Origin of the sequence: Micromonospora sp. KC606, from assembly GCF_004348675.1 — a bacterium.
Lineage (GTDB): Bacteria > Actinomycetota > Actinomycetes > Mycobacteriales > Micromonosporaceae > Micromonospora.
Genome location: NZ_SMKN01000025.1, coordinates 1 through 44,737, shown reverse-complemented (window position 1 = coordinate 44,737; position 44,737 = coordinate 1). Strand labels below are relative to the sequence as shown.

The window sequence follows — 44,737 nt, the reverse complement described above, 5'->3', positions numbered from 1 at the left end:
CGACCCCACCGACGAGGTCGTGGAACTCTGCCGTGACCTGCTGCGTATCGATACCACCAACACGGGGGACAACGCCACCAGCGCGGGCGAGCGCCGTGCCGCCGAGTACGTCGCGCAGCGCCTCGCCGAGGTGGGCGTCGCGGCCGAGATCCACGAGTCGGCCCCGGGACGCGCCAACGTGGTGGCCCGGATCCCCGGCACCGACCCGGGCCGCGACGCCCTGCTGGTGCACGGCCACCTCGACGTGGTCCCCGCCGACGCCGACGAGTGGTCGGTGCACCCGTTCTCGGGCGAGGTCCGCGACGGCTACCTGTGGGGCCGGGGCGCGATCGACATGAAGGACTTCGACGCGATGGTGCTGGCCGTGGTGCGGCACTGGCAGCGCACCGGGGTCCGCCCGTCGCGCGACATCGTGCTCGCCTACACCGCCGACGAGGAGGCGGGTAGCGACTACGGCGCGCACTTCCTGGCGCAGCGGCACCCGGGCCTGTTCGACGGCTGCACGGAGGCCGTCGGTGAGGTGGGCGGCTTCTCCTACTCGGTCAACGACGCCACCCGGCTCTACCTCATCGAGACCGCCGAGAAGGGCATCGACTGGCTGCGGCTGCACGCCCGGGGCCGGCCCGGCCACGGCTCGTTCATCCACGACGACAACGCGGTCACCGCGTTGGCCGAGGCCGTGGCCCGGATCGGGCGGCATCGCTTCCCGGTGACCGTCACCGCCACCGTCCGCGCCTTCCTCCAGGAGGTTTCCGAGGTTCTCGGCGTGGAGCTGGACCCGGACGACCCGGAGACCGCGATCGCGAAACTGGGGCCGATCGCCAACATCATCGGAGCGACGATCCGCAGCACCGCGAACCCGACCCGCCTCGCCGCCGGGTACAAGGACAACGTCATCCCCGGCCGGGCCACCGCCACCATTGACTGCCGCAGCCTGCCCGGGCAGTCGGAGCTGCTGGAACGGCAGCTGCGCGAGCTGGTCGGCCCGGACATCGACATCGAGTACATCCAGCGCCAGCCGGCCCTGGAGACCACCTTCGACGGCGACCTGGTGGCGGCGATGTCGGCGGCGCTGCGCGCCGAGGACCCGGGCGCCCGCCCGGTGCCCTACATGCTCTCCGGCGGCACCGACGCGAAGGCGTTCTCGCAGCTCGGCATCCGCTGCTTCGGGTTCGCGCCGCTGCGCCTGCCGGCCGACCTCAACTTCTCCGCCCTGTTCCACGGCATCGACGAGCGGGTACCGGTGGACGGACTACAGTTCGGCGTGCGGGTTCTGGACCGGTTCCTGCGCGCCTGCTGACCCGTCCGGTGTCGCAGCCTGCCCCTATTGGCGAAGGGATCACCTCATGACCGACCAGCACGGTGAGCTGGACGCCGCCCTCGAGCGCGTGATTGACGCCGCCCGGGCCCACCTGGCGGCCGTGCGGGCGGCCCAGGGCCGCATCGACGACGATGACGTCTGGCAGGCGTACGTGGCGTTGAACAACGCGTCGTGCGCCTACGACGAGCAACTTCTCGACGCGTTCGGCGAGGTCACGCCCTGGGACGTGGAGGCGATCGACCCGGACGAGGCGGACGAGCGGTTCGGCGGCGGGGAGGGCGTCGAGGCCACCGACCCGCACCCGCAGGTGATCTCGGTGCGGCAGCGCCGCGACTACCGGGTGCCCAGCATCTCGGCGCTGATCCGGGTCGCCGAGGCGGCCCGCCGCGAGGGCACCCCGGAGCCCGACGAGCCGGCACCGGTCGAGGGGGTCGGCGAGGCCGTGCTGGAGCTCTTGCAGAGCGGCGACGGCTCGCTGAGCGCCCTGGACGTGCCGGAGCTGGAGCCGCTCGACGGGGTGGTGATGGTCAGCGAGGTCGGCACCCCGGTCGACCTGGAGTCGTTCGACGACGACGACCCGGTGGGCCCGTTCCAGCCGGCCGCCGACGACCGCCTGGTGGGGCGGCTCGACGAGCACCCGTACCTGGACGAGGACGACCACGACCACGCCGGGCACGCGCACTAGACCCTCGCCCCCGCGGGTGCCCGTGCGCTGCGGGCGCCGGCGGCGAGGTCGCCCTCCGACGTGCCCGCTCAGTACGACAGGCCCGGTTGCGGCTGGTTGATTCGGCGACGGCGCAGCACGACCTGCCGCGTGCCGTCCCGGAACAGCCGCACCCGGGCCAACTCCCATCCGGAGAACTCCGCCTGGATCGCCAGCTGCGCCGCGGCGGTCAACCGGTCGACATTCGGCGGCAACCGCAGCGGCGCGTATTCGTAGTCCATGTGCCCTATGCTGCCCAGCTCGGCGGCCGTTCGCCACCCCCTGCGGGTGACTCGCACCGCGGCCCGCTGTCGCGTCCGGTGGGTGGGCCCCTTGGGGTGTCATGTCCGTTTCATCCCCGAGGGCGGCCCATCATCCGGACCGGCGCCCAGGGGGTGGTCCTGATGACCGGTTCGGCGCCCGGGGCGGCTCAGGGCGCGTCGGCGGGGTGACCCCCCGGCGGCACCGGGAGTTCGTGGCCGTGGGGACGGTCAGGCGGTCGTGGGCCGTGGGGACGGTCAGGCGGTCGTGGCTGCCGGCGGCCCGTCCCCGCCTCCCGTCCCTGCCTCCTCGCCGGTGTCCAGGTCGTTCGCCGCCAGGAGCGCGGCCAGGGCCGGCGCGCTCAGCGTCAGCCCGTGCGGGGCGCCCGGGTCGACGGCGAGCCCCCACGCCGGGTCCGGCCAGGCGGCCAGCAGCTCGGCCGCCGGCACCGCGAGGAACGGCACCCCGACGCCGGCGAAGGCGGTGAGCGCCTCGGCCGTGGTGAAGACCGGCAGCAGCGGGGCCCGGTCGGCGTCGAGGACGACCGTCCAGGGGAACTCCCGTTGCGGGGACGGCTCGCCGGCCAGCGGCACGCACACCGTGCCGGCGGCGAACGCCCCCAGGTAGCCGGGCAGATCGTGGTCGGCCGCGGCCCGGGCGAGCAGGTCACCGACGCCCGGCCCGGCAGCCGGGGCGGAGACCGGCGGCGCGGCCACCCGGTGTCGGCCCGGTACGACGTCCGACGAGTCGATGCCCGCCGGTGCCGGGTTGCCGATGGGTACGGTGTCGCCGCCCGGCAGCGTCCGGGGTGCCGGGGACCCACCGTCGGGCGGAGCCACCACCCGGCAGGCCAGCCCGGCGGCGTCGCCGGTCAGCACCGCCCTGGCGGTGTCCGACGCGAAGTCGCCCCACCATCGCAGCGCCTCGGCGGTGCGGGGGGTCTCGTGCCACCAGTCGTCGCCGTCGTCGGCGGGGCGCCAGCCCAGCTCGGCCAGGCGGGGCGGATCGTAGCCAGGGCAGCGCCCGGAGACGCTGTCCCGCCGGACGGCCAGCCGCAGTCGGCGTGGCCCCGCGCTCAGCTCCACGTCGGTGTCCTGCCGGCAGGCCGCCAGGGTGTGGTGCAGCCGGGCGGCGATCTGCGGCCAGTCCGGGCCGGTCATGCCGGCGGACGGGGCAGCCGCGCCTCCAGGCTCTCCAGCCGGGCGGCGGCCTCGTCGAGGCGACCCAGGGCGGAGAAGTCCCCCGGGCGGCCGAACAGCTCGGTCAGGCCGGCACCCAGGTCCGCCGCCAGACCGTCGGTGCGCTCGGCGAGCTGCTCGCCGGCCGCCGAGCGCGCCCGCCGGTACGCCTGCAGCACCATCGCCGCCAGCTCGGCGGCGCCGTACCGCAGCGCCGTCGGCTGGAAGGCCAGGTCGGTCAGGTCACCGGCGGCGTCGACCGTGGCCGACACCAGCCCGGTCTCGTCGGCGCCCGTGCCGGCCAGCTCGTCCAGGTCGGCCTGCACCCCGGCGAACCGGCGTTCGATGTCGGCGAGCCGGCCGGCCAGCGCGTCCAGCCCGGACAGCGGATCCGTCATGCGTTTGTCCTCCCCCTGTGCCGCCTCGGCCGGGGTGGCGGCCGGAGGCCGGGGAATCGTATCGTCGTCCCGCGTCGGATGCGGGGGAGGAACGACGGTGGCACCGGACATCGAAGTGGACGTGGCGGCGGTGAAGCGGTTGCAGGCGGCCGCCTCCGGGGTCGCCACGGCAATGGGGGCGATCCAGGCCCGGGTGGTCGCGGCGGGCGATCTGCCCGACAGCACGTTCGGGCACCTGCCCTTCGTCAGCGACATGCTGCGCGGCGCGTACGCCGAGCAGGTGTCCGACGGCACGACGTTGTTCCGGGCCGGCCAGGACGCCTTCGCCCGGGTCGGCGACGCCCTGGCGTCCACCGTGGCCAACTACGAGCGCAACGAGCAGGGCATCGAGTCCGGCTTCCGGTCCGTGCACGAACGGATGGGCCGGTGAGTGGGCCGGCCGGCAGCGCCGTCGAGCTGTGGAACGGCATCGACAACGCGTTGTCCGGGGTGCAGGCCGCCGTCGACAGTGTCTGCCGCACCCTGGCCTGGCCGCTGATCCAGCTCGTGGACATGGTCGACGGCGAGCCGGAGGCGCTGCGGGCCCGGGCGGCCGACTGGGACGTCCTCGCCGGGCAGGTCCGTGAGCTGGCGTTGGGGCATCGCGCGGTCCGCGAGGCCGAGCAGCCCGGCTGGCGGTCCGCCGCCGGTGACGCGTACGGCCGGCGGCTGGCCGAGGTCGAGCAGCAGCTGCTGGACGTGGCGGGGCAGTTCACCGCCACCGCCGAGTACCTGCGCAGTGTCGCCGACGGCCTGCAGACCGTGCACGACGTGTTGGTCGACCTCTGCGTCGAGTTCGTCAACTGGATGCTGGTGACCCTGGTGACCGCGCTGGTGTTGGCGCCGTTCACGGCGGGCGCCTCGTGGGCCGCCGGCCTGGCGGTCACCGTGACCCGGGGTCTGATCGTGGTGGCCCGGGCGCTGAAGGTGATCCGCCCGCTCGCCGCCCACCTGCAGAAGGTCATCCGGCTGCTCCAGCGGGTCATGCTCTATCTGCGCAAGCTGCGCAACCACCTGGACAAGCTGGTCGACAAGCAGCGGGCGCTGCGAAGGGGGCAGAAGTCGATCGACAAGCGTCGCGCCGCCGGCAAGGCCGACAAGTGGCACCACAAGCTGACCGACCCGGCGAAGGGCCACTTCAAGCTCGGCAAGAGCGGGTCGCCGTTCGACATGAGCTCGCTGGAGAGGGCCGGCGCGCTGCGGGCGCACGGCCTGGCCGACGGCGGCCGGATAATCGCCCGGGACTGGGCCACCAACCTGCCGTGGAACGTGCCCAACTCGGTGGTGCACGGCGTGACCTGGGGCACCACCGCCGTGGTCACCGGCCTGTCCGTGCCGGGCGCGGACCAGGTGGGCGACCGGGTCGGCGACGCGGTGCGCGACGGCGCGGACTGGATCGACCAGAATGTCTTCGGTCAGCCGCCCGCCGCGCAGCAGCCGGCAGGCCGCTGACCGGGAGCGAGGAGGAGCGGCGTGGGTGGTGCCTGGGGGCGGCTGGGGCGGTTCGGCGACGCGGTGCGCGACGGCGCTCGGGCGGCCCGTGATCGGGCCCGCGCCCTGCGCGACGAGTTCCGCACCTCCGACGAGCCGGAGCGGGCCCTGGTCGCGCCCCTGGTGACCGGCCAGGAGTTGCGCTACGTCGGCCTGGCGCCGGTGCGGGCCGACGAGACGCACCGGGCCGGCAGCCAGTTCGTCGACCACGTCGGGGCCGAGATGGTCGACGCGTTGGATCCCCGGGTGCTGTTCGGGCTGCTGCACATCGTCAATCCGGTGGCCTGGGTGGAGGCCGTCATGGCGCCGGTGCGGCTCGCCGCCGGGGTGCTGCTGCTGCCCGGCCAGGCGGCCGCGCTGGCGGCGGGGGCCTCGGAGGCGGTCGCGCGCGAGGTCGACGCCGCGCCGACGCCCTCCGCGACGCCGCAGCCGCCCCGGCCGGTGCTGCCGCTCACCGACGAGCAGGAGGCGTTCCGGGCGCTGTTCCGGCTCAGCCGGCACCGGCCGCTCGCCGACCAGCTCGCCGAGATCGCCTACCACCGCCGGTACGTCTTCAGCGGCGATCTCGCCACTCTCGCCGGCAGCCTGCTGCTGTTCCTGGAGCGCCATACCGGCACGCCGCTCGCGGTGACCGACACCCACCTGCACCTGCTGCGGATGGGACGCCGCCCGGACGAGGGCCGTCCCGACCGCCGTCGGCCGCGGCTGTTGTGGAGCGTCGAGCGGCATCGGGTCACCCGGCTCGACTGCGACCACGGGACGATGCGGCTGGCGCAGTTCCCGATGACGGTCCACTTCGACGACGGCTCGTGGATCCGCCTCGTCAACCCGACCCTGCGCGACGACCAGCACCGCTTCCTCGCCGCCGTCCGCGAGATTCCCGGCCGGCGACCGGCGGTCGGCTGACCGGCGGTCGGCTCAGCCGTCTCGTTCCGGATAGCCGACCGGCACGGCGGAGACGTCGTCCAGCGCGGTGGTGATCTCTTCCGGCAGGATCATCCGCTCCACCTGCAGCGCGCCGAGCAGCTGCCCCACCGTCCGCGCGCCGAGGATCGGCGCGGTCACCCCGGGCCGGTCCCGGATCCAGGCCAGCGCCACCTCCAGCGGCGACACGCCCAGCCCACCCGCCGCGATGGCGACCGCCTCGACGATGCTGGAGCAGCGCGGCTCCAGGTAGGTGGTGACGAACCGCTCGAAGTGCGCCGAGGCGGCCCGGGAGTCCGCCGGCCGGCCGTTGCGGTACTTGCCGGTCAGTACCCCCCGGCCCAGCGGCGACCACGGCAGCACGCCCAGCCCGAGCGCCGCGCAGGCCGGCAGCACCTCCCGCTCCACACCCCGCTCCAGCAGCGAGTACTCCACCTGCGCGGCGACCACCGGGGCCCGTCCGGGCCAGGCGGCCTGCCAGGCGGCGGCTCGGGCGGTCTGCCAGCCGGAGAAGTTCGACACCCCGACGTAGCGGACCCGGCCGCTGGCCACCGCGTGGTCCAGCGCTGCCAGGGTCTCCTCCAGCGGGGTGTCCGGGTCGTACCCGTGCACCTGCCACAGGTCGACGTGGTCGGTGCCCAGCCGGCGCAGCGACGCGTCCAGGGTGCGCAGCAGGTGCCCGCGTGAGCCGTCGCGGCGTCGGCCGCTGCCCGGGCGCAGCCCGGCCTTGGTGGCGATGAGCACCTCGTCGCGGGGGACCAGGGCGCCCAGCAGGGAGCCGAGCACCGACTCGGCGTCACCGTCGGCGAACACGTCGGCGGTGTCGACCAGGTTGCCGCCCGCGTCGAGGAAGCTCTTCAGCTGGGCGGCCGCGTCGTCGGCGTCGGTGTCCCGACCCCAGGTCATGGTGCCGAGCGCGAGCCGGGAAACCGCCAGCCCGCTTCGGCCGAGCGGTCGCTGTTGCATGGGTGAACCTTATTTCGAACCCGCCGTCACGGATATCCTCGCTCCCGTCATGTCTGGCCGCCGCGTCGGCGATCCGACCGTCGCCGGCCGTGGGGCGGCCCGCGCCAGGTCGGCGGGGTGGGTGAGCCGGTGCTCGGGGCCGCTCCCGTCATTGCGTAACCTGATGCGACCTTGTGGCGCGATGGGGGAGGACCAGTGCGACTCGGGCTCAGCCTCGGATACCAGACGGCGTGGAGCACACCCGCCGACCACCTGGCGCTCGCCCAGGAAGCGGACCGGCTCGGCTACTCGGTGGTGTGGGCGGCGGAGGCGTACGGCTCCGACTCGCCGACCATGCTGGCATGGATGGCCGGCCAGACCGAGCGGATCGACGTGGGCAGCGCGGTGATGCAGATCCCGGCGCGTACGCCGGCGATGACCGCGATGACCGCCGCGACCATCGACGCGCTCTCCGGCGGCCGGTTCCGGCTCGGCCTCGGCGTGTCCGGCCCGCAGGTCTCCGAGGGCTGGCACGGCGTCCGGTTCGCCAAACCGCTCGCCCGCACCAGGGAGTACGTCGACATCGTCAAGCTGGCGGTGGCCCGAAAGGCGGTCGCCTACGACGGCGAGCACTACACCCTGCCCCTGCCCGACGGGCCCGGCAAGGCGCTGCGGCTGGGCTTCCATCCGCCGCGCGAACACATCCCGACCTACCTGGCCGCCGTCGGTCCGAAGAACCTCGAACTGGCCGGCGAGATCGCCGACGGTTGGCTGGCTGTCTTCTACGCCCCCGAGTTCGCCGAGGAGCAGCTCGCCTCGGTACGGGCCGGCCGGGCGAAGGCCGGCCGGGAGCTGGCCGGCTTCGACGTCGTGCCGTCCGTGCCGGTGGTCGTCGGTGACGACATCGCCACCTGCGCCGAGCTGGTCCGCTGGTACGCGGCCCTCTACGTGGGCGGCATGGGCAGCCGGCAGCAGAACTTCTACAACCAGCTCGCCACCCGGATGGGCTACGGCGACGCCGCCCGCGAGGTGCAGGACCACTACCTGGCCAAGCGGCAGCGCGACGCCGCCGCCGCGGTGCCGATGGAGTTCATCGACCGCACCTCGCTGCTCGGTCCCAAGGAGCGCATCGCCGAGCGGATGCGGGAGTACGCCGCTGCCGGCGTGACCACCCTGTCGGTGGCCCTCTTCGTCGCCGACCGGGACAGCGGCGTGCAGACCCTGCGGACCGTCGCGGAGGCTCTCGACCTGGCCGGGGTCGGCGAGTGACCTGGGTCGAGGCCATCGTCCTGGGCATCGTCCAGGGGCTCACCGAGTTCCTGCCGGTCAGCTCGTCGGGGCACCTGCGGATCACCTCCGCGATCTTCTTCGACCAGGACGCCGGCGCCTCGTTCACCGCGGTCACCCAGCTGGGCACCGAGGCGGCGGTGCTGATCTACTTCGCCAAGGACATCTGGCGGATCACCAGAACCTGGCTGCTCGGGCTGCGGGACCGCTCGGTGCGCTCCAGCCTCGACTACCGGATGGGCTGGTACGTCATCATCGGCTCGATCCCCATCGGGCTGTTCGGGTTCCTGTTCAAGGACCAGATCCGGGAGACCGCCCGCAACCTGTGGGTGGTGGCGACCACGCTGATCGTCTTCGCCTTCGTGCTGGCCTTCGCCGAGTACTGGGGCCGGCAGACCCGGACCCTGGAGAACTTCCGGCTGCGCGACGGCGTCGTGATGGGCTTCGCGCAGGCGATGGCGCTGGTGCCCGGGGTGTCTCGCTCCGGCGGCACACTCACCGCCGGGCTGCTGCTGAACCTGACCCGGGAGGCGGCGGCGCGGTACTCGTTCCTGCTGGCCATCCCCGCGGTGGTGATGTCGGGGATCTTCAGCGTCGGGGACGTGTTCCAGCCCGCCGCGCCGGGCACCTCGGTGCCGACCGTCGCGCAGATGGTCGTGGCCACGGTGATCGCCTTCTTCGTCGGGTACGCGGCCATCGCCTGGCTGCTGCGTTACGTCGCCCACCACACCCTGTACGTGTTCGTCCTCTATCGGGTGGCGCTCGGCACGCTGGTGTTGTCGCTGCTGCTCACCGGCGCGATCAGCGCCACCTGAGCCGCCGGCCCGCCCGGTGACGGGCGGGCCCGCGACCGACGACGGCCCTCCGCGCCACCCGCTGCCGGGGGACGTCGGGTGGTGTCGCAGCCCCTAGGGTGGAGCCGTGGCGACCCTTCTGCTTCTGCGACACGGCCGGACGACGGCGAACGCCGACGGTGGGCTGGCCGGCCGTCAGCCGGTCGAGTTGGACGACACCGGCCGCGCCCAGGCGAGCGCCGTCGGCGAGCGGCTGCGGGGGCTGCCGCTGGCGACGGTGGTGACCAGCCCGCTGATCCGGTGCCGGCAGACCCTGGAGCTGGCGCTGCCGCAGGTGGCGCCGGTGGTGGAGGAGGGGCTGACCGAGTGCGGCTACGGCACCTGGGAGGGGCAGCCGCTGAAGAAGCTCGCCAGGGAGCCGCTCTGGCCGGTGGTCCAGCAGCATCCCAGCGCCGCCGTCTTCCCACAGGGGGAGTCGATGGCGGCGATGGCCGCACGGGCAGTCACCGCGGTACGCGGCTGGGACGCCCGGGTCACCGCCGAGCACGGCCCGGAGGCGGTGTGGCTGGCGTGCAGCCACGGCGATGTGATCAAGGCCATTGTGGCGGACGCGCTGGGCGTACACCTGGATCTCTTCCAGCGCATCGTCGCGGACCCGGCGTCGGTCACCGCGATTCGCTACACCCCGCTGCGCCCCTTCCTGGTCCGGCTCAACGACACCGGCGGTGACCTGGCCCCGCTGGTGCCGCCGCCGAGCAGGCGGCGCCGGCGCGCGAGGCGGCCGGCCGACTCCGACGCGGCGGTGGGCGGCGGCGCGGGGGCGGCCGGCTGAGTGCCCCGACGGCCGGCGCGTCCACCCGCTGTTCGCCCTGGGCGGATTCCGCGTCGGTGCGGTACGCGCCCCTTCCAGGGTCCGGATAGGGTCGTGGGTATGACCCACCAGGTGCACGCCTTCGAGCCGCCGGAGCGGTTCGTCGCCGGGACCGTCGGGCCGCCGGGGGAGCGCACGTTCTTCCTCCAGGCGCGCGGCGGAGGCCGGCTGGTCAGCGTCGCGCTGGAGAAGGTGCAGGTGTCGTTGCTGGCCGAGAAGCTGGAGGAGCTGCTGGCCGAGGCGCAGCGCCGCTTCGGCGTCGAGCTGCCCGAGGCGCCGGCCGCGCTCGACGACAACGACCCACTGGACACCCCGGTCGACGAGGAGTTCCGGGTCGGCACCCTCGGCCTGGCCTTCGACGTCGACACCGCGACCGTGGTGATCGAGGCGATCGCCGCCGGCGAGACGGAGGTCGAGGTCGAGCTCGGCGACGACGCCGACGACGAGGCCGCGGAGGACGTGGAGGACGTGGAGCCGGACGACGACCTCGATCGGCTCCGGGTGCGGCTGACGCCCCAGGCGACCCGTGAGTTCATCGAGCGGGCCCGCCGGGTGGTCAACGCCGGCCGCCCGCCCTGCCCGCTCTGCGGTCAGCCGCTGGACCCGGCCGGTCACCTCTGCCCGCGGCACAACGGCTACCACCGGTGACCTCGTCGGAGTTGCAGCCCCGCCAGGACGGCAGCGCCGCGCTCCGGTTGCTGCGCGACGGCGACCTCGACATCGAGGGGCGGCTGGTCGACGCGTCCAACGCCACCCTGCGTGGCGTCCTCACCCTCGACGGGCACACCGCCCGTTGTGTCTACAAGCCGGTGCGTGGGGAGCGTCCGCTGTGGGACTTCCCGGACGGCACCCTGGCTGGCCGGGAGGTCTCCGCGTACCTGGTCTCCCGGGCCACCGGGTGGGGGCTGGTCCCGCCGACGGTGCTGCGTGACGGCCCGTTCGGTCCCGGCTCCTGCCAGCTCTGGATCGACGAGCCGGAGGACGCGGCGTCGCTGGTCGGGTTCGTCCCCGCCGAGGCGGTGCCGCCGCGCTGGTTCCCGGTCGCCGCCGCCCGTGACGACGACGGTGCGGCGTACGCCCTCGCGCACGCCGACGACCCGCGGTTGGCCCGGCTGGCGGTGCTGGACGTGGTGCTCAACAACGCCGACCGCAAGGGCGGGCACGTGCTGGTCGGCCCCGACGACCGGCTCTACGGCGTCGACCACGGCGTCTGCTTCCACGTCGAGGAGAAGCTGCGCACCGTCCTGTGGGGGTGGGCGGGCCGGCGGTTGCCGCCGGACGCGGTGGGGATGCTCGACGCGCTCGCCGGGCGGGTCGCCGGTGACCTGGGCGAGGAGTTGGCCGAGCACCTGACCGTCGGTGAGATCGCCGAGCTGGCCGCGCGGATCGACCGGCTGCGCCAGACCGGCCGTTACCCGCAGCCGTCGCGGGACTGGCCGGCGGTGCCGTGGCCGCCCATGTGAGGCCTGTCGTGTTGATCACTCATGGGGTCCCGTGCGGCGTGTCGGCGGCTGGTTAGGCTGACGGTCATGGAGTCTTGGGCGGGACACGAGGTGCCACGGCTGCCGGGTGAGGGCGGTCCACTGAGCTTGTACGACTCGGCCCGGCGTGGTGTCCATCCCAGCCGGCCGGACGGCCCCGCGACCATGTACGTCTGCGGTATCACCCCATACGACGCCACCCACCTCGGCCACGCCGCCACCATGATCACCTTCGATCTGGTGCAGCGGATGTGGCGCGACGCCGGCCTGACCGTCCGGTACGTGCAGAACGTCACCGACATCGACGACCCGCTGCTGGAGCGGGCCGAGCGTGACGGCGAGGACTGGAAGGTCCTGGCCATGCGGGAAACGGCGCTGTTCCGGGAGGACATGGATGCGCTGCGGATCATTCCGCCGGAGTACTACGTCGGCGCGGTGGAGTCGATCCCGGACATCGTCGACCGGGTCCAGGAGCTGCTCAAGGACGGCGCGGCGTACCGGCTCGACGACGGCACCGGCGACGTCTACTTCGACATCAGCGCCGCGCCCGCTTTCGGGTACGAGTCGAACCTGACCCGTGAGCAGATGCGGGAGATCTTCCCGGAGCGTGGCGGCGACCCGGACCGCGCCGGCAAGCGCGACCCGCTGGATCCGCTGCTGTGGCGCGGCGCCCGAGCCGGGGAGCCCTCCTGGCCGGGTGGCGAGCTGGGCGCCGGCCGGCCCGGCTGGCACATCGAGTGCGCGGTGATCGCCTTGAACCTGCTCGGCGATCGGATCGACGTCCAGGGCGGCGGCAACGACCTGCTCTTCCCGCACCACGAGTGTTCCGCCGCGCACGCCGAGCGGCTTACCGGCGAGGCGCCGTTCGCCGGCCACTACGTGCACGCCGGCATGATCGGCCTGGACGGCGAGAAAATGTCGAAGTCCAAGGGCAATCTGGTCTTCGTTTCGCGGTTGCGGGCCGACCGGGTGGACCCGATGGCCGTTCGGCTCGCCCTGATGGCCGGCCACTACCGTGCCGACCGCGCCTGGACCGACGACCTGCTCGCCGCCGCACGGGAGCGCCTGGCCCGCTGGCGGCGGGCCGCCGCCGCGCCCGCCGGGCCGTCCGGGGAGGCGTTCCTGGCGGGGGTACGCGCCCGGCTCGCCGACGACCTCGACACCCCGGGCGCTCTGGCCCTGGCCGACGAGTGGGCCGACCGGGCCCTCGTCGGCGCGGGCGACGACGCGTCATCGCCCGCCCTCTTCGGCACGACGGTGGACGCCCTGCTCGGCATTCGCCTCTGATCCACCCGACCTCGTTTGATCCACCCGACCTCGTTCGGTCCCGCCGTGGCCCTGTCCGGCCCGGCGACGGCCGAGCCCGCCGTGATCGACTCCGCGGTGCGCAAGTGGGGGTGTCCCGCGAGCCGGACACCCCCACTTGCGCACCGCGGAGTCGCTCGAGCAGGGCCACGCTGACGGCGGGATGTCACGGCCGCGCTGCAGGTCAGCCTGGGTCAGTCGGGCCAGCAGCCTCAGCTGCGCCAGTCGCCTCAGTCGCACCAGCAGCCTCAGCCGCGGTCAACCCCCGTGCCAGCCGCCTCAGCTGCCGCCAGGGGCGTCAACCCGTGCCAGCCGCATCAGGCGCGTCAGCCCGGGTCAGCAGCATCAGCCCAGGACCAGGCCCGGATCCGGGTCGGGGTCTGGTGCCGGTGCCGGGATGCGGTACTCCTCGGTGAGAGTGGTCATCGGGCCGGGCCAGGTGGCCTGGGCGACCTCGATCGGCTTGCGGTCGCCGTCGTAGGCGACGTGCAGCAGGTGCAGCACCGGGGTGTCGGGGCGGATCTGGAGGGTCTCGGCCTCCTCCCGGCTGGGTTGCCGGGCGCTGATGGTGTCGGTGGCCGAGACGTAGCGGCGGCCGGTGGCCTCCTCGGCCTCCTGGTACAGCGGACGGCCGAACGCCTCGGCCCGCTCCAGGGAGGTGCCGGCGGTGTCCTTCGGCAGGAACCAGGAGACGCCGACCTCCACCGGCGAGTCGTCGGTGCGAACCAGGTGTCGGCGGCAGAGCAGGTCGGTGCCGTCGGGCACGCCGAACGCGTCGGCCACCTCCGGCGGGGCCGGCGCGCGCCCGACCGACACGAGCTGTTGCCGGTACCGGGCGGCCAGGTCGGTGTGGTAGCCGCGGAAGCCGCCGTACCGGCCCCGGGACAACCGGTTGAGCCGGCGTCGGGTGCCCCGGACGTACGTGCCCGAGCCGGGTTTGGTGATCAGGATGCCCTCGACCCGCAACTGGTCGACGGCGCGTTGGACGGTCTGCTTCGCCACGCCGAACATCTCGGCGATGGCCGGGATGGACGGCAGTCGCTCACCCGGACCCCAGTCGCCGCGGCGCACCTGGGCCTTGAGCTGCGCGGCGATCTGCCGGTGCGGGAACTCGGCGGCCCCCGGGTTGATCTGCACACCCGCCTCCTCACAACAGCTAGGTTCCTAGGATGCCCTAGGGGTGGTGACGTCGCCACCCCGGACACGCGAAAACCGGGCCCCGGACGGCGATTCGCGCCCGGGGCCCGGTGACAGCAGGCAGGGCTACCAGGAGCCGGCGGTCGGGCCGGCCGAGCCTCCCCGGCGGCGCAGGTACTTCTCGAACTCCTGGGCGATCTCGTCGCCGGTCAGCGGGGTGATGCCGGCGTCGCCGACGCGTTCCTCCAGTTCACGGACGTACTCGCCGAGTTCGGCGTCCTGCTCGGCGGCGCCGCGCACCCGCTGTTCCCACTCGGCGGCCTCCTCCGCCAGATCGGTCATCGGCACCGGCAGATCGAGCACCTCCTCGACCCGGTGCAGCAGGGCGAGAGTTGCCTTCGGGCAGGGCGGGTTGTTGGCGTAGTGCGGCACGTGCACCCAGAAGGAGACCGCGTCCACCTCGGCCCGGGTGCACGCGTCGTGCAGCACCCCGACGATGCCGGTCGGCCCGTCGTACCGGGTGGGGGTGAGCTGGTAGCGCTGCGCGGCCTCGGCGTCGGAGGCGCTGCCGCTGATCGGCAACGGCCGGGTGTACGGCACGTCGGCCAGCAGCGCGCCGAGCAGTACGACCCGCTCCACCTCGAGGCTGTGGCAGATCTCCAGCACCTGTTCGCAGAAGGAACGCCAGCGCATGCTCGGCTCGATGCCGCGGATCAGCACCACGTCCCGCTCGGTGCCCTCCGGGCTGGCCACCATGAACCGGGTGGTGGGCCACTCGATCCGGCGGGTCTCGCCGTCGGCCATGCTGATGGTCGGCCGGCTGACCTGGAAGTCGTAGAAGTCCTCCGGGTCCAGTTCGGTGACCGGGCGGGCCTGCCAGACCTGCTCCAGGTGCTCCACGGCGGCGGTGGAGGCGTCCGCGGCGTCGTTCCATCCCTCGAAGGCGGCGATCGCCACCGGAGACCGCAGCACCGGCAGCCCGTCGAACTCGGTCACGCCGTCACCCCGCCCTGCTCGTCGGGGACGGCGGCGGACCAGCGCCCGCTCGTCCGCCGGCCGTGCACGGTGGCGTCCCTGATGTCCTTCACGTCCGCCAGCCTACGTGCCGGGGCGGTGAGCGGCCCGTCGGCCGCGCCGGTCCACGGCCTCACCCGGCGGAGCAAACGGTACGAAACGGATCTGCTGCGTGCTGACACAATGTGGGACCGCGCCTGGGGCCTGACGGAAAACCGGAAGGTCGGATTAACCTGATGCCGTGCGGACTTCGTTGCTGGATGTGCTGGCCGACCGAATCCTCATCGCCGACGGGGCGATGGGCACGATGCTCCACGCCGCCGACCTCTCCCTCGACGACTACGACGGGCTCGAGGGCTGCAGCGAGATTCTGAACGTCACCCGCCCCGACGTGGTGCGCGGGGTGCACGAGGCGTACCTGGCCGCCGGCGCGGACTGCGTCGAGACGAACACCTTCGGCGCCAACCTGCCCAACCTCGGCGAGTACGGCATCGAGGGGCGGATCCGCGAGCTGTCCGAGGCCGGCGCCCGGCTGGCCCGGCAGGCAGCCGACGCGTACGCCACGGCGGAGCAGCCTCGCTTCGTCCTCGGCTCGATCGGCCCCGGCACCAAGCTGCCCACCCTGGGCCACGCCGCGTACGCCACGCTGCGCGACGCGTACGTGCAGAACGCGGCCGGGCTGATCGCCGGCGGCGCGGACGCCCTGATCGTGGAGACCTGCCAGGACCTGCTCCAGGTCAAGGCCGCGGTGGTCGGGTCGAAGCGAGCCATGGCCGAGTTGGGCCAACAGGTGCCGATCATCTGCCACGTGGCGATGGAGACCACCGGCACCATGCTGCTGGGCAGCGAGATCGGCGCGGCGTTGACCGCGATCGAGCCGCTGGGCGTGGACCTGATCGGGCTGAACTGCTCCACCGGCCCGGCCGAGATGGGCGAGCACCTGCGCTACCTGTCCCGGCACTCGCGGATCCCGCTGTCGGTGATGCCCAACGCCGGCCTGCCGGTGCTGACCGCCGACGGGGCGTACTTCCCGCTGACCCCGGTCGAGATGGCCGACGCCCTCGAGCGGTTCGTCGCCGAGTACGGCGTCTCGCTCGTCGGCGGCTGCTGCGGCAGCACCCCGGAGCACATCCGGATGCTGGTCGAGCGCCTGCGCGGCACCACCCCGGTGGCCCGCGAGCCGCGTCCCGAGGCCGGTGTCTCGTCGATCTACCACCACGTGCCGTTCGCGCAGGACGCCAGCGTGCTGATGGTGGGGGAGCGGACCAACGCCAACGGCTCCAAGGCGTTCCGCGAGGCGATGCTCGCCGCCGACTGGCAGGCATGCGTGGAGATCGCCCGCAGTCAGGCCCGGGACGGCTCGCACCTGCTGGACCTCTGCGTCGACTACGTCGGCCGGGACGGCACCACGGACATGCGGGAGTTGGCCGGGCGGTTCGCCACCGCGTCCACGCTGCCGATCATGCTGGACTCCACCGAGCCGGCCGTGGTCGAGGCGGGGCTGGAGATGCTCGGCGGCCGGTGCGTGGTCAACTCGGTCAACTTCGAGGACGGCGACGATCCCGACTCCCGCTACGGCCGAGTCATGCCGGTGATCCGGGAGCACGGCGCTGCCGTGGTGGTGATGTGCATCGACGAGGAGGGGCAGGCCCGCACCGCGGCGGACAAGGTCCGCATCGCCTCCCGGATCGTCGACGACCTGACCGGCCGGTGGGGCATGCGGCTGCCGGACATCATGATCGACACGCTGACCTTCCCGATCTCGACCGGCCAGGAGGAGACCCGCCGGGACGCGATCGAAACCATCGAGGCGATCCGGGAGATCGCCCGGCGGTACCCCGGGATCAACTTCACCCTGGGCATCTCGAACATCTCCTTCGGGCTCAACCCAGCGGCCCGGCAGGTGCTCAACTCGGTGTTCCTGCACGAGTGTGTGCAGGCCGGGCTGACCAGCGCGATCGTGCATGCGAGCAAGATCCTGCCGATGACGAGGATCCCCGCCGAGCAGCGGGACGTCGCCCTCGACATGGTCTACGACCGCCGCCGCGAGGGCTACGACCCGCTCCAGCGGTTCATCGATCTGTTCGAGGGCGTCGACGCCGCCTCGGCGCGGGCCAGCCGGGCCGAGGAGCTGGCGGCGCTGCCGCTGGACGAGCGGCTCAAGCGGCGCATCATCGACGGTGAACGCAACGGTCTGGAGGCCGACCTGGACACCGCGATGGCCGAGGGGCGCACCCCGCTGTCGATCATCAACGACATCCTCCTCGACGGCATGAAGGTCGTCGGCGAGCTGTTCGGTTCCGGGCAGATGCAGCTGCCGTTCGTGCTCCAGTCCGCCGAGGTGATGAAGACCGCGGTGGCGTACCTGGAGCCGCACATGGACAAGGCCGACGACGGCGGCAAGGGCCGCATCGTGCTGGCCACCGTCAAGGGCGACGTGCACGACATCGGCAAGAACCTGGTCGACATCATCCTGTCCAACAACGGCTACGAGGTCGTCAACATCGGCATCAAGCAGCCGATCAGCGCGATCCTCGACGCCGCCGAGGAGCACCGGGCCGACGCGATCGGCATGTCCGGGCTGCTGGTCAAGAGCACGGTGATCATGAAGGAGAACCTCGCCGAGATGGCCTCGCGTGGGGTCGCCGAGCGGTGGCCGGTGCTGCTGGGCGGTGCGGCGCTGACCCGCGCGTACGTCGAGGACGATCTGCGGGCGATGTTCCCCGGCCAGGTGCACTACGCCCGGGACGCCTTCGAGGGGCTGTCCCTGATGGACCGGGTGATGTCTGCCAAGCGGGGCGGGGCCCCTGTGGTCGACCCGGAGCGCGAGGCGGCCCTCGCGGCGCGGCGGGCCCGGCGGGAGAAGCAGCGGGCGACGGTCCGGGAGGCCCTGCCCGAGCTGGACGACGCGTCGGTCCGTTCCGACGTGGCCACCGACGTGGAGGTGCCCACCGCGCCGTTCTTCGGCACCCGGGTGGTGAAGGGGCTGCCGCTGGCCGACTACGCGGCGCTGCTCGACGAGCGGGCCACCTTCCTCGGCCAGTGGGGCCTGCGGGGTTCCCGGGGCGGCCAGGGCCCGTCGTACGAGGAACTGGTGGAGACCGAGGGGCGGCCCCGGCTGCGTTACTGGCTGGACCGGCTGATCGCCGACAAGGTTCTGGAGGCGGCGGTCGTCTACGGCTACTTCCCGGCGTACTCCGAGGGCAACGACCTGGTGGTGCTCGACGAGAACGGCCACACCGAGCGGGCCCGGTTCTCGTTCCCCCGGCAGCGGCAGGAGCGGCGGCTGTGTCTGGCCGACTTCTTCCGGCCCAAGGGCGACCAGTTGGACGTGGTGGCGTTGCAGTTGGTCACCGTCGGGCAGCCGATCAGCGAGTACACCGCGAAGATGTTCGCCGCCAACGAGTACCGCGACTACCTGGAGGTGCACGGGCTGTCCGTGCAGCTCACCGAGGCGCTCGCCGAGTACTGGCACCGGCGCATCCGCACCGAGCTGATCCTGCCCGGCGGGCGTACCGTCGCCGACGACGACCCGGCGGACCTGGCCGGCCTGCTGCGCACCGACTACCGGGGCTGCCGGTACGCGTTCGGCTACCCGGCCTGTCCGGAGCTGGAGGACCGGGCGAAGATCGTGGAGCTGCTGGGCGCGGAGCGGATCGGCGTGCAGTTGTCGGAGGAGTTCCAGCTGGTGCCGGAGCAGGCCACCGACGCGATCGTGGTGCACCACCCGGAGGCGAACTACTTCAACGCAAAGTGACGACCGCCGGTGCCGTTACCTGCACTTCAGGCACCTGCGGTAGGCGCTGGAGTGTCCGACGTGGTCTTGCCGGGCGACCGCACGGAATTCGTTTACCCGACCATGCTTGCGCCTTGGAGAAGGGAGGCGGCGGTGAGCGTGATTAGCATCGTCACTCCCGTCTACAAGCCCGTTCCTGAGCAACTCGTGGCGGCATACCGTGCGCTCCGAGAGCAGCAGATGCCAGAGGGCTGGGCATGGGAGTGGATCGTGCAGGAGGATGGCGAGACGGATGTCGCCCGCTCGGTCCTTCCCGAGGACGAGCGCGTATCAATTAGTCGCAACCGTCATGGCGGCGTAGCCATCACGCGGAATCTCGGCCTCGCCCGCGCGCATGGAAGCCTTATCAAAAACCTTGACCAGGACGACATCTTCGCCCCCGGAGTCCTCGGGCGTGACATCCAGATAATGGCGGAGAACCCCGACGTGCAGTGGGTCACGTCGCGGGTGCTCGATCTGCTGCCTGACGGCTCAACCGTAGGGTTCGAGGACGACCCCCCGGAGGGAACTCTGGTGCCGGGCTCCGTTTTCAGACATTGGCGGGAGCACAACTACCGACTTCCCGTGCATCCTACGACGGTCTGTATACGCCGAGAGCTTCTGGTTTCCCTCGGCGGTTGGATGTCCGTTCCCGGGTCAGATGACACCGGAATGCTGATCGCGGCAAGCGTTGTGAGTACCGGCTACTTCGTCGGCGAAGTCGGGTTGCTGTACCGCAAGTGGCCAGGGCAGGTATCCGCGGGTGCTTCCCACACAGAGCCGGTGGAGTGGAAACTACGCATGAGCCTGATTGAGGAACGCGGTCGTGCTCTAGCAGCCGTGCCGCGGCAGAGCTGAACGGGGCGCTACTCGCACCTGAGGCGACGACGCGGGACAGGTTTGTCCAGAGGTCAGGACACGACAGGCTGAATGATGGGGGCCGCTGCCAGGACGGGTCGCTCAGGTGGCGGTCGCCGCCGTGAGGGCGTTCCCGCCCCGTCGGGTGCCCTCCCGAGCGTGGCCCTCGGCGATCCGCAGCGCCTCGACAAGCTGCCGGTACAGCTCGTCGTCGGCGAGCAACTCGGGGTGGGTTCCGCGTGCGCGGACGCGACCCGCCTCCATGACCACGATCGTGTCGGCGTCGAGGACGGTGGAGAGGCGGTGTGCGATGGTGACGACCGCTCCACTGGTGGCGCGGTCGCGGATGCACTCCTGCAGCGCCGCTTCGGTGAGCCCGTCGACCTGCGCGGTCGCCTCGTCAAGGAGTAGCAGCTCCGGCGTACGCAGGATGGCCCGGGCCAGGGCGATGCGCTGTCGCTGACCACCGGAGACCTCGCTGGATTCCAGTGAGGTGTCGAGCCCGTCGGGGAGCGAGTCGATCTTCTCGTCCAGCCTCACGGCATCGAGTACGGCCTGGAGCTCGGCGTCCGTGGCATCGGGGTGGGTGAAGAGCAGGTTGTCCCGGATCGTTCCGGGAATGATGGGCGTCTCCTGTTCCACGTACGCCAACCGCGCCCGGATCTCGCCGTGCGTGTACGTCTGGTAGGGGCGGCCGTCGAGGAGCAGCTCGCCCTGCTGTGGTTCGAGGAAGCGGAGGATGAGCGAGAACAGGGTGGTCTTGCCGGCTCCGGAGGGCCCGACGATCGCGACGTGTCCCCGTCGGGGGATGTGCAGGTCGATACCTTGGACGGCCGGCGCGGTGCCGGGCGCGTACCCCGCGGTGACGTCGCGGAGGATGAGCAGCGGTTCCTCGTGGGCGTGGCCGCCCTCGTGTGGCCTGGTGTGGTGGAGCTGCGACCGTTCGGCGTCGATGGTTTGGATCTGTCGGATCCGTGCGGCGGCGGCGACGCCGGATTGCAGCGCGGTGAGATTCTGGGTGAGTTCGCCGATCGGGCCCATCAACTGGAACGCGTAGAGCAGGAAGGCGATGAGGCTGGAGATGTCGATCAGCCCGCGTTCGGCGCGCCAGGCGCCGATACCGAGGATCACGATGATCGCCAGCTGGATGCCGGTCCAGGAGACGGACCATACGGTGGCGCTGCGCCGGGCGGCTCGGACGCTGTGCACGGCGGATTCCCGGGCGTGGCTGATGATCCGGTCGCCCTGGCGGGCCTCCGCGCGGCTGGCCTTGACGGTGCGGATGGCGCGCAGGGCTCCCTCGAGCACGCCTCCCAGGCGGCCGATCGATTCCTGAGCCGCCTCCTGCGACTTTCCGATCGACGGCAGGAGCGTGGCCATGAGCGCGCCGACAATGATCACCGCGGCCATCGTGCACCCCAGCAGCACCGGGTCGAGGACGCCCATCAGCACGAGTGTCCCGATCAGGGCCAGCGCGCCGTTGACCAGTCCGACGACGCTTGAGGACGCCGCGTGCAGCAGGCCGGTGTCGGAGGTGACCCGGGTGACGAGCTCCCCGGTCGGTCGGGCCGTGAGCGCGCCCACGGTCGCGGCGAAGTAGCGGCGGATTATCGAGGTGCGTGCGTCGAGCACCACCCGTTCGGCGAGCGTGCCGAGCAGGATCCACTGCCACAGGGTGATCCCGGCGCCGACCACGACCAGGATCACCAGTGTGGCGATGGGCGTCGTCAGCGCAGCGGAGTCGCCGAGGGCGTCGAGCACCCACTTCGTGGCCATGGGCGTGGCCAGGCTGGCGGCGTTGGCGAGGAGCCCGAGTAGCAGCCCGAGCAGCAGCACCCGCCAGTGGGGTGCGACGAAGGTGGCCAGAGTCCGAAGCTTGGGTAGCCCGTCGAGCGGTTTCGGATCACTCATGCGCTATAGCGGAACACGTCTGTTCCATAAAGGTCAAGCCGATTACCGTTCTCGTATCCTGTGCGTGTGGACACGCAGGAGAGCGGCACCCGAACTCGAACCCGGCAGGCGATCATCGACGCCGCGATCGAGGTGCTTGGACAGAACGCGACCGCGACCCTCGGTGAGATCGCCGCGGCGGCCGACGTCGGGCGTACCACCCTGCACCGATACTTCGCCGAGAGATCCGACCTGTTGAAGGCCCTGAGCGCCGAAGGGGTGACCAGGCTCAACCGGGCCGCCGACAACGCCCGGCTCGACGAGGGTACCGGCGCCGACGCGCTACGGCGGCTCTGCCACGAGTACTTCGAGCTCGGCAGCCTGCTCTCTCTGATCTTCAGCGAACCCCAGCTGATCGACGACGCCGACTGGTCGGAGCGGGGCGGCTGCGACCCGCAGCTGAGTGCCCTCGTGGAGCGCGGGCACCGCGACGGGACGATCGATCCGGAGCTGCCCGCCACCTGGGTGCAGAGCGTGTTGTGGTCCCAGCTGTACGCGGGCTGGAGCTACCTCGCGGACACCCACATCTCCCGGTACGAGGCACTACGCCTCGTCGTGCGCACGCTCAGCGGCGCCATCGCGCCCAAGAGTTGACCTGCGCCCGGCCGACCACGAACGGGCCGGCGGCCCGGCACCGATGTCTCCGGTGCCGGGCCGCCGCCGGACAGGACCGTTCCGTCGGCTCAGCTACCACCGGCCAGTGCGGCGATCTCGGACGCCGACAGCGCCGTCCGCCCAGGTGTTACCGGCGGTGTCCGGCGAGACCCTCACCAGCCGGGGCGCGCTCGCCTCCGTTTCGCAGTGGTTGCGAGAGTGTTATCCGGCGCATCCGCCCACGTCAAGGGGCTGATCAACCACCGCGCGGAGCCGCCGGCTGCCCAAACCGGCGCGGACGCCCGACCGGCGCGCCACCCAATCCGGCGCCGCCCACGGGCCGGCGTCCGACCGGTTGGTCACCTCGAGCAGCGGGTCGCCGGGGACCAGGGACGCCGTGTGCGTCGCCACCGATCACACCGGGTCAGGTGGCGGTGCGTTCGGCGTGCGCCTGGGCCGGCGCGGCGGCCGGGAGGGTCGCCGGCAGCCCGATCCGAATGACGTGGTCTTCGCCGACGAACGAGGTGATCTCGGCGATCCGCCCGCCCCGCACCGTCAGGACGTTGACCGACCAGGCCAGGAACGACCCCTGACCGTCTCTACGCAGGTAGGACGCGACGGTGGGCTGACCGTTCGCGGCCGCCCGCAGGTGCCGCCACTGGCCGCAGCTGGTCAGCGGCACCGCCCGGGCGAAGTCGGTGACCGCCGCCAGGCCCCGGTACCAGTGCGGAATCGGTGGCATCGACCAGGTGACGTCCTCGGTGAGCAGGGCGACCAGCGCCGGCGCGTCGCCGTTCTCCAGGGCGGTGGCGTAGCCGTCGACGAGCTGCCGCAGCCGGGCGTCGTTGAGTTGCCGCAGCGTCCGCTGTTGGCTGGGCGCGGGCACCCGGTCAGCCACGATCCGCCGGGCCCGGGCCAGGGCGGAGTTCACCGACGTGACCGACGTGGCCATCATGGCGGCGATCTCGGCGGCGGAGAAACCCAGCACCTCGAAGAGCAGCAGCGCGGCCCGCTGGTTTCCCGGCAGGTGTTGCAGGGCCGCGACGAACGCCAGCTCGACGGCCTCGCGCTGCTCGTAGCGGGCGTGCGGGGCGGCCGGCCCGTCGGGGAGCCCGGCGTCGGGGTAGGGGCCGAGCCAGGCCACGTCGGCCACCGGCCTGTCGTCCGGCACGGCGCGGTCGCTGGCCGGGCCCAGGTCGACGGGCATCGCCCGGCGCTGCCGGCCGGCCACCGCGTCCAGGCAGGTGCGGGTGGCCACCGTGTACAGCCAGGAGCGCACCGAGCTGCGCCCCTCGAAGCGAGCCAGCCCTCGCCAGGCCCGCAGCAGCGCCTCCTGCAGGGCGTCGTCGGCGTCGTGGGTCGACCCGAGCATCCGGTAGCAGTGCGCGTGCAGCTCCCGGCGCAGCGGGGCCACCAGCTCCGCGAACGCGCGCTGGTCGCCGACGCGCGCCCGAGCCAGCACCGGGTCGAGCGCAGCCGGTTCCGCCGGGGAAATCGCCGTCACGAGCGACGATTCTGCCGTACGCCGGGAGTCTCCACTGTGAACGCCTAACGCGTCACGACCCGGGAGGACCCGATGAGCACCACTTCCACCGTCACCGTCGCGACCCTGGAGGTCCCCGACGGTCTGCTGCACTACGAGCTACGCGGGCGGGGCCCGCTGGTGGCGCTGGTCGCCGCCCCGATGGACGCGGCGGCGTTCGCGCCGCTGGCCGAGTTGCTGGCCACCGACCACACGGTACTCACCACCGACCCGCGCGGTATCAACCGCAGCCGGCTGCACGACCCGGAGCAGGACTCCACACCCGAACTGCGCGCCGACGACGTCGCCCGGCTCGTCGCCCACCTCGACGTGGGGCCGGCCGCCGTGCTCGGCTCCAGCGGCGGCGCGGTCACCGTCCTGGCCCTCGCCCAGGCCCACGCGGGGGTGGCGCACACGGTGATCGCCCACGAACCGCCGCTGTTGACGATCCTCGACGACCGGGCGGAGCTGCTCGCCAGGGAGGACGACATGATCGCCACCTACCTGGCCGGGGACCGGCTCGGTGCGTGGCGCATGTTCCTCGCCACCGCCAACATCCAGCTGCCGGAGGCGGCGGTCCTGGCCATGTTCGGCGGCGAGCCGCAGCCGCAGGAGGCCGCCGACGAGCGCTACCAGTACCTGCACATGCTGCGCGGCACCACCCGGTTCCGGCCCGACGTCGCCGCGCTGCGCGACGGACCCACCCGGGTGCTCGTCGGTCTCGGCGAGCAGTCCACCGGTGAGCTGTGCGACCGGACGTCGCGGGTGCTGGCCGCGTCGCTGGGCGGCGAGCCGACGATGTTCCCCGGCGGGCACATCGGATTCGTCGACGACGCGGTGGCGTTCGCCGCCCGGCTGCGGGAGGTCCTCGCCGGAGGCTGACGGCCCGACGGCGGGGCGGCTGGCGGTGGGCTCATACCGTGAGCCCACGACGACGGTGTGGGTGGTGCTCGGGGTCGGTGGCGCGATGGCCGGCTGCCGTCGCCGGGGACGCTGATCCGCTGCCGTCCGATCATGGTCAGGGCGACCTCCACCCGGCATGATCGTCATACGGTCCGGGTACCGGGCCGATCGACGACGAGCCTTGGGGAGGCAACGGTGACGGCACGCGCGCGACGGCGGTCGCGGGGCTCACTGGCGGGTCTGGCGGCGGCGCTGATCGCTGTCGGCTGCGCTGCCGGCGGGGTGGGGCCGAGCGGCCCGCAGCAGCCGACGGAGCCCCGCCCGCAGCAGACCCGCACCGCAGCCTCGCCGGGCGCGCAGACCACCCGCGCCGACGGCACCACCAGCGTGGCGGAGTTCAAGGAGGACATCGGGGGCGCGGTCCGCATCGCCGAGCGTTACTGGGCGGCCCAGTTCCGGGCGTCCGGGCGGCCGTTCACCCCGGTCGCCCGGATCATCCCCTACCAGCGGGAGGGGCAGGTCACCTGCGCCGGTCAGCCGGTGCCACGCAACAACGCGGTCTACTGTTCGGCCGGCGACTACATCGCCTACGACGTGAACTGGTCGGTGGCCGCGTTCCGGCAGGTCGGCGACGCGTTCGTGTTCTACCTGCTGGGCCACGAGTACGCCCACGGCATCCAGGTGCGCATGGGCATCCGCTACAGCTTCACCATCCAGCAGGAACTCCAGGCCGACTGCATGGCCGGGGCGTACCTCGGCGACTCGGTGCGCAACGGGCAGCTCGAGCTCCAGGACGGCGATCTGGAGGAGTTCCGCGACGGGTTGCTCGCCGTCGGCGACGACCCCGACCAGCCCTGGTTCGCCGAGGGGGCGCACGGCACCGCCGAACAGCGCACCGACTCGTTCTTCCGCGGCTACGAGAACTCCCTGGCCGCCTGCAACCTCGGCTGACGCCGGCCGGGCCGGGCCGACAGCGGTTGGGGGTGGCCACAGCCCGATGGCACCGTGTTGACCTGTGTCACTGGTGCCCGGTCCGCCCGGGCGCAGCGGCGGGGGGATTGGCAGTATCGGTGGGTCGCCGCACCCCCGCAGGAGGATCCGCTGAGCAGTCAACACCCCGCCGCCGTGCTCTTCGACATGGACGGCACCCTGGTCGACAGTGAGAAACTGTGGGACGTCGCGCTGCGCGAGCTGGCCGCCGAGTACGGCGGTGAACTCTCCGCGGACGCCCGCCGCGCCATCATCGGCACCAGCATGGCCGAGGCGATGCGGATCCTGCACGAGGACCTCGGCCAGCCCGAGCGGGAGCCGCAGGCCAGCGCCGCCTGGATCGACGCCCGCATCCTGGAGCTCTTCCGCACCGGACTGCGCTGGCGGCCCGGTGCGCTGACCCTGCTCCGGGCGGTGCGCGCCGCCGGGATTCCCACCGCCCTGGTCACCTCCAGCGGTCGCGCCCTGGTCGAGATCGCCCTGGACACCCTCGGGCGGGACAGCTTCGACGCGGTGGTGTGCGGCGACGAGGTGGACGCCGCCAAACCGCACCCGGAGCCGTACCTGACCGCCGCCCGGCTGCTGGACGTGCCGATCGCCCGCTGTGTGGCGATCGAGGACTCGCCGGCCGGGGTGGCCAGTGCGCTCGCCGCCGGCGCGGCGGTGCTGGCGGTGCCGGCGGAGGCGCCGCTGCCAACGATGGACGGCGTACACCAGGTGGAGAGCCTGACCGGGGCGGACCTGGAGCTGCTGGCGGCGCTGCTCGGCGACCCGCCGTCCTGATCGCGGTCTGCGGCCGCTTGGGGCGTCGGGGCGCCCGGGTACCACAAGAGGCCGCAGGCCGGGGACGGGGCTACCGGGGCGGCGGTCGCGACGAGGGGCCCCGCCGTTGCCGGCAGGGCCCCTCGCGCCCGGATCAGTCGTGCGCGATCGCGCCGAGCACGTTGATTCGCGCGGCCCGGATCGCCGGCAGCACCGCGGCGACCACCCCGATGATCGCGGCCAGGCCGAGGAAGAGCCCCATCTGACCCCAGGGCAGGATCAGGTCGGTGATCCCCTCGTCCTTGAGCGCCTCGACCACCGCCGCGCCGAGACCGGTGCCGACCGCCACACCGAGTAGGGCCCCGAAGACCGAGATCACCACCGCCTCGACGGTGATCATCCGCATGGTCTGCGCCCGGCGCAGCCCGATGGCCCGCAGCAGGCCTAGCTCCCGGGTGCGTTCCAGCACCGACAGGGCGAGGGTGTTGATGATGCCCAGCACCGCGATGACGATGGCCAGGGCCAGCAGGATCTGGATCATCTGGAGCAGGCCGTCCAGCTGGCCGGTCTGCTGCTCGATGAAGGCGGCCCGGTCGGCCACCGACACCTCGGGGCTGTCGGCGAGCAACGTCTCGACCTGCGGCCGCACGTCGTCGACGCTGGCGCCGGGGGCGAGCTGCAGGAAACCCTGGATCGGCTGCGGGATGGCGAAGTCCCGCGCCGCCTGCGGCGGCAGCACCACCGGGTTGGTCAGCTCGGAACTCTCGTAGATCCCGCTGACCGTGTAGGTGCGGGCCTCGCCCCGGGACAGCTGGACGGTGACCTGCGAGCCGACCGACACGTTGCGGGACTTCGCGGTGTCGGAGCTGAACAGCATCTGGTCCGGCCCCAGCCGGCTGATGTCACCGGAGGTGGCCTTCGCCCCGAAGATCTGCTCCAGCGCGGCGACGTTGCTCGACGCCGCCACCCAGGTGCGCTCGCCGTCGACCTGCGCCATGTCGCCGTACTCGCCGTCGACCAACTGGACGCCCGGGATGGCGGCAACCTTCTCCAGCACGGCCGGGTCGAAGCTCGGCGGACGCGGGCCACTCTGCGCCCCGGAGATCACCAGCTCGGCCTTGACCTGGTCCTCGACCAGGGCGCTGATGCTGCCCTTGGCCGAGTCGAGGATCACCGTCACGCCGGTGACCAGGGCGATGCCGACCATCAGCGCCGCCGCGGTGATCGCCGTGCGGCGCGGGTTGCGGCCGGAGTTGAGCCGGCCCAGCTTGCCCGGCACCGACCAGGCGAACAGCGCCCCGAGCAGGGAGACCACCGGCCGGCTGATCAGCGGCGTCAGCAGCGCCACCCCGATGAAGGCGAAGAGCACCCCGCCGAGGATGGTCGCCAGCGTGTTGTCGCCCGCGTTGCCGCTGAGCCCCAGGAAGAGCAGCGCGGCGCCGATCGCGGTGACGATCCCGCCGGCGGCCGTCACCTTCGTCAGCGGGCGGTCCGGGGTGGCTACGTCCTGCATGGCCGCGATCGGTGGGATCCGCGCGGCGCGCAGTGCCGGCAGCAGCGCCGCCACCACCGTGATCACCAGACCCACCGCGAAGGCCCCGATGACCGCCGCGGGTGGCACACCCAGCCCGGCCAGGGCGAGCCCGCCGGCGAACTGCCCGAACACGTACGCCAGCAGCGCGCCCACGCCGATGCCGGCGGCCAGCCCCAGCACGGAGGCGATCAGCCCCACCGCCACGGCCTCCAGCACCACCGAGCCGATGATCTGCCGGCCGCTGGCCCCGATGGCCCGCATCAGGGCCAGCTCCCGGGTGCGCTGGGCGACGATGATCGAGAAGGTGTTCAGGATGAGGAAGGTGCCCACCAGCAGTGCCACGGCGGCGAAGCCGAGCAGGATCTTGTTGAAGAAGGACAGCCCCTCCTTCAGGCCGGCCGCGGCGTCGGCGGACATCTGCTCGCCGGTCCTGACCTCGTAGCCGTCGCCGAGGGCGGTGGCGATGTCGTCGCGTAGCTTCTCCTCGCCGACCCCGTCGGCGGCCTTGACGCTGATGTTGGTGAACACGTCCGGCTCGCCGAGCATCAGCCGCTGAGCCACCGGCGTGGTGAAGACGATCTCGTTGGCCCCGCCGAGGGAGTCCCGGTCACCGCTGTAGCCGAAGACGCCGACGAGGGTGAACTCCTTCTTCGGCTCCAGGGTCAGCACACCGACGCGGTCGCCGACCTTCACCTTCGCTGCCTCGGCCAGCGCCGCGTTGATGACGATCTCGTCGTCCGCGCGTGGCTCCCGGCCCTCGCGCAGCGTCACCAGGTCGCTCTCGCCCACCCAGTTCTCGCCCAGTTGCGGCGGCCCGAACGAGGTGACCACCTTGCCGTTGCTGCCGATCATGCGCGCACCGTCCGCGGCGACGACGCCGGTGGCCTCGGCGACCCCGGCGACCGCGCGGACCCGCTCCAGCGTCGCGGCCGGGACGGGGGCGCTCACCGGTTCGCCCTCCATCTCGCCGAGGGCGACCTTCGGCTTGGCCGAGACGTTGACGTCGACGCCTTCGAACGCGTCGGCGAAGACCTGATCGAAGGAGCGGCCGAGCGTGTCGGTGAGCACGAACGCGCCGGAGACGAACATGACGCCCAGCACCACCGCCAGGCCGGAGAGGACCAGGCGCACCTTCCGCGCCAGCAGGCTCTTCCAGGTCGCGCGGAACATCAGCGCGCCACCTCGGCCGGCGTGTCGAGCTTCTTCATGGTGTCCAGCACCGTGTCGGCGGTCGGCTCGATCAGCTCCGAGACGATCTGACCGTCGGCGAGGAAGACCACCCTGTCGGCGTACGCGGCGGCGGTCGGGTCGTGGGTGACCATGACGATGGTCTGACCGTGCTCGCGTACCGAGTTGCGTAGGAAGCTCAGTATCTCCGCGCCGGAGCGGGAGTCGAGGTTGCCGGTCGGCTCGTCGGCGAAGATCACCTCGGGGCGGGCGACCAGCGCCCGCGCGCACGCCACCCGCTGCTGCTGCCCGCCGGACAGCTGCGCCGGACGGTGCCCCAACCGATCCCGCAGGCCGACCGTGTCGATCACCGTGTCATACCAGGCCGGGTCGGGCCGGCGACCTGCGATCGACATCGGCAGCAGGATGTTCTCCTGGGCGGTCAGCGTCGGCAGCAGGTTGAACTGCTGGAAGATGAAGCCGACCTTGTCTCGGCGCAGCCTGGTCAGGCCGGCGTCGCCCAGCCCGGTGACCGTGGTGTCGCCGATCATCACGGTGCCGCGGGTGACCGAGTCCAGGCCCGCCAGGCAGTGCATCAGCGTCGACTTGCCCGAGCCCGACGGGCCCATGATCGCGGTGAACCGGCTACGTTCGAACTCGGCGCTCACCCCACGCAGCGCCATCACCTGCGCCTCTCCGCTGCCGTACACCTTCCACACGTCGTTGGCCCGGGCCGCGGCCTGTGCCTCGCGGCCTACCGTCGCCGTCACGTCATCTACCTCTTCCGTCGTACTGCGTTCCCCATCGCCCCCGTTGGCCGGTGGGGCTGATCCCATCCTCTGTGCCGTCCGGGCGGGATCCGTCCGCCTCCGGTCGGAGCCGAAGCGGATTTCCCGCTGCGGGTCGGCCCGGAGCCGGGCTCAGGGTTGCCCCTGAGCCAGCCGCCCGTCGACCGCGTTTCCAGGCCCCGGGACGGCGCCGGAGCCGGCGCTAGAACCTCACGCCACGCGATGGTCAACCGCGCCGCGCCGCCTCCGGTCACGGTAGGTCACCACGGCAACGGCGCCGCCCTCCCGCCCGCGACCCCTCGGGTGCGGCCCGCCTCACACCTTCGGGCGGACCAGGCCGGACTCGTAGGCCAGTGCCACCGCCTGCACCCGGGCGCGCAGCCCCAGCGGCAGCCACCCGACTCGCGAACCTGCCCCACCAGCGTCCCGATTCCGGACAGGCCAGGCTCAGCCTGCGCCGGGCGCGATCCAGGCGTCAGGAAGCACCAGTCGGTCGTCAGCGGATCGAGCGAGCGCGGCGATCAGGGACGTGTGGGCGGCCGTACGCCCCACCAGAGCCCAGAAACAGATCGGGGCATCGCGAACCGGTGGGTAGATGCTGAAAGGAACGACGATGACACCGACGCTGCGGTGGCGAAAAGCGCATCCCGGGCGAGCGGTCGGCGCCGCCACCACCTCGCGGGTCCGTCGGCCATACCGCGTCGCCAGTCGCCACCGCGCGATCGGTCATCGCCGACGGTGAGTCAACCCTCTCAGGGAGGCGACGCCCGTCGTACCGCACGGTGGCTCACCCGTGGTGCGTGATTCATTCGTCGGCGCCGGGGGCGGCGGGGCCGGAGCGGGCGTCGCGCAGCGGGTCGGGCACCGCCAACCGCTGCGGGAAGGGCGGCGGGGTGCCGCCGAAGCTCGGGCAGAGCGCCTGATGGTTGCACCAGTCGCAGAGCCGGCTCGGCCGGGGGCGGAAATCCTGCCGCTCGGTGGCCTGCTCGATCGCCTGCCAGAGCGCCACCACCGTGCGCTCGAAGCGCAGCAACTCCTCGGCGTCGGGGGAGTAGTCGCAGACCTCGGCGTCCTTGAGGTAGAGCAGGCGCAGCACCCGCGGCACCACGCCCCGGGTGCGCCACAGCACCAGCGCGTAGAACTTGAGCTGGAACAACGCCCGGGCCTCGAACGCCTCCCGAGGCGCCCCGCCGGTCTTGTAGTCGACCACCCGCAGCGCGCCGTCCGGCGCCACGTCGAGCCGGTCGAGGTAGCCCCGGATGAGCAACTCGTCGTCGACCACCGCGGAGATCAGGCTCTCCCGCTCAGCCGGCTCCAACCGGCGCGGATCCTCCACCGCGAAGTAACCCCGCAGCAGCGCTGCCGCCGAGCGCAGGAACTCGGCGGCGCCCGCCTCGTCGGCAGGGTCGAACAGGGCGGCGAGCTCCGGCTGCTCGGTGACCAGCCGGTCCCACTGCGGGGCGACCAGGTCACCGGCCGCGTCCGGGGTGCGCCCGGGCGCCGGCAGGTCGAACAGCCGCTCCAGTACGGCGTGCACCAGGGTGCCCCGGGCCTGCTCCACACTGGGGCGCTCGGGCAACCGGTCGATGCTGCGGAACCGGTAGAGCAACGGACAGGTCTTGAAGTCCGCCGCCCGGGACGGCGACAGCGACGCCCGGACGGTGGCCGGCGGCGCCGGCGCGGGAGTGCCCTGCTGGTCGGTCACCGGTTCCGCCGTCATGTCCCGAAGGGTAGGGCACCGGTGTGACAGGCCGCCGTCGCCGCACCGGAGCATGATCCGCACCGCGTAGCATCGGGCCGGTGAACTCCCCGACCCGATCCGCCCGGCCCGCCGGCCGGCGCACCGGCGTGACCGTGGGCCGGGTCTTCGGGGTCCCGCTGCACGTCAACGTGTCGATGCTGCTGCTGGCCCTGCTCATCACGGTGACGTACGCGCAGTTCGCCCGCGAACGGCTCGACCTGTCCGCGCTGGGCGGCTACCTGATCGGCCTCGGGTTCGTCGTCTCGCTGCTCGGGTCCGTCCTGCTGCACGAGCTGGGCCACGCGCTGGTCGCGCGCCGGTACGGCATCGGCGTACGCGGCATCACCCTCGAGCTGCTCGGCGGCTACACCGAGATGGAATCCGACGCCCCCACTCCCCGGATCGACCTGCTGGTGTCCCTGGCCGGGCCGGCGGTCTCGGCGGTGCTCGGCGCCCTCGGCGTCGGGCTCACCCTGGCACTGCCCGACCGCACCCTCGCCCACCAGCTCGCCCTGCAACTGGCGCTGAGCAACGTCGTCGTGGCGGTCTTCAACATCCTGCCCGGGCTGCCGCTGGACGGCGGCCGGGCGCTGCGCGCCGCGGTCTGGGCGGTCACCCGGGACCGGCACCGGGCCACCGAGGTCGCCGGCTGGGTCGGCCGGGCCGTCGCTGTCGGCACCGGCGTGCTGGTCGGGTGGCTCACCGTCGAGCGGATCCTGATGCCGCTGGCGCTGCCGCTGATGCTGCTGGTCGCCGTCACCCTGTGGCGGGGGGCCGGCCAGTCCATCCGGTACGCCCGGATCAGCCGCCGGGTACCCCTGATCGACCTGGCCCGGCTCGCCCGCCCCGTCTTCGGCGTTCCCACCGGCACCCCACTCGCCGAGGCGCAGCGCCGGCACGCCGAGCAGGCTCCGCCGGGCGCGGCGGTGGCCGTGCTCGACGGCGCCGGCCGGCCGGTCGCCCTGGTCGACCCGACGGCGGCGGACGCGGTACCCCCGCCGCGCCGGCCCTGGCTGGCGGTGGACGCGGTGGCCCGGGCGCTGGACCAACTGCCGGCGCTGCCGGCCGGGCTCGACGCCGAGCGGGTGATGGCGGCCGTGCAGGCCCACCCGGCCGCACGGTACGTGGTGACCGCAGGCGAAGATGTGGTCGGCGTTCTGCACGTCGCGGATCTGGCACAGGTCCTCGAACCCACACGGAAGATGAACAGGTGACCGCACACTCCTCCGCCCTCCCGGCCGCCCCGGGCACACCCGTCGCCGTCCCGGAGCTGCCCCCGGTGCACCGGGGACCGTTCCGCCCCGGTGACCGGGTCCAGCTGACCGACCCGAAGGGCCGGATGCACACGGTCGTCCTGGAGCCCGGCAAGGAGTTCCACACCCACCGCGGCATCCTGCGGCACGACGCGCTGATCGGTCAGCCCGACGGCAGTGTGGTGACCACCGCCGGCGGTGGGACCGCCTTCCTCGCGCTGCGCCCGCTGCTGTCGGACTACGTTTTGTCGATGCCGCGCGGCGCCCAGGTGATCTACCCGAAGGACTCGGCGCAGATCGTGGCCATGGGCGACGTCTTCCCCGGCGCCAAGGTCCTGGAGGCCGGCGCGGGCTCCGGTGCGCTGAGCTGCTCGTTGCTGCGCGCCGTCGGCACCGGAGGCGAGCTGCACTCGTACGAGCTGCGCGAGGACTTCGCGCAGATCGCCAGGCGCAACGTCGAGGCGTTCTTCGGCGCCGCGCACCCGGCGTGGCGACTGCACGTCGGTGACGTCGCCGACTGCACCGAAACCGGGTTCGACCGGATAATCCTGGACATGCTCACCCCGTGGGAGACGCTCGACATGGTCGAGCGGGCCCTGCTGCCGGGCGGCGTGTTCGTCGGGTACGTGGCGACCACCCCGCAGCTGTCCGAGCTGGTGGAGGCGCTGCGCGAGCGCGGCGGCTGGACCGAGCCGCGCGCCTGGGAGTCGCTGGTGCGGGACTGGCACGCCGAAGGGCTGGCCGTCCGTCCGGACCACCGGATGATCGCGCACACCGCCTTCCTCGTCTCCGCGCGTAAGCTCGCTCCGGGCGTCACCGCCCCGCCTCGGCGCCGTAAGCCCAGCAAGGGCGCGGAGGCGTACGCCGAGCGCCGGCAGGCGTTGCGCGCGGCGGAGGCGGCCCGGCAGGCGGCGGACGGTACGCCGCCGGACGCGGCCGACGGGCCACGGCTGCCGTGACGGCGCGGCGGGGCGGCTGGGAGTGATCGGGCTGATTCCGCCGGCCGGCGTCGGCCGACGACACGACCTGGGGGAGATGTCATGAGTCGGCCGGGTTTCGGCGGTGGGGAGTTGCCAGCCGTGTTCCCGGACTGGTCGCCCTACACCGACCTCGAGTCGGCGGCGCGGGCCTACCTGCGCGATCCGGACATCGCGCTCGAGGCGCTGGGTGGGGTGCTGCGCGGGGCGTCCGTGCTCGGCTTCACCTTGGAACGCTTCGTCAACGAGGTCAACGGGGTCTGGCAGGAGGTCGTCGTCTGCGACGGCAGCCGGCTGGTGCTGTGGCACGGCGAGGACGTGCCGCCGGGGGAGGGGCCGCCCGGGGCGATGACCTCGTCGCTGCGGGTGGTGCCGGTCTCCACGGTCACCGAGGTCGGCTGCCGGCGTCGGCTGACCCGGACCGACAGCGGTGAGGTGCGGGTCGACAGCATCGACGTCTACCTGCTGCTCACCTCGCTGGACGAGGCGCCGCCCGGTGACGAGGTCACCGGGGTGCCCCGGCACGACGCGCTGCGCTTCGGCAAGACGCTCGACGACGGCGGGGCCGGCCAGATCGCCCGGCTGGAGGAGTTCGCCCGGCTGGTCGCCTCGGTGGTCGGCCGTCCGGTGCTGTGACGAGGGCCGGGGACATCGTCGTCCCCGGCCCTCGTGGCGCCGCCCACCGGCGGCTCAGTCGTTCCCGGCCTCCGGGCCGGCCACCTCGACCCCGTCGCTGCCGCGCACCACGTGGATGCACTCCCCGGGGCACTCCCTCGCCGAGTCGATCACCTCGAGGCGTAGGTGCTCCGGCACGTCCACCCGGCTGCCCGGGGACAGCCGCAGCTCGCCGTCGGCGCCCTTGACGTACGCCAGGCCGTCGACGTCGAACTCGAAGACCTCCGGCGCGTACTGCACGCAGAGCCCGTCGCCGGTGCAGAGGTCCTGGTCCACCCAGACCTGAAGCTGGTCGGTCGCGACCTCGGTCACGCTGCACCCCCCATGTTCTCCCGTCCCACCTCTCGACGGTACCCGAACGCCCGGACCCGCACCTCAGGCGTCCCTTCGCGATCAAGGTTCGGTGACGAGGGCGTTGCGTAGGACCGAATGGGCCTCATAGCGGCTAGTGTTAGGGCAGAACGTTCAAGCCCCCCGGGGAGGTGGGACGTGGCACGCAGCGACGACGCGGACTCGCGCGCCGCACGGTGGGAGAAGGAAGCCCACGATCTCTCCACGCAGGTCGCGTTCCTTCAAGAGGAACTCGCTCTGGTGCGGCGCAAGTTGACCGAAAGCCCCCGACACGTCCGGCAGCTCGAAGAGCGGCTGGCGGCCACCCAGGCACAGTTGGCGCGGCTCACCGAGAACAACGACCGGCTCGTGAGCACCCTCAAGGAGGCTCGCGCGCAGATCGTGACGCTCAAGGAGGAGATCGACCGCTTGGCACAGCCGCCGAGCGGATACGGTGTCTTCCTCTCGCGGCACGACGACGGCACGGTGGACATCTTCACCGGCGGACGCAAGCTCCGGGTGGCCGTCTCGCCCTCGCTCGACGCGGCGGAGTTGCAGCGCGGGCAGGAGGTCCTGCTCAACGACGCGCTCAACGTCGTCAACGCGTTCGGTTACGAGCGGGTCGGCGAGGTGGTGATGCTCAAGGAGATCCTTGCGGGGCCGGACGGCGCACCGGGTGACCGGGCGCTGGTGGTCTCGCACTCCGACGAGGAGCGCATCGTGCACCTCGCCGAGACCCTGATCGGCTCGCCGATCCGGGCCGGCGACTCGCTCATGATCGAGCCCCGCTCGGCGTACGCGTACGAGCGGATCCCGAAGAGCGAGGTCGAGGAACTGGTCCTGGAGGAGGTGCCCGACGTCAACTACGAGGACATCGGCGGTCTCCAGGCGCAGATCGAGCAGATCCGCGACGCGGTGGAGCTGCCCTTCCTGCACGCCGACCTGTTCCGCGAGCACCAGCTCCGGCCGCCGAAGGGCATCCTGCTCTACGGGCCGCCGGGTTGCGGCAAGACGCTCATCGCCAAGGCGGTGGCGAACTCGCTGGCGAAAAAGATCGCCGAGCGGGAGGGCAAGGAGAAGCACACCAGCTTCTTCCTCAACATCAAGGGCCCGGAGCTGCTGAACAAGTATGTCGGCGAGACCGAGCGGCACATCCGGTTGATCTTCCAGCGGGCCCGGGAGAAGGCCAGTGAGGGCACGCCGGTCATCGTGTTCTTCGACGAGATGGACTCGATCTTCCGGACCCGCGGCTCCGGCGTCTCCTCCGACGTGGAGAACACCATCGTCCCGCAGCTGCTCAGTGAGATCGATGGTGTGGAGGGGCTGGAGAACGTCATCGTGATCGGCGCCTCCAACCGGGAGGACATGATCGACCCGGCCATCCTGCGTCCAGGCCGGCTCGACGTGAAGATCAAGATTGAGCGTCCGGATGCCGAGGCGGCCAAGGACATCTTCTCCAAGTACATCCTCTCCGGCCTGCCGCTGCACGCCGACGACCTGGCCGAGCACGGCGGCGACCCCCAGGCCACCGTGGCGGCGATGATCGACGCGGTCGTGCTGCGGATGTACTCCGAGACCGAGGAGAACCGCTTCCTCGAGGTCACCTACGCCAACGGTGACAAGGAGGTCCTCTACTTCAAGGACTTCAACTCCGGGGCGATGATCCAGAACATCGTCGACCGGGGCAAGAAGATGGCCATCAAGGAGTTCCTCACCTCTGGTCGTAAGGGGCTGCGCCTGCAGCACCTCCTCGACGCCTGCGTCGACGAGTTCCGCGAGAACGAGGATCTTCCCAACACCACCAACCCGGACGACTGGGCCCGCATCTCCGGCAAGAAGGGCGAGCGGATCGTCTACATCCGCACGCTCGTCTCCGGCGGCAAGGGCGCCGAGGCCGGTCGCTCCATCGAAACCGCCAGCAACACCGGCCAGTACCTCTGACCCACAACGGCAGAAGGGCCCGCGGCGCCGGCCGCGGGCCCTTCTCGCACGTAACAGGACGTTAACCGGTCGGATCCGTCCCGGGCGGGTGGAATTCCCGGCCCGTCGGTAGACTTCCTCCACCGCAGTCGACCCTGTCGAGGAGCCTCGTGCCGCCCGAGCTCACCGTCGCCGAGCCGCCGACCACCCCGGCGACCGGGGACATCCATCCGCCCGTGCAGTCCGCGCGACGCCGTTGGCGCCGCCCGGTGCCGGTGGCGGCAGGGCTCGTCGCCGCCTGGCTCGTGCCCCTGGTCGTCCACGCCCTGCACCGCGACTGGCTGCTGCCCCCACTGGTTCTGCTGGCCACCGCCAGCGTGCTGCGCGGCGGACGCACCCTTCTCGACCGGCTCGTCCTGGCGGTCGCCCTGCTGCTCGGCGCCGCCACGGCCGGCGGCCTGCTCTTCGCCGTCTGGCCCTGGGGCATGCGACCCGTGCCGCTGACCGGGGCCGCCCTCACCCTGGTCGTCCTCGCCGCTGCCGCGCTGCGCCGCCGGCCACGGCTGCCCCGCCCCGGCTGGGTCGATCTGTTCCCCGTGGCCGGGACGACCGGGATGATGATCTACCTCAGCGCACCCTGGGAGCGCGTGCACGACCTTGCCGGGCAGTTGACCATCCTTATCCGGGGTGAGGACAACCTGCGGCACCTGGCCCTCTTCGACGTCATCGGCCGTCTCGGCGGGTACGCCTTCGTCGACACCGCCGCCGCCAAGGACGTACTGCTGCCCCAGATGCTCTACTACCCGCAGGGCTGGCATCTCGTCGCCGCCCTGCTCGACGGGTTCCTCGTGCCCACCGGCACCGCCCCCCGAGGCCCGGAGGGCGTCGGCCACTACGCCTTCTGGACCATGGCCGGCTTCGGTCTCCTCGTGCTCATCCTGCTCTGGGCCGCCCAGCGCATCTCCGGGCCGATCCACCTGCTGCACCGTTCCGCGCTCACCGCGGTGGTCTGCGCCCTGGTCCTGGGCACGCAACTGCCGCGCCTGCTGCTGTCCGGCTACCCGACGGAGGTTCTCGGCCTCGCCCTCACGGTGCTCCTCGCCGCCCTCGTCGGCCGTCCGGTGGCCGGCACCCGTGAACAGTTCGTGTTGCTCGTCAGCCTGGTGGTCGCCATCGGCTTCACCTACTACCTGTTCCTCCCGCCCGCCGCCGTGCTCGTGCTCTGCTGGCTCCTCGGCCACTGGCGGGAGGCGCTGCGCCGGTGGGTCACCGTCCTGCTCGTCGGGGTCGCCGGCAGCGTACTTGCCCTGGTCGCCCCGCTGCTCGGCGTGCTGCGCGCCAAACAGACCGAGGCGCTGGACATCGGCGGTGGCGTCGAGGCCCGCACCGAGGCCTGGCGAGCCCTGATCTGGCTCGGCGGCATCGTCGGAGTCGCCCTGCTCGTCCAGGTCCGCCGCGCCGACCCCGCCTGGCGGCGCTGGCTGATCGTCAGCGCGGTCGGCGTCGCCCTGTCGCTCGGCATAGCAGGCTACAACGACGCCTCCGGCGTCGAACCCGGCTACTACTTCATCAAGTCCACCCACCTGGCCACCGCGCTGCTCATCGTCGGCACCGCCGCCGTGGTCCGGCTGCTGCCCGCACCACGGCGCGGTCGATCCTGGCGGGCGGTGACCGCGAGCGTCGCCGGCGTCCTCGGCGCGGGGTGCGCCACGGTCGTCGCGGTGGTCCTCTGTGGGGTCACCGGTTGGCATCCCAGCATGCTGGTCGCCAACGAGCAGACCTGGACCGAGCGCTGGGTCCACCAGGAGCTACACCTGCCGTCCAAAGAGGCATGGGTCTGCGCCGAGGCTCAGCGGCGCTATCCCGACCAGCCCGGTGTCACCACGCTCATGCTCGACCGCGGTTCCTACCGTCCCTACCTGGAGACGCTCTGCCTCTCCACCCTGCAGGGCACCACCGCCCGCACCGCGCCGGGCGTCTACGACATGGTCTTCCAGGAGCCGTGGCGCACCCACCAGATGGTCGAGCGGGTTCGTGGGCCGATCCGGTTCATCTCCGCCGACCCCACCGCCGGCCGGCGGGTCCACTGGATCCTCGTCAACTACCCGGCGCTGCGCCAGCGGGTCACCTGGGTTCCCCTCAACGTTGCGGAGTGCGATGTGCTCCCCACCAACCTGCCGACCGAGACCGACAAATCCTCGGAGGCGACACCGGCTGTGCCGGCGTGCCCCCCTGCGCCCTGAGGGCGACTACGCTCGACAGGAACGGGGAACCGGGTTGGGCCGAGCGGAGCAGGTAGGTCGATGAGCGTCAGACGAATCATGGGCACCGAGGTCGAGTACGGCATCTCCGTGCCCGGCCTGGCCGGAGCCAACCCCATGGTGACCTCCTCGCAGGTGGTCAACGCCTACGGGGCGCGTCCGGAACTCAACCGGGGTGGTCGCGCCCGCTGGGACTACGAGGAGGAGTCGCCGCTGCGCGACGCCCGCGGCTTCACCTACTCGGGGGCCGCGTACGATCCGGCCGAGGCGCTCGCCGACGAGGATCTCGGCCTGGCCAACGTGATACTCACCAACGGCGCGCGGCTGTACGTCGACCACGCCCACCCGGAATACTCCACTCCCGAGGTGACCAACCCGCTGGACCTGGTTCGCTGGGACAAGGCGGGGGAGCGGGTGATGGCCGAGGCGGCCCGTCGCGCCGCCACCATCCCGGGCACCCAGCCGATCCACCTGTACAAGAACAACACCGACAACAAGGGTGCCAGCTACGGTGCCCACGAGAACTACCTCATGCGCCGGCGGACTCCGTTCGCCGACATCGTGGCGTACCTGACGCCGTTCTTCGTCACCCGGCAGATCGTCTGCGGCGCCGGCCGGGTCGGCATCGGCCAGGACGGCGGCCAGAGCGGCTTCCAGATCTCCCAGCGGGCCGATTTCTTCGAGGTGGAGGTGGGGCTGGAGACGACCCTCAAGCGTCCCATCATCAACACCCGGGACGAGCCGCACGCCGACGCCGACAAGTACCGCCGCCTGCACGTGATCATCGGCGACGCCAACCTGTCGGAGATCTCCACCTATCTCAAGGTCGGCACCACCGCGCTGATCCTCACCATGATCGAGGAGAAGGCGCTCGGTGCCGACCTCGGCATCGCCGATCCGGTCAGCGAGCTGCGCGCGGTCAGCCACGACCCTTCGCTGAAGCACCTCATGCGGCTGCGCGACGGCCGCCGCCTGACGGCCCTGGACGTCCAGTGGGCGTACCTGGAGCGGGTCCGGTCCTTCGTGGACGACCGGTACGGCGACGACGTCGACGCGCAGACCAGCGACGTGCTCGACCGCTGGGAGAGCGTGCTCGACCGGCTCGGCCGCGACGCGTTCCTCTGCGCCGACGAGCTCGACTGGGTGGCGAAGCTGCGGCTGCTGGAGGGCTACCGGGAACGGGAGAAGCTGGGGTGGGGCTCGCACAAGCTCCAGCTCGTCGACCTGCAGTACTCCGACGTCCGACCGGAGAAGGGGCTCTACCACCGGTTGGTCTCCCGTGGCTCGATGAAGACATTGCTCGACGAGGAGCAGACCCGCCGCGCGATGGTGGAACCGCCGGAGGACACCCGGGCCTACTTCCGGGGCCGATGCCTGGCCCAGTACGCCTCCGAGGTGGTGGCGGCGAGTTGGGACTCGGTCATCTTCGACGTCGGCCGGGAGTCGCTGGTGCGGGTGCCGATGATGGAGCCGGAGCGGGGCACCCGCCAGCATGTCGGCGCCCTCTTCGACCGCTGCGAGAGTGCGAAGGACCTACTGGAGACGCTCACCGGAGGCTGAGCGCCGCCGGGTCGGGCCGGTGACGCGTCGGGAAGATCCGGCGCGGGGCGGGCCGTTCGTCGGCCCCGCGAGGTAAGTTTCTCGCAAGCGATCGTGGAGGAGGCACCGAGATGGCCACTCGTGACAGCGGCGGGCAGTCGCAGACCGGCAAGTCGCGCCAGGGCGAGGAGATCGAGGACGTCACCACCGAGGCGAACCCGGAGGTCGCCGAGCGGCACGCCGAGATCACCGAGGACGTCGACGACCTGCTCGACGAGATCGACTCCGTCCTGGAAGAGAACGCCGAAGAGTTCGTCAGGGGCTACGTGCAGAAAGGGGGTGAGTAGGACCCAGGGGGCAGATCGGATGCGCCCCTTCCTCTCGACGACCGTTATGGTCAACGGCGCTGTCTGGACTGCGGCGAGCTGAAGGATCCCTGGCCGAGCCGGGCGGCGTCCGCGCCATCTGCGGCGGGGAAGATCCCCAACATCTGGACCACGATCATCGCGCCGGCTGGGTGCGCGGGATACTCTGCTTCAACTGCAACGGTGGTCTTGGCCGGTTCCGTGACAGTCCCACGAGGCTGGCCAGGGCGATCACGTACCTGAGAGGAACCACGTGGCAGCGGGTTTTGATCCATCCGGGCGTCTACCAGATGTGTTCACCAACGCGGGGACGTCCTCCTTCACCACGTTCCTGAGCCGGGTGGCCCCCGAGATGCTGCCGGGCCGCCGGCCGTTGCCGCCGGGCATGGCCGCCGACCTGGCACCGCACGCGACGACCATCGTGGCCATCTCGGCCGCCGGTGGGGTGGTGATGGCCGGCGACCGACGGGCCACCATGGGCAACCTGATCGCCCAGCGGGACATCGAGAAGGTGCACCCGGCCGACGCGTACTCGCTGGTGGGCATCGCGGGCACCGCGGGCATCGGCCTTGAGCTGATGCGACTGTTCCAGGTGGAGCTGGAGCACTACGAGAAAATCGAGGGCGCGATGCTCTCGCTCGACGGCAAGGCCAACCGGCTCGCCTCGATGATCCGGGGCAACCTCGGCGCGGCCATGCAGGGGCTCGCGGTGGTCCCGCTGTTCGCCGGCTTCGACCTGGCGGCGCGGGATCCGGCCCGGGCAGGTCGAATCTTCAGTTTCGACGTCACCGGCGGCCCCTACGAGGAGACCGGGTACGACGCGATCGGTTCCGGGTCGCTGTTCGCCAAGTCGGCGCTGAAGAAGCGGTTCCGCTCCGGGCTGTCAGTCGACGACGCGATCCGGCTGGCCGTCGAGGCGCTCTATGACGCCGCCGACGACGACACCGCCACCGGCGGGCCGGACCTGACCCGCCGGATCTACCCGGTGGTGATGACGGCGACCGCCGAGGGCACGCACCGGCTCACCGACGCCGAGACGGCGACGATCGCCGAGACGGTCGTGGCCGGCCGGATGGAGAACCCGGGCGGCTGACCCCGCTCCCACCCCACCAGTCAGCAGTCGTCAGCACAGCGCCCGAAGGAGAACCGCCGCCGTGGCCATGCAGTTCTACGCCTCGCCCGAGCAGATCATGCGCGACCGCTCCGAGCTGGCCCGCAAGGGCGTCGCCCGGGGCCGCAGCGCGGTGGTCGTCAGCTATACCGGCGGGGTGCTCTTCGTCGCGGAGAATCTCTCCAGCGCCCTGCACAAGGTCAGTGAGATCTACGACCGGATCGGTTTCGCCGCCGTTGGCCGGTACAACGAGTTCGAGAACCTGCGCCGCGCCGGCGTACGGATGGCCGACCTGAACGGTCTCAGCTACGACCGGCGGGACGTCACCGGTCGGGCGCTGGCCAACGCCTTCGCGCAGACCCTCGGTGCCATCTTCACCGAGCAGTCCAAGCCGTTCGAGGTGGAGATCTGCGTGGCGCAGGTCGGCGCCACGGTCGAGGAGGACGAGCTGTACCGGATCACCTACGACGGATCGGTCAACGACGAGCCGGGCCGGATGGCGATGGGCGGCCAGGCCGAAGCGATCACCAACGTGCTCAAGTCCGACCACCGGGCAGACATGTCGCTCAGTGAGGCGGTGCGGTTGTCGGTGCGGGCGCTGAGCAGCGTCGGCGGCGAGGGCGGCGCCTCACGCACCATCGCGGCCAACCAACTGGAGGTGGCGGTCCTGGACCGCGCCCGGGTGGGCCGTGCCTTTCGACGGATCACCGGGGCGGCACTGACCGCACTGCTGGAGGGCGACGCCGCGGGCGACGCCGCGCCGACCGGCGGCCGGGCGAAGACGCCCACCGCGCCGACCGAGGAGGCGCACAAGCCGACCACCTCCGCCGGCTCCGCCGACCTGGAGGGCAAGCAGGCGCCGGAGTAACGGTTTCGGATCGGCGGGGGCCTGAGAAGACCCCCGACCCCCGCCGAGTCTTCCGAGCACCGGACGTACGCAGTGGTGGCGGCGGACGGGCTGCGCGCGCAGCCAGCTCCGTACTTACGGGGCGTTGCCGGGCGCGTCCTCACTGCGGCGTTGTCGCCGCCGTCGGTCATGGCCATTGCGATCGCGTGATTGAGTGCGGCCATGGGATTGGGCGCGATACGGCACAGCACCTGGTCCAGGAACCGGCCTGTGGCTGCTGCCCGCTGTCGTGGCGAACGCGGTGTCGTTCATCGTGTCGCCGCTGCTCGCCCGCCGGTTCCGGCCGGCATCCGTGATCGGCGTCGGACTGGCGATCTCGGTGTCCGGTCCACTCGTGCTGACCCGGACCGACACGACATCCGGGCCGACCACCCTGGCCGCCGGATTCGCGCTGATCTTCCTCGGCGCCGGCCCACTCGTGACGCTGGCTATCCATCTGGTCCTGGCCGCCGCGCCGCCGGAGAGGGCCGGCTCCGCCGCCGCGCTGAACGAGACCAGCGGCCAGTTCGGGTTCGCGTCCGTGGTGGCCGCCCGCGACCTGCCTCCGACCTGGCCGCGGCGTTGCTCGCGCCGGCGCGGCAGACGTTCGTCGATCCGGTCAGCGCCTGCGCAGCAGGGGTCGCGCCATGGCCCAGTAACCGGCGGCGATCGCGTTGAAGATGCCCATGCCGGGTGGCGAGTCAACGTTCGACGGGGCGACCCTGGCGGTCATCAGCTCGGCGACGATGCCGTCGGGGACGCTCCGCTCGGCCTGGAGTTGGCGACGGCGGGCGTGCAGCCAGGCACGGTTGCGCCACAGCCAGCCCCAGCCCTGGACCTTCTGCTTCGTCCAGCCGCCGGCGAGCGCGGCGGCGAGCATGGCCGCCTCGGTGAGCAGCAGGACGGGCGTGAGCACCAGAAGGGTGCGTCCCTCGTACGCGGTGAGCAGGGTGACCAGCCGGTTCCGCTCGACGAGGTACAGCTTGAGGGCGTTGCGGGAGAACTCGTAGTGGTGCTTCACCACGGCGTCCGGGACGTACTCCAGCCGCAGGCCGCGCTGCCACAGGCGCAGGCTGAGCTCGGTGTCCTCGTGGTAGGCGAAGTACTCGGCGGCGAAGCCGTCCAACTCCCGCCACAGCGACCGGCTGATGACGAAGCAGCAGCCGCTGAGCGAGGGGACCGTGGTGCGCACCGCGTGGGCGCTGGCCGGCTCCCCGTTGCCGCCGGCCCAGGACAGGCCGGTGAAGTGCAGCGGGTTGCCGGAGGTGTTGATCAGCTCCGGATTGTCGGCGAGGCGGATGGAGGCCATCGCGGCGCCGACGCCGGGCTCGCCGGTCACGGCGACGACCTTGGCCAGGGCGTCGGGGGCGACGATCGCGTCGGAGTTGACGAAGGCGAGCCAGTCGCCCGTCGCCTCGGCGGCACCCACCCGGCAGCCCCCCGAGTAACCGGTGTTCTCCTCCGGGCGGATCACCCGGACGCCGGCGAAGCCCTTGACGATGTCGATGCCGTCGCCGGTGCAACCGTTGTCGACGACGATCAGCTCGACGTCGACGTCGGTGCTGTCCAGCACGGCGCGGGCCGCGTCGACCAGGTACGGCTCGGCGCCGTAGGCCAGCATCACCGCGGACACCTGCGGGCGGGTCATCGAATGCCTCCGGATACTCCAGTGGCCACGGCGTCGAGG

Annotated in this window: 40 protein-coding genes; 27 read left to right on the top strand and 13 right to left on the bottom strand. The window is 72.2% G+C overall.

Features of this window, described 5'->3' with window-relative positions; all coding sequences use genetic code 11:
• Both E1193_RS08870 and E1193_RS08865 read left to right on the top strand, forming a co-directional pair.
• Positions 1–1,300: M20/M25/M40 family metallo-hydrolase (locus E1193_RS08870; RefSeq protein WP_243707435.1), on the top strand; the 1,300-nt coding region annotated here is incomplete at its 5' end.
• 46 nt (positions 1,301–1,346) lie between these two features.
• On the top strand, positions 1,347–2,006 hold the full coding sequence (locus tag E1193_RS08865; protein ID WP_132182030.1) for a hypothetical protein: 660 nt from the start codon (positions 1,347–1,349) through the stop codon (positions 2,004–2,006).
• A gap of 68 nt (positions 2,007–2,074) precedes the next feature.
• Here E1193_RS08865 and E1193_RS08860 read toward each other — a convergent pair whose 3' ends face one another.
• The 3 genes from E1193_RS08860 to E1193_RS31785 all read right to left on the bottom strand — a co-directional run bounded on the left by E1193_RS08860 (position 2,075) and on the right by E1193_RS31785 (position 3,861).
• On the bottom strand, positions 2,075–2,266 hold the full coding sequence (locus E1193_RS08860; protein WP_130400850.1) for a DUF5703 family protein: 192 nt from the start codon (positions 2,264–2,266) through the stop codon (positions 2,075–2,077).
• Between the two features lie 276 nt (positions 2,267–2,542).
• Positions 2,543–3,445: an SseB family protein gene (locus E1193_RS08855; RefSeq protein ID WP_132182028.1), complete on the bottom strand. Its 903-nt coding sequence runs from the start codon at positions 3,443–3,445 to the stop codon at positions 2,543–2,545.
• The gene (locus tag E1193_RS31785) at positions 3,442–3,861 is read right to left on the bottom strand and encodes a YbaB/EbfC family nucleoid-associated protein (RefSeq protein WP_165945687.1); all 420 of its coding nucleotides are present in this window, start codon (positions 3,859–3,861) and stop codon (positions 3,442–3,444) included. The genes E1193_RS08855 and E1193_RS31785 overlap by 4 nt, the downstream gene beginning before the upstream one ends.
• A 97-nt stretch (positions 3,862–3,958) precedes the next feature.
• On the opposite strand from E1193_RS31785, the gene E1193_RS31780 reads away from it, so the two are divergent.
• The 3 genes from E1193_RS31780 to E1193_RS08840 are packed head-to-tail and all read left to right on the top strand — an operon-like array spanning position 3,959 to position 6,297.
• On the top strand, positions 3,959–4,291 hold the full coding sequence (locus tag E1193_RS31780) for a hypothetical protein (protein WP_165945686.1): 333 nt from the start codon (positions 3,959–3,961) through the stop codon (positions 4,289–4,291).
• Positions 4,288–5,352: a hypothetical protein gene (locus E1193_RS08845; RefSeq protein WP_132182024.1), complete on the top strand. Its 1,065-nt coding sequence runs from the start codon at positions 4,288–4,290 to the stop codon at positions 5,350–5,352. Before E1193_RS31780 ends, E1193_RS08845 begins: the two co-directional genes overlap by 4 nt.
• A gap of 21 nt (positions 5,353–5,373) precedes the next feature.
• A complete protein-coding gene (locus tag E1193_RS08840) occupies positions 5,374–6,297 on the top strand; it encodes a hypothetical protein (RefSeq protein WP_132182022.1) in 924 nt (307 codons plus the stop codon).
• 12 nt (positions 6,298–6,309) lie between these two features.
• Here E1193_RS08840 and E1193_RS08835 read toward each other — a convergent pair whose 3' ends face one another.
• Entirely contained in the window at positions 6,310–7,281 is a 972-nt protein-coding gene (locus E1193_RS08835; protein ID WP_132182020.1) for an aldo/keto reductase, read from the bottom strand.
• A 195-nt stretch (positions 7,282–7,476) separates the two neighbouring features.
• On the opposite strand from E1193_RS08835, the gene E1193_RS08830 reads away from it, so the two are divergent.
• From E1193_RS08830 to mshC, 6 genes are all read left to right on the top strand, one after another.
• Entirely contained in the window at positions 7,477–8,529 is a 1,053-nt protein-coding gene (locus E1193_RS08830) for an LLM class F420-dependent oxidoreductase (protein ID WP_132182018.1), read from the top strand.
• The gene (locus tag E1193_RS08825) at positions 8,526–9,362 is read left to right on the top strand and encodes an undecaprenyl-diphosphate phosphatase (protein ID WP_132182016.1); all 837 of its coding nucleotides are present in this window, start codon (positions 8,526–8,528) and stop codon (positions 9,360–9,362) included. The genes E1193_RS08830 and E1193_RS08825 overlap by 4 nt, the downstream gene beginning before the upstream one ends.
• A gap of 106 nt (positions 9,363–9,468) precedes the next feature.
• On the top strand, positions 9,469–10,173 hold the full coding sequence (locus tag E1193_RS08820; protein ID WP_132182014.1) for a histidine phosphatase family protein: 705 nt from the start codon (positions 9,469–9,471) through the stop codon (positions 10,171–10,173).
• A gap of 99 nt (positions 10,174–10,272) precedes the next feature.
• Positions 10,273–10,860 (top strand): DUF3090 domain-containing protein, encoded by a 588-nt coding sequence (locus tag E1193_RS08815; RefSeq protein WP_132182012.1) that lies wholly within the window; start codon positions 10,273–10,275, stop codon positions 10,858–10,860.
• Positions 10,857–11,675: an SCO1664 family protein gene (locus E1193_RS08810; RefSeq protein WP_132182010.1), complete on the top strand. Its 819-nt coding sequence runs from the start codon at positions 10,857–10,859 to the stop codon at positions 11,673–11,675. Before E1193_RS08815 ends, E1193_RS08810 begins: the two co-directional genes overlap by 4 nt.
• 66 nt (positions 11,676–11,741) lie before the next feature.
• Positions 11,742–12,980, top strand: coding sequence for a cysteine--1-D-myo-inosityl 2-amino-2-deoxy-alpha-D-glucopyranoside ligase (mshC, locus tag E1193_RS08805; protein ID WP_132182008.1), 1,239 nt, complete (start codon positions 11,742–11,744; stop codon positions 12,978–12,980).
• 363 nt (positions 12,981–13,343) lie between these two features.
• On the opposite strand, the gene E1193_RS08800 is transcribed toward mshC, so the two are convergent.
• Positions 13,344–14,135 (bottom strand): GntR family transcriptional regulator, encoded by a 792-nt coding sequence (locus tag E1193_RS08800; protein ID WP_132182006.1) that lies wholly within the window; start codon positions 14,133–14,135, stop codon positions 13,344–13,346.
• A 126-nt stretch (positions 14,136–14,261) separates the two neighbouring features.
• Positions 14,262–15,131: a PAC2 family protein gene (locus E1193_RS08795; protein WP_132182004.1), complete on the bottom strand. Its 870-nt coding sequence runs from the start codon at positions 15,129–15,131 to the stop codon at positions 14,262–14,264.
• Between the two features lie 259 nt (positions 15,132–15,390).
• Here E1193_RS08795 and metH point away from each other — a divergent pair, with 259 nt between their 5' ends.
• Together metH and E1193_RS08785 are read left to right on the top strand one after the other, a co-directional pair.
• On the top strand, positions 15,391–18,906 hold the full coding sequence (gene metH, locus E1193_RS08790; protein WP_207922634.1) for a methionine synthase: 3,516 nt from the start codon (positions 15,391–15,393) through the stop codon (positions 18,904–18,906).
• Positions 18,907–18,957: 51 nt separating this feature from the next.
• Positions 18,958–19,782 carry a glycosyltransferase gene (locus E1193_RS08785; RefSeq protein ID WP_243707434.1) on the top strand — a complete coding sequence of 275 codons (825 nt, stop codon included), beginning with the start codon at positions 18,958–18,960 and terminating at the stop codon, positions 19,780–19,782.
• 102 nt (positions 19,783–19,884) lie between these two features.
• On the opposite strand, the gene E1193_RS08780 is transcribed toward E1193_RS08785, so the two are convergent.
• Positions 19,885–21,693 (bottom strand): ABC transporter ATP-binding protein, encoded by a 1,809-nt coding sequence (locus tag E1193_RS08780; RefSeq protein WP_132182002.1) that lies wholly within the window; start codon positions 21,691–21,693, stop codon positions 19,885–19,887.
• A gap of 66 nt (positions 21,694–21,759) precedes the next feature.
• Here E1193_RS08780 and E1193_RS08775 point away from each other — a divergent pair, with 66 nt between their 5' ends.
• A complete protein-coding gene (locus tag E1193_RS08775) occupies positions 21,760–22,326 on the top strand; it encodes a TetR/AcrR family transcriptional regulator (RefSeq protein WP_132182000.1) in 567 nt (188 codons plus the stop codon).
• A 424-nt stretch (positions 22,327–22,750) separates the two neighbouring features.
• On the opposite strand, the gene E1193_RS08770 is transcribed toward E1193_RS08775, so the two are convergent.
• Positions 22,751–23,830, bottom strand: coding sequence for a sigma-70 family RNA polymerase sigma factor (locus E1193_RS08770; protein WP_132181998.1), 1,080 nt, complete (start codon positions 23,828–23,830; stop codon positions 22,751–22,753).
• A 72-nt stretch (positions 23,831–23,902) separates the two neighbouring features.
• Between E1193_RS08770 and E1193_RS08765 the strand changes: the two genes are divergently transcribed.
• The 3 genes from E1193_RS08765 to E1193_RS08755 all read left to right on the top strand — a co-directional run bounded on the left by E1193_RS08765 (position 23,903) and on the right by E1193_RS08755 (position 26,524).
• Complete coding sequence (locus E1193_RS08765) at positions 23,903–24,730, top strand: alpha/beta hydrolase (protein ID WP_132181996.1); 828 nt, start codon at positions 23,903–23,905, stop codon at positions 24,728–24,730.
• 216 nt (positions 24,731–24,946) lie between these two features.
• The gene (locus E1193_RS08760; RefSeq protein ID WP_132181994.1) at positions 24,947–25,702 is read left to right on the top strand and encodes a neutral zinc metallopeptidase; all 756 of its coding nucleotides are present in this window, start codon (positions 24,947–24,949) and stop codon (positions 25,700–25,702) included.
• A 174-nt stretch (positions 25,703–25,876) separates the two neighbouring features.
• Positions 25,877–26,524: an HAD family phosphatase gene (locus E1193_RS08755; protein ID WP_132182038.1), complete on the top strand. Its 648-nt coding sequence runs from the start codon at positions 25,877–25,879 to the stop codon at positions 26,522–26,524.
• A 133-nt stretch (positions 26,525–26,657) separates the two neighbouring features.
• Here the strand turns inward: E1193_RS08755 and E1193_RS08750 are convergent, their stop codons facing one another.
• The 3 genes from E1193_RS08750 to E1193_RS08740 all read right to left on the bottom strand — a co-directional run bounded on the left by E1193_RS08750 (position 26,658) and on the right by E1193_RS08740 (position 31,712).
• The gene (locus tag E1193_RS08750) at positions 26,658–29,207 is read right to left on the bottom strand and encodes an ABC transporter permease (protein WP_132181992.1); all 2,550 of its coding nucleotides are present in this window, start codon (positions 29,205–29,207) and stop codon (positions 26,658–26,660) included.
• Positions 29,207–29,974: an ABC transporter ATP-binding protein gene (locus tag E1193_RS08745; protein ID WP_132181990.1), complete on the bottom strand. Its 768-nt coding sequence runs from the start codon at positions 29,972–29,974 to the stop codon at positions 29,207–29,209. Before E1193_RS08745 ends, E1193_RS08750 begins: the two co-directional genes overlap by 1 nt.
• An 823-nt stretch (positions 29,975–30,797) precedes the next feature.
• Positions 30,798–31,712 (bottom strand): PD-(D/E)XK nuclease family protein, encoded by a 915-nt coding sequence (locus tag E1193_RS08740; protein WP_132181988.1) that lies wholly within the window; start codon positions 31,710–31,712, stop codon positions 30,798–30,800.
• A gap of 80 nt (positions 31,713–31,792) precedes the next feature.
• Between E1193_RS08740 and E1193_RS08735 the strand changes: the two genes are divergently transcribed.
• The 3 genes from E1193_RS08735 (at position 31,793) to E1193_RS08725 (ending at position 34,599) form a co-directional block, all read left to right on the top strand.
• The gene (locus E1193_RS08735; protein ID WP_207922633.1) at positions 31,793–32,947 is read left to right on the top strand and encodes a site-2 protease family protein; all 1,155 of its coding nucleotides are present in this window, start codon (positions 31,793–31,795) and stop codon (positions 32,945–32,947) included.
• Between the two features lie 56 nt (positions 32,948–33,003).
• Entirely contained in the window at positions 33,004–33,945 is a 942-nt protein-coding gene (locus E1193_RS08730; protein ID WP_132182034.1) for a tRNA (adenine-N1)-methyltransferase, read from the top strand.
• A gap of 81 nt (positions 33,946–34,026) precedes the next feature.
• Positions 34,027–34,599: a hypothetical protein gene (locus E1193_RS08725; protein WP_132181986.1), complete on the top strand. Its 573-nt coding sequence runs from the start codon at positions 34,027–34,029 to the stop codon at positions 34,597–34,599.
• A 54-nt stretch (positions 34,600–34,653) separates the two neighbouring features.
• On the opposite strand, the gene E1193_RS08720 is transcribed toward E1193_RS08725, so the two are convergent.
• Positions 34,654–34,950, bottom strand: coding sequence for a ferredoxin (locus E1193_RS08720; RefSeq protein WP_132181984.1), 297 nt, complete (start codon positions 34,948–34,950; stop codon positions 34,654–34,656).
• Between the two features lie 177 nt (positions 34,951–35,127).
• On the opposite strand from E1193_RS08720, the gene arc reads away from it, so the two are divergent.
• The 7 genes from arc to prcA all read left to right on the top strand — a co-directional run bounded on the left by arc (position 35,128) and on the right by prcA (position 43,032).
• Entirely contained in the window at positions 35,128–36,909 is a 1,782-nt protein-coding gene (arc, locus tag E1193_RS08715; RefSeq protein WP_132181982.1) for a proteasome ATPase, read from the top strand.
• A 149-nt stretch (positions 36,910–37,058) separates the two neighbouring features.
• The gene (locus E1193_RS08710; protein ID WP_132181980.1) at positions 37,059–39,131 is read left to right on the top strand and encodes a hypothetical protein; all 2,073 of its coding nucleotides are present in this window, start codon (positions 37,059–37,061) and stop codon (positions 39,129–39,131) included.
• Positions 39,132–39,191: 60 nt separating this feature from the next.
• Positions 39,192–40,709 carry a depupylase/deamidase Dop gene (gene dop / locus E1193_RS08705; RefSeq protein ID WP_132181978.1) on the top strand — a complete coding sequence of 506 codons (1,518 nt, stop codon included), beginning with the start codon at positions 39,192–39,194 and terminating at the stop codon, positions 40,707–40,709.
• 110 nt (positions 40,710–40,819) lie between these two features.
• Complete coding sequence (locus E1193_RS08700; RefSeq protein ID WP_111133268.1) at positions 40,820–41,035, top strand: ubiquitin-like protein Pup; 216 nt, start codon at positions 40,820–40,822, stop codon at positions 41,033–41,035.
• Between the two features lie 170 nt (positions 41,036–41,205).
• Positions 41,206–41,388 (top strand): endonuclease domain-containing protein, encoded by a 183-nt coding sequence (locus tag E1193_RS08695; protein WP_243707432.1) that lies wholly within the window; start codon positions 41,206–41,208, stop codon positions 41,386–41,388.
• The gene (gene prcB / locus E1193_RS08690; RefSeq protein ID WP_207922632.1) at positions 41,307–42,146 is read left to right on the top strand and encodes a proteasome subunit beta; all 840 of its coding nucleotides are present in this window, start codon (positions 41,307–41,309) and stop codon (positions 42,144–42,146) included. The genes E1193_RS08695 and prcB overlap by 82 nt, the downstream gene beginning before the upstream one ends.
• A 61-nt stretch (positions 42,147–42,207) precedes the next feature.
• Positions 42,208–43,032, top strand: coding sequence for a proteasome subunit alpha (gene prcA / locus E1193_RS08685; RefSeq protein WP_132181974.1), 825 nt, complete (start codon positions 42,208–42,210; stop codon positions 43,030–43,032).
• A 637-nt stretch (positions 43,033–43,669) separates the two neighbouring features.
• On the opposite strand, the gene E1193_RS08675 is transcribed toward prcA, so the two are convergent.
• Entirely contained in the window at positions 43,670–44,698 is a 1,029-nt protein-coding gene (locus tag E1193_RS08675) for a glycosyltransferase family 2 protein (protein ID WP_132181972.1), read from the bottom strand.
• Between the last annotated feature and the right edge of the window lie 39 nt (positions 44,699–44,737).

Coding starts and splice junctions, on each gene's coding strand:
- E1193_RS08835 (WP_132182020.1), bottom strand. CDS start 7,281: ATGCAACAGCGACCGCTCGGCCGAAGCGGGCTGGCGGTTTCCCGGCTC.
- E1193_RS08750 (WP_132181992.1), bottom strand. CDS start 29,207: ATGTTCCGCGCGACCTGGAAGAGCCTGCTGGCGCGGAAGGTGCGCCTG.
- E1193_RS08855 (WP_132182028.1), bottom strand. CDS start 3,445: ATGACCGGCCCGGACTGGCCGCAGATCGCCGCCCGGCTGCACCACACC.
- E1193_RS08765 (WP_132181996.1), top strand. CDS start 23,903: ATGAGCACCACTTCCACCGTCACCGTCGCGACCCTGGAGGTCCCCGAC.
- mshC (WP_132182008.1), top strand. CDS start 11,742: ATGGAGTCTTGGGCGGGACACGAGGTGCCACGGCTGCCGGGTGAGGGC.
- E1193_RS08700 (WP_111133268.1), top strand. CDS start 40,820: ATGGCCACTCGTGACAGCGGCGGGCAGTCGCAGACCGGCAAGTCGCGC.
- E1193_RS08740 (WP_132181988.1), bottom strand. CDS start 31,712: ATGACGGCGGAACCGGTGACCGACCAGCAGGGCACTCCCGCGCCGGCG.
- E1193_RS08860 (WP_130400850.1), bottom strand. CDS start 2,266: ATGGACTACGAATACGCGCCGCTGCGGTTGCCGCCGAATGTCGACCGG.
- E1193_RS08815 (WP_132182012.1), top strand. CDS start 10,273: ATGACCCACCAGGTGCACGCCTTCGAGCCGCCGGAGCGGTTCGTCGCC.
- E1193_RS08675 (WP_132181972.1), bottom strand. CDS start 44,698: ATGACCCGCCCGCAGGTGTCCGCGGTGATGCTGGCCTACGGCGCCGAG.
- E1193_RS08780 (WP_132182002.1), bottom strand. CDS start 21,693: ATGAGTGATCCGAAACCGCTCGACGGGCTACCCAAGCTTCGGACTCTG.
- E1193_RS08865 (WP_132182030.1), top strand. CDS start 1,347: ATGACCGACCAGCACGGTGAGCTGGACGCCGCCCTCGAGCGCGTGATT.
- E1193_RS31785 (WP_165945687.1), bottom strand. CDS start 3,861: ATGACGGATCCGCTGTCCGGGCTGGACGCGCTGGCCGGCCGGCTCGCC.
- dop (WP_132181978.1), top strand. CDS start 39,192: ATGAGCGTCAGACGAATCATGGGCACCGAGGTCGAGTACGGCATCTCC.
- E1193_RS08725 (WP_132181986.1), top strand. CDS start 34,027: ATGAGTCGGCCGGGTTTCGGCGGTGGGGAGTTGCCAGCCGTGTTCCCG.